At 67.9% G+C, this 42,589-nt stretch carries 30 protein-coding genes and 3 pseudogenes (1 of these 33 cut by a window edge); 13 read left to right on the top strand and 20 right to left on the bottom strand.

From position 1 onward, the window contains the following. The first annotated feature begins 546 nt into the window (after positions 1-546). Positions 547-4,638, top strand: a complete 4,092-nt coding sequence (locus tag AC1UKG_RS10670) for a polymorphic toxin-type HINT domain-containing protein (protein WP_482643197.1) — start codon at positions 547-549, stop codon at positions 4,636-4,638. Between the two features lie 55 nt (positions 4,639-4,693). Then, a complete protein-coding gene (locus AC1UKG_RS10665) occupies positions 4,694-5,131 on the top strand; it encodes a hypothetical protein (RefSeq protein ID WP_482642702.1) in 438 nt (145 codons plus the stop codon). 405 nt (positions 5,132-5,536) lie between these two features. On the opposite strand, the gene AC1UKG_RS10660 is transcribed toward AC1UKG_RS10665, so the two are convergent. Then, positions 5,537-6,106: a GntR family transcriptional regulator gene (locus AC1UKG_RS10660; protein ID WP_482642701.1), complete on the bottom strand. Its 570-nt coding sequence runs from the start codon at positions 6,104-6,106 to the stop codon at positions 5,537-5,539. 156 nt (positions 6,107-6,262) lie between these two features. Between AC1UKG_RS10660 and AC1UKG_RS10655 the strand changes: the two genes are divergently transcribed. Next, a complete protein-coding gene (locus AC1UKG_RS10655; protein ID WP_482642700.1) occupies positions 6,263-6,586 on the top strand; it encodes a hypothetical protein in 324 nt (107 codons plus the stop codon). Positions 6,587-7,221: 635 nt separating this feature from the next. On the opposite strand, the gene AC1UKG_RS10650 is transcribed toward AC1UKG_RS10655, so the two are convergent. The 7 genes and pseudogenes from AC1UKG_RS10650 to AC1UKG_RS10620 all read right to left on the bottom strand — a co-directional run bounded on the left by AC1UKG_RS10650 (position 7,222) and on the right by AC1UKG_RS10620 (position 15,491). Further along, entirely contained in the window at positions 7,222-8,055 is an 834-nt protein-coding gene (locus tag AC1UKG_RS10650; protein WP_482642699.1) for a transposase, read from the bottom strand. Beyond that, positions 7,991-8,744 (bottom strand): annotated as a pseudogene (locus tag AC1UKG_RS10645) (ISL3 family transposase); the annotation flags it as partial. The pseudogene AC1UKG_RS10645 and the gene AC1UKG_RS10650, both read right to left, overlap by 65 nt. Before the next feature lie 311 nt (positions 8,745-9,055). Further along, entirely contained in the window at positions 9,056-9,583 is a 528-nt protein-coding gene (locus AC1UKG_RS10640) for a hypothetical protein (protein WP_482642698.1), read from the bottom strand. A gap of 116 nt (positions 9,584-9,699) precedes the next feature. Further along, a pseudogene (locus AC1UKG_RS10635) lies at positions 9,700-11,903 on the bottom strand (tachylectin-related carbohydrate-binding protein). Between the two features lie 386 nt (positions 11,904-12,289). Continuing rightward, on the bottom strand, positions 12,290-13,942 hold the full coding sequence (locus AC1UKG_RS10630; RefSeq protein ID WP_482642697.1) for an FAD-binding oxidoreductase: 1,653 nt from the start codon (positions 13,940-13,942) through the stop codon (positions 12,290-12,292). Between the two features lie 91 nt (positions 13,943-14,033). Then, the gene (locus AC1UKG_RS10625; RefSeq protein WP_018746151.1) at positions 14,034-14,717 is read right to left on the bottom strand and encodes a VTT domain-containing protein; all 684 of its coding nucleotides are present in this window, start codon (positions 14,715-14,717) and stop codon (positions 14,034-14,036) included. A 93-nt stretch (positions 14,718-14,810) separates the two neighbouring features. Continuing rightward, complete coding sequence (locus AC1UKG_RS10620) at positions 14,811-15,491, bottom strand: class I SAM-dependent methyltransferase (protein WP_482642696.1); 681 nt, start codon at positions 15,489-15,491, stop codon at positions 14,811-14,813. 185 nt (positions 15,492-15,676) lie between these two features. On the opposite strand from AC1UKG_RS10620, the gene AC1UKG_RS10615 reads away from it, so the two are divergent. Beyond that, positions 15,677-15,880 carry a cold-shock protein gene (locus AC1UKG_RS10615; protein ID WP_018733338.1) on the top strand — a complete coding sequence of 68 codons (204 nt, stop codon included), beginning with the start codon at positions 15,677-15,679 and terminating at the stop codon, positions 15,878-15,880. A gap of 80 nt (positions 15,881-15,960) precedes the next feature. Here the strand turns inward: AC1UKG_RS10615 and AC1UKG_RS10610 are convergent, their stop codons facing one another. Continuing rightward, entirely contained in the window at positions 15,961-18,369 is a 2,409-nt protein-coding gene (locus AC1UKG_RS10610) for a trypsin-like serine protease (protein ID WP_482642695.1), read from the bottom strand. A 730-nt stretch (positions 18,370-19,099) separates the two neighbouring features. Here AC1UKG_RS10610 and AC1UKG_RS10605 point away from each other — a divergent pair. Together AC1UKG_RS10605 and AC1UKG_RS10600 are read left to right on the top strand one after the other, a co-directional pair. Then, positions 19,100-19,894: pseudogene (locus tag AC1UKG_RS10605) on the top strand (S1 family peptidase); the annotation flags it as partial. 69 nt (positions 19,895-19,963) lie between these two features. After that, complete coding sequence (locus tag AC1UKG_RS10600; protein WP_482643200.1) at positions 19,964-20,827, top strand: FG-GAP repeat domain-containing protein; 864 nt, start codon at positions 19,964-19,966, stop codon at positions 20,825-20,827. Positions 20,828-20,935: 108 nt separating this feature from the next. Here AC1UKG_RS10600 and AC1UKG_RS10595 read toward each other — a convergent pair whose 3' ends face one another. Together AC1UKG_RS10595 and AC1UKG_RS10590 are read right to left on the bottom strand one after the other, a co-directional pair. Further along, the gene (locus AC1UKG_RS10595; RefSeq protein ID WP_482642694.1) at positions 20,936-22,591 is read right to left on the bottom strand and encodes a CocE/NonD family hydrolase; all 1,656 of its coding nucleotides are present in this window, start codon (positions 22,589-22,591) and stop codon (positions 20,936-20,938) included. A 4-nt stretch (positions 22,592-22,595) separates the two neighbouring features. Continuing rightward, positions 22,596-23,108, bottom strand: coding sequence for a MarR family winged helix-turn-helix transcriptional regulator (locus AC1UKG_RS10590; RefSeq protein ID WP_018742743.1), 513 nt, complete (start codon positions 23,106-23,108; stop codon positions 22,596-22,598). Between the two features lie 157 nt (positions 23,109-23,265). Between AC1UKG_RS10590 and AC1UKG_RS10585 the strand changes: the two genes are divergently transcribed. Next, positions 23,266-25,392: an MMPL family transporter gene (locus tag AC1UKG_RS10585; protein WP_482642693.1), complete on the top strand. Its 2,127-nt coding sequence runs from the start codon at positions 23,266-23,268 to the stop codon at positions 25,390-25,392. A 45-nt stretch (positions 25,393-25,437) separates the two neighbouring features. Here AC1UKG_RS10585 and AC1UKG_RS10580 read toward each other — a convergent pair whose 3' ends face one another. Continuing rightward, positions 25,438-25,926, bottom strand: coding sequence for a lytic transglycosylase domain-containing protein (locus AC1UKG_RS10580; RefSeq protein WP_026271216.1), 489 nt, complete (start codon positions 25,924-25,926; stop codon positions 25,438-25,440). On the opposite strand from AC1UKG_RS10580, the gene AC1UKG_RS10575 reads away from it, so the two are divergent. After that, positions 25,865-26,314 (top strand): hypothetical protein, encoded by a 450-nt coding sequence (locus tag AC1UKG_RS10575; protein ID WP_482642692.1) that lies wholly within the window; start codon positions 25,865-25,867, stop codon positions 26,312-26,314. The two genes, AC1UKG_RS10580 and AC1UKG_RS10575, sit on opposite strands and share 62 nt — an antisense overlap. 27 nt (positions 26,315-26,341) lie before the next feature. On the opposite strand, the gene AC1UKG_RS10570 is transcribed toward AC1UKG_RS10575, so the two are convergent. Next, positions 26,342-27,757: a VTT domain-containing protein gene (locus AC1UKG_RS10570; RefSeq protein ID WP_475891283.1), complete on the bottom strand. Its 1,416-nt coding sequence runs from the start codon at positions 27,755-27,757 to the stop codon at positions 26,342-26,344. 154 nt (positions 27,758-27,911) lie between these two features. On the opposite strand from AC1UKG_RS10570, the gene typA reads away from it, so the two are divergent. Beyond that, complete coding sequence (gene typA, locus AC1UKG_RS10565; protein ID WP_018813665.1) at positions 27,912-29,780, top strand: translational GTPase TypA; 1,869 nt, start codon at positions 27,912-27,914, stop codon at positions 29,778-29,780. A 69-nt stretch (positions 29,781-29,849) separates the two neighbouring features. Next, positions 29,850-30,698, top strand: a complete 849-nt coding sequence (locus tag AC1UKG_RS10560; protein ID WP_018813666.1) for a serine hydrolase — start codon at positions 29,850-29,852, stop codon at positions 30,696-30,698. 91 nt (positions 30,699-30,789) lie between these two features. On the opposite strand, the gene AC1UKG_RS10555 is transcribed toward AC1UKG_RS10560, so the two are convergent. Beyond that, on the bottom strand, positions 30,790-31,587 hold the full coding sequence (locus tag AC1UKG_RS10555) for a tyrosine-protein phosphatase (RefSeq protein ID WP_018813667.1): 798 nt from the start codon (positions 31,585-31,587) through the stop codon (positions 30,790-30,792). Positions 31,588-31,830: 243 nt separating this feature from the next. Beyond that, positions 31,831-32,829: a TerC family protein gene (locus tag AC1UKG_RS10550; protein WP_026325144.1), complete on the bottom strand. Its 999-nt coding sequence runs from the start codon at positions 32,827-32,829 to the stop codon at positions 31,831-31,833. Positions 32,830-33,327: 498 nt separating this feature from the next. Between AC1UKG_RS10550 and AC1UKG_RS10545 the strand changes: the two genes are divergently transcribed. Beyond that, on the top strand, positions 33,328-33,627 hold the full coding sequence (locus AC1UKG_RS10545) for an antibiotic biosynthesis monooxygenase family protein (protein ID WP_018742752.1): 300 nt from the start codon (positions 33,328-33,330) through the stop codon (positions 33,625-33,627). Positions 33,628-33,860: 233 nt separating this feature from the next. Here AC1UKG_RS10545 and uvrB read toward each other — a convergent pair whose 3' ends face one another. Next, the gene (uvrB, locus tag AC1UKG_RS10540) at positions 33,861-35,963 is read right to left on the bottom strand and encodes an excinuclease ABC subunit UvrB (RefSeq protein ID WP_018742753.1); all 2,103 of its coding nucleotides are present in this window, start codon (positions 35,961-35,963) and stop codon (positions 33,861-33,863) included. Between the two features lie 354 nt (positions 35,964-36,317). Here uvrB and AC1UKG_RS10535 point away from each other — a divergent pair, with 354 nt between their 5' ends. After that, positions 36,318-37,790, top strand: a complete 1,473-nt coding sequence (locus AC1UKG_RS10535; protein ID WP_482642691.1) for a hypothetical protein — start codon at positions 36,318-36,320, stop codon at positions 37,788-37,790. Between the two features lie 33 nt (positions 37,791-37,823). Here AC1UKG_RS10535 and coaE read toward each other — a convergent pair whose 3' ends face one another. The 3 genes from coaE to AC1UKG_RS10520 form a co-directional block, all read right to left on the bottom strand. Further along, positions 37,824-38,807 (bottom strand): dephospho-CoA kinase, encoded by a 984-nt coding sequence (gene coaE, locus AC1UKG_RS10530; protein WP_196230265.1) that lies wholly within the window; start codon positions 38,805-38,807, stop codon positions 37,824-37,826. A gap of 164 nt (positions 38,808-38,971) precedes the next feature. Next, complete coding sequence (rpsA, locus tag AC1UKG_RS10525; protein ID WP_018742755.1) at positions 38,972-40,552, bottom strand: 30S ribosomal protein S1; 1,581 nt, start codon at positions 40,550-40,552, stop codon at positions 38,972-38,974. A 314-nt stretch (positions 40,553-40,866) separates the two neighbouring features. Further along, positions 40,867-41,676 (bottom strand): class I SAM-dependent methyltransferase, encoded by an 810-nt coding sequence (locus tag AC1UKG_RS10520; protein WP_018742756.1) that lies wholly within the window; start codon positions 41,674-41,676, stop codon positions 40,867-40,869. Between the two features lie 180 nt (positions 41,677-41,856). On the opposite strand from AC1UKG_RS10520, the gene AC1UKG_RS10515 reads away from it, so the two are divergent. Then, positions 41,857-42,435: a dihydrofolate reductase family protein gene (locus AC1UKG_RS10515; RefSeq protein ID WP_018742757.1), complete on the top strand. Its 579-nt coding sequence runs from the start codon at positions 41,857-41,859 to the stop codon at positions 42,433-42,435. Here the strand turns inward: AC1UKG_RS10515 and AC1UKG_RS10510 are convergent. Then, positions 42,432-42,589, bottom strand: the 3' portion of a protein-coding gene (locus AC1UKG_RS10510) for a helix-turn-helix domain-containing protein (RefSeq protein ID WP_026271219.1). Its footprint extends 538 nt past the window's final position; 158 of the gene's 696 nt are visible here — the last part of the coding sequence; the start codon falls outside the window, past its right edge — the gene reads right to left on this strand; the stop codon is at positions 42,432-42,434. The two genes, AC1UKG_RS10515 and AC1UKG_RS10510, sit on opposite strands and share 4 nt — an antisense overlap.

Genomic DNA, 42,589 nt, shown 5'->3' with positions numbered 1-42,589 from the left:
GTCTCCAAGCGAGAGTAGACACGTTGGTTTGGTTCAGGTAGGCCGCGGCCATCGGGCTTCATCTTGTCGGGCTTGCACGGGCCCTTGCTCCGCACACACCACCAGATTTTACTCAGATTCGCCCTTAAAGCACATGCTGATTCCCTCCACAGTCACCGAACTGCGCCAGATTCGGGCATGATCTAGAATTCCCTGCAGCTGACGGTTCGCTCTGACTGGTCGGATAGCCGCGCCCGCAGGACGTCGATGCTGTCAGCCCGGCACACCTTTCACGACACCTGAGCTCCCAGCCCCGCGCTCTGACGGGTAGCCCGACCTCCCACCAACTACTGCCATGTTGACGATCTCGAAGTCCTCGAACCTGACTACGGAGCGGCCATGAGAGCCTCCACCGGCTTGGAAAATCCTAAATTGACTTGGTGGCGTAGCACGTCGCACCGAGGCTTACTTATCGGACTAGTCATTCTGTCCCTGCTGGCAAGCTTGCTGCCAGCCAATCCGGCGCGAGCTGAGGAACTATCACCTCCTACTGTTGATCGGTCGCCAGTGGTGCAGGCGTGGCTGGCCGGGGGTTCTCAGGTCCGCACTGCGGCGGAGCGGGCCCTGATCGGTTCGGATGAGGACGTACAAACGTTCCTCGATGAGGGTTGGGGGCAGGCGCAGCGGCTGGACGAGCGTGATGCGTTGGTGGCGGTGATCGCTGAAGGTGGGCCGTCGCTCCGGAGGGCCGCGCAACAGGCGCTAGCCGCTGCCGACGACGGTGATCACTACGCTATACAGACATTTCTGGACTCGGGCTGGGAACAGCCGTCGAACATCGATGCGCGGATACGTGTGAACCAGATGATGGCGGCTGGTGGGGATACGGTGAAGGCTGGCGCGGAGGAAGCGCTGAAATCGCTGGATCCGTCCATATGGCACGAATTTCTGGAATCAGGTTGGCAGTCGCGGTGGCTGTTAGATCAGCGGATTCGGGTCAACCAGGCGATGGCCGCAGGTGGGCCGCAGGTGAAAGCAGCAGCTGAGAAGGCGCTGAGGGCCGGGACACCCGAGGCGTTCGAGATGTTCCTGGGCTATGGATGGTCAGTGGCGGCGGCCCGGGACCAGGAGACCGACACGCTGACGTCGCTGCAGGCGCAGGCACAGGCGCAAGGTGATTTGGCCGAGCAGGAGACGCAGCGAGCCACGGAAGAGGCGGCGCGGGCGAAGGAAGCCGCGGAAGCGGCTCGTCGGTCGGCTCAGGAGGCTGCTGCGGCGACGGACGCGGCGAGGCAGGACACGGCTGAGGCAGCGGCGCAGGCGAAGCGGGCCGCGGTGGCCGCGCAGAAGGCGGCGGCCGCGGCGAAGGTGGCGGTGCAGGCGGCGGCGTCGGCGAACCGGGCGGCGCGGGCGGCCGCGGCCGCGGCACAGCGTGCGGCATCGGCGGCAGTGCAAGCGGATCGGGCGGCGGCGAAGGCGTACAAGGCCGCGGCGCAAGCAGCGATCGATGAATCGGACGCCGACGCGGCGCGGGAAGCTGCGCAGGACGCGCGGAGCAAGGCCAAGCTGACGCGGGACCTGGCCACAAGTGCCAATCTGGCTGGTCAGGCCATCCAGGCGAGTATTGAAGCGGTGGACGCTGTCGAGGCGGCGGCGGAACAGGCGGAGCTGGCAGCCAAGGCCAACGATGAGGCAGCCCAGTATGCCAACGCCGCCGGCGCGAACGCCTCGGCGGCGGTGGCGGCGGCCAAGCAGGCGCGGGCAGACGCGGACCGGGCGCTGCGCGCGGCGAGGGCGGCACAGAAGTACCTGAACGTGGCGGTGCAGGCGGCCTTCGCTGCGCGGGACGCGGCGAATCGGGCGGCGCAGCATGCCGAAGATGCAGCCGACGCCGCGATCGACGCGGCGAACCATGCCGGTGACGCGGCGACGGCAGCCCAACGCTCAAGTGAGGCGGCGAACGCAGCGAGCGTAGCGGCACAGGCGGCAGTGGAGACCGCCAGCCAGGCGATCGAGGTGTACGAAGCGGCGCGGGAGGCGGACACCGAGCGGCTCACCGTTTTTCAGGACGAACGTGTCGAGACGGCCCGGGAAGCCGCCGCGCTGTACGACGAGGCACAGGCCGCGGCCAAGTGGGACGCGCTGCAGGCCGAGCAACGGGGCGCGGAAACCGACCAGCTGATCGCCGAAGCTCTGGATCCAGCCACCGATCCCGCAGCCGCGTTAACCGCGGCTCGTAAGGTCGCAGTGAACCTCATGCACGCCTCCGGCGTCTGGACGCGGCAAGCCGCGCAGGCCGCGCTGGGTGGCAGTGACGCCCAGGTCATGGAGTTCGTTCGGACTGGCATCACAGAGGCAGCCGGGCAGGACGACCGGATTGTGGTTGCCGAACTGGCGATTAGCGAGAACACGTCGCTGGGTGACGCGGCCCTCGCGGCATTAGAGGGCAGTGACGCGGAGGTGTCGCAGTTCCTGCTTACGCAGGACTACCCCGGGCGATACATCCAGGACCGGATCAAGGTCAACCAGATCATGGCCGCGGCGCGGAACTCCGGCGATACCCACCTGATGCAGAAAGCGCAGGAGGCCCTCCAAGACGGGGACGGGCAGGTACTGCGCACGTTCATCGCATCCGGCCAGTACAACGCGGTCGCCATCGGTCAGCGGATCAAGGTCAACCAGGTCATGGCCGCCTCAGAAAGCGGCCCGGAGGTCAAGACTGCCGCACAGATTGCCCTCACTGGGCCGCCGCCCGGGCTCCACAAGTTCCTCACCGAGGGGCGCTACGCGGCCGCTGAGCGGGACCAAAGCACCGCCGCGCACCTGGCGGTTGTCGCCAGCCTCGTGGAGCGGATCAACGAGGTGGCCCAGAGCGCGCTGCAGGACGCGATGAACGCGCAGGCTGTCGCGGCCGAAGCTCGCGACGACGCGGCAGCCGCGGCGGACTACGCGAATCAGGCCACCGAGTCGGCGCAGGCCGCGGCCAACTACGCCACGCAGGCGTCGCAGTACGCCGATCAGGCGAATAAGTCGGTGGCCAAGGCCGAAGCTGCGGTCCAGACCGCCAAGCTGGCGGCTAATCAGGCAGTCGGCTCGGCACGCAGCGCGATCCGCTCTGCTTCTTGGGCGATTCGTTCTCATGAATGGGCAGTCCAGTCCGCCAGGGAAGCGCAAGCCTCCAAGCAAGCTGCGTTCGACTCCGCCATCGCCGCTGGCGAAAGCGCCGAGAAGGCGATCGACGCAGCGACGGAGGCATACAAGAAGTACCAGGCCAACCTAGCTAGCGATATATCGATATGTATTGCTGAATACACCTCAGCTGGGGAGGGTTGGGACAAGCTCCTGACCGGCGAATCGGGTGACGCCGCCGAAAATTGCGCCCGCAACGCCGTCGGCGACCCGGCCGAGTTGGCCCGTCGGGCGTACATGAACTCCGGATACTGCAGCGTTTACATAGAGGGCAGTATATATCAAAAGAACTGCCTTGCCTCGGTGCTGTCCCCTGATTTCAAGGGTGACCAGATCCTGACCGTTATTACCGATATCCTTAATGGGGTCACCGCCACCCTGGTCCCAGCAGTTGGGGCCCTCGCGATCGGCTGCCTAGCGACGGTCGTCTGCGGCGTGGTAGCCGGCACCCTATATGGCATCGGCGCAGCCGGATACAACATCCACCAATACATAAACGGTGACCAGGACCTAGCCGAAACCCTCCTGAACCTGGGCGTCCTGGCAGCAGAAGCCCTGGCCTTCGCCGGAGCCGCAAAGCTGGTCAGCATCGGCTTCCAAGCCGCCAAACAACTCTATACCATCAGCCGCGCCGCCAAGCAAGCCGAGTTGCAAATCTCCCTGACCACACTCGCCTCTGCGAAACTCAAGGGCTTGACATCGTGTTTGACTGACAGCAACAGCTTCGCTCCAGCCACCCCGGTCCTGCTGGCCGACGGCACAAGCAAAGCCATCGCCGACATCCGCGTAGGCGATCAAGTACTAGCCACCGACACGCTAACCGGCAAAAATCACGCCCAGCCAGTTACCAACTTAATTGTCAATACCGACACCGAGCTAACCAACCTGACAATCCAGCAAGCATCAGGTGAGCTTGCCGTTCTAGAAACCACCCCTGCACACCCCTTCTGGACACCAGACCTCCAACGCTGGACGGATGCTGCCGAACTCACTCCTGGCACCGTCCTACATACCACTGAAAACGACAGCGCGCGCGTCGTTGAGGTTCACTCATTCCCGGGCCACCGGACGATGCACAATCTCACCGTCCATCGCACCCACACGTACTATGTGATAGCCGGCAACACACCGGTGCTGGTCCACAACGACAACGGCGGCATTGACCTCAGTAAGGCGACCCCTTGGCAGGGGGGTCGATTCCCGGTGGGTGGCGCGCTTGACGCAGGCGGACCAGCGAACGGAATTCTTTACCGCACTCAGAATGGGGTCATTAGCAACTACGCCGTATACGATGCGGATGGCGTTATCTTGCGGCGAGTTGATTTGGTTGGTGCCGCACATGGCGGAGTGCCGACACCTCACGTCCAGGAGTTCAGCCGGAACGTGACTCCTGATGGGCGGGTCTTCCCGCAGCAAAGCAAGATTGCGACACCGGCTGGCCCGGGGGATCTTCCGCGCATCAGGTGCTAATAAACGCAGGTGGGACGATGCCAGGGCCAGAAGAGTAGAGAGAGGCAGGCAAGCCGTGGATCTTAACAAGCTTCCCCAGCTAGAGGGCTGGATCAGGGCTAGCGAGGAGTTCGATCCAAGAACCTTTCTGCAGTCCACGGCGACCGTGGGCGAGGCTGCCGCCATGTCGATGCTCTTCTGGCCCGAGTTCACCGAGTATCGCAATGGCGTCTTCTTGAGCTTTCTCTTCGAGCAGCGCGGAGTCGATGTGTGGTTCGATGAACTCAAGGGAGATAAGAGCGCAGTCGAGGGTGTTGTTAACCACGTTCATTTGTGGGACGTGTTTGCACCGAAGTCAGAAGCTGAATACGCCGTGTTGGCCGAGCTGACCCCGCGCATTGCGGCGATGTGGCGCGCGGCGCTCAAATCCGCATTCCCCACCCGAGAATTCGTCGTCTCCGTAGCCGATGCATCAGAGGATTATGGGCCCACGATTTCGATTCGATCAGCCTAATCGCTTCAATACCGAAAGTATCGATCTCGCCCCGTTGTGCGCAGGTAGGTGTGGTTGTTTGCCTGGGTTGCTGTCACGGTTGCTGTCAGATAGTTAGCAGGTATGGAAATAGATAAATGTAAACTACCTGATCGTGACAGTGCGTGAGGTCTGTCCGGTGGCGCGGCGCGTAGCGTCGGAGCGGCGATCGCCGGGAGGTGTCGCGGCGCTTGCCCGGTGAAGCGATCGTCACGGCCTGGTGTCCCCGGAGGCTGCTCCTCGCGGCGCCGATGGCTGGCTGAGTTGGCCGTTAGGGTCGCCCTTCGCGTGGGCGCGTGCACGCGGGGCCGGCCGGCAGGCCGGGCCGTCTTGATCTGGTGAAGCGATTTTTAGCCCAGTGGCTCCGTCTGTGGCGGGGCTGCTGGGCTACGCCTTGGGGCCATGGCCTCGATTCGTCGGCCGATCGGCGGTAGGGGCGCTGCTGGTGGTGCCGGCGGCTCGTCCGAGGTTAGCTTCGTAGGCGGCGAGGTCGTCGGTGAGGTCGGTGTGTGCTTGTTGGAGGGTGGCGAGTTCTTCGGTGGCTTGCCAGGCTGCGGCGGTGTCCTTGCGCGTGAACGCGTCGACGATCTTGCCGCTGATGCGGTCGCGTTCGAGTAGGTAGAGGGCGAGGCGCCGGTTGAGTGCCGGGTTGTCGCTGATGACCGGTGTCTGGGTGGTCGCGGCGATGGGGCGGCCGTCGGCGTCGGTGCCGATGCGTTCGGGTGCCTGGGGGTGGACGAAGGTGCCTTTGCCGACGACGGCGTAGGTGAGGCCGCGGTGTTGCAGCTCCCGTAGGGCGCGTTGGGCGGTCATGGAGGCAACGCTGTAGGTGTCGGCCATACGCCGGGCGGTGGGGAGCACGTCGCCGGGGGCGAGTTTGCCGGTGCGGATCTGGTCGACGATGTCGTCGACGACCCGTTGGAACAGGGCGCGTCGGTCGTCGGCGTCGTGCGGCATGTACTGATCGTAGTCGTGTTGTCCTGATTGAGCTACACGGGCTACCCAAGATTCCTGAGCTAAGCCTCTTGACTAGATCACAATTGTCACGTGAAGCTTAGGAAGCCTAGTAACTGCGTCGTTTGGGGTGTGGTGGGCGAACGAAGGAGAACGCTCGTGTTGGTACTGCCGATTGACGGTGGCAGGGGACTGCTGGTGCTCGCTGTGGCGACGCCGCAGTTCAAGGACAAGGAGAACGGGGTTGCCGCGGCGGACCGCGCTACGGGTGCGCCGTTGGTGGAGGTGCCCCTGGCGTTGACGGCCGACGGTGGGACCCCGCAGGTGTTGCGGGTGTCGGTGCCGCAGCCGTCGGTGCCGAAGGACCTCACGGTCGGCCAGTGGGTCAAGGCGATCGGGCTGACGTTGGTGGCGGGGGAGAAGAACGGCCGGGCGTGGCAGATCTTCCGCGCGTCGGCGGTGTTGGCGGTGAAGCCTGGATGACGGCGATCGATTCGGATCATTCTTTAGTCATGAGATGTCGGTTGACGACGTGCAGGGTGCCATTCGAAGCGAAATGCAACAGAACAGGGACACCTTGATTCAGAACGGCACTACCGGCCAGCATCAAGTCCGCGGAACGGTCAACGGAACAGAGTATGTTCTTGGTGTAAACAATTGTCGCGTCGGCCGGTCCTACCCGGTTAAGTAGGCATCGTAATATGATCACCATTCGGACCTTTCTGCGATCCAAGGGTGGCGCGTTTCAGCAGTTAGAAGCCTAGGAAACGCTTCCTGGCGACCCCGACTACATCGAAGGGACAGTCGAGCTAAACATCGATGGCGTTGAGATTATAGGAAGGTCCGAATGGGGCTATGTGGATCAACTGTGGGCCTATATAGCCAACATGATTCATGCGCTTAGAACCCAGGATGAGGCAAGTACGTACTTCCCGGATCAACCAATTCTGCTGACCTTCGAGCGAAAGGGAAGTAGAATTCTGGTTTCTAGCAGAGCTGGTGAGACTACGAGGCGAGTAAGTGCGGACGAATCTCGGCGTCTTCGCCTGTGTCGTACCGAATTAGCAGCTATTCTTTTCTGAGATCACCTCAGTGGGGGAGTGTACATAGCTCCTCTGTCAACCGGTTGGTGTGCAGTCGGTGCGTAGTGCCTGGTAGACGACGTCGGATATGCGTCTTTTCAGAATGCGGAGGGCTTCGAGTCCGCCGTCGCCGCCGGCTTTGCGGCGTGTGATGAGGTCCTTGGCGGGCTGGTGCCAGCGAGCCTGGGTCATGGCGATACGGTGCAGGGCGGCGTTGAGCTGGCGGTTGCCGATGCGACCCAGTCGGTGGCGGGCTTGGTTGGATGACCACACCGGTAGCGGCGCGGTGCCGGCGTAGGCGGCCGCGGAGTGGAATCGTTCGATCCCGGCGGTCTCGCCCAGGATCTTTGCGGCGGTCAGGGCGCCGCAGCCGGGCATGGCGATGAGGGCTGGCGCTAGCTTCTCGGCCAGGTCACGGATCTCGGCTTCGATGGTGTTGATCTCTTCGGTGAGGTTCCGGCACCGCTGGGTGATGGCGGTGGCGAGGTGGGCAACGACCCCGGGCAGTTCCGCCAGGTGGTGCAGGATCCGGTCCAGGTTGCTGGTTCGGTCGAGGGATCGAGCCGGTGGGTCCCATTCGGGGTCGAGCTCGTGCAGATGCCAGCGGAGCCGGTTGATTACCCGCGTGCGTTCGGCGATGAGGTCTTCGCGGTGGTCGACCAGGAGCCGTAGTTCGCGGTTGGATCCGTCCAGGTGAGCGGTGGGCAGGCCGTCCTCGCGCAGTGCGGCGCGGGCGACGGCGAGGGCGTCGATCGGGTCTGACTTGCCGTAGGTGCGGCGGCGTCGCGGGCGTGGGCCATGAGTTGTCCGCGACCTGCACCGCGTTGGGCAGGGCGCGGCGGATGGCCTCGGCGTAGGTCGCCGAGCCAACTCGGCACACGACCTCGACGCCGGGATGCGCGCGCAACCACGCTTGCAGGGAGTCGGCGGTGCGGTCGGGTAGCACCTCGATCCGCTCATGGGTCTCGGCGTCGATCACCACGGTGGCGTAGCGGTGCCGCCGGCGTAGAGCGAAATCGTCAACGCCGATCACCCGAGGCGTCCGCCCCGTGGGCAACGGAATGCGCAGCAGGGCGCGCAGGGCCGTGTGACGGGACAAGCCCATGGCCAAGATCGCCAGCAGACGCGACCCTGCCCGGCCCGCCAACTCCTTGACCACGGCTTTGACCTGCCTGTCCAAACGAGCCGTGCGGCGCTGGTATCGCTCCAGCACCCCGGAGACCTGTTCCCGGAAGGTACGGCGGCAGCCGCGCGTGGGGCACACCAGACGCCGCACCCGCACCCGAACCACCACCCGCCGCCCGCCGCCCGCCGCCCGCCGCCCGCCGCCCGTCGCCCGTCGCCCGTCGCCCGTCGCCCGTCGCCCGCAACGTCCGCGACCGTCCGCCAGTGATAGCCGTGCACCCGTCCCGACGAGGCCCCGCATATCGGGCAGACCGCAGCGTCCCGGGGCGTGCGGGCCAGCACCACGATCCGCTCACCCTCGTCGGCCACATCCTCAATGACCAGCGGGACAGCCCCGAGAACACCGTCTGTATAAGCCCATTGACATCATCCACACAGGAACAACGACACCAGCCACCCTCCGCCACCACCGAAAGTGAGACAGGGCCGTTAACTTGACACTCCCCCACCCGACGAACCCGAGGACACCTCAACCCCCACTAACTTCGTAGAGCCCCTATGGTGACAAGAGTCGAGCGTTGAACGGGTCGCCGAACTAATTCGCAGAGGCAAACCTTGGGATTTCCAATCAGCCCGTTGGAATCTTCGTCCCTGATTCGGTAACCGCTCAATAGAACCCGGGCGACATTACAGCTTAGGCGCCGGACGACGTTCTGTCGTCCGGCGCCTAAGAAACGGAACTGGGTTAGGGTTTGACGGTCAGCCGCAGCAAGGTGGTGGGTTCATTGCCACCTCCCAGCCCAAACTGGATGATGCCGTCCGGGTCGAGATCCTTCGTGCTCTCTTCCCCACCATCCGTGATCACCGTCGCGGTACCATTGTGGCCGGTTCCGGTCCGTTGGCCGTCACCCATAATCTCGAAGACCCGTGGTATCCGAAGATCCAGCCGACCCACTGGTTCGAGCACCTTGAAGCAGATTCTCCAATGACTAGGGTCTCCTTCAGCTCTCCAGACCTGGATCAGGCCGACATCGTTCACCGGGGGAGTGTTGCAGTCGGCGAACACAATATTACCGTCACCGGAGATGAGTTCCACGTTGTGTTCAGCCAGAATGGCCGCTGCTCCCGGGTAGCTAAAATCCTCCACGATCGAGCCACCGTTGGTCTCGGTTGGCACATCCTCGGCAGCGGCGACGGCGACGCCCGCAGACGCCGCGCCCGCCACAACTATACCGATCGTCCCAACCATGAGCATTTTCGACACGTTACGCATGCCGTAACCACATCCTTTCGACTGCCGTCATACGGTAGGCAGTGGTCTTTGAGCTAATCAGCTGGCGAACATCCTGCGGACTACGGCCTGCACCAGCTATGGGCAGTGACACAGAACTACCAGCGGCGGGTGTTGTCGGGCCAGGAGTTGTACGGTTGGGCGGAGAGGATGGGGTCCCAGCCGCTGCTCGCGCTGCCGGTTGGGGTGTACGGGGTGATGTCGGTGCCGCTGCCGTTGAACGGGGACGTGTCCAGGTAGCCGGTCACGACGCCGTTGCCGTCGCGTCGGTAGTAGAGGCCGCCGCCGGGTGAGAACAATGCGGTGGCATTGCCCCAGCCGCTGGTGGCGAGGTCTGCCCGGCTCCAGTCGTTGGTGCCGACGGCGGTGTAGGCGATGAGGGCGCCGGCGTTGGTGGTTGCCAGCAGGCGTCCCTCACCGGTGGCTGCCAGGGTGGGTACGCCGAAGCCGCTGCTGACGATGGTCGTTCCGTTGATCAGGTCGGTGGCCGGGTTCGCGGGTTTGGCCTTGGTCACGGTGTATCGCAGCCACTTGCCGCCGGCGCGGCCGAACAGGGAGCCGTGCCCGTCGTAGACCAGCAGGTCGTGGGTCCAGCCGCCACCGAGACGCTCAGCGGTACGGGTGAAGGTCAGCGGTTGGGTGCCGGTGATGTCGACCCGGTGCAGGCTACCGGTCTCGGTGGTGACCAGCAGCGTGTCCGAGTTGAGAGTTGCCAGCGCTTTCGGCGTGAACCCGAGGGTCTGTTCCGACACGGTGCTGGCCACCTTCGCCCCGGTGACCGGGTCCAGCGCGGTGTAGGAGATCCGACCGTCTGAGTTCACCCCGTACACCGACACCAGTGCGGTCCACGGCCGCGCCGACAGCAGTATCTGGTCCCAGCCGCTGCTGCTGACCGGATCGTTCGGGAAAGACTGGATGTCACTGCCGCTACCGTCGAACGGATTCACGTCGCGGTAGCGGTCCAACCGACCGCTCGAGGTCCGCGCGTAGTAGTGGCCACCACCGGGCGAGAGCAACTGCGTCGGGGCCGACCAACCACTGGCGGCCAGATCGTCCCTGGACCACGCCTCGGCACCGCTACCGTGAATCGTGTACGACAGCAGCCGGCCGCCCGAGGCGTTACCCAGGATCCGTCCCGCACCCGGCGACGTGATGGCCCTCAACCCGAACCCGGTACCGATCACGGTGCCCCGGCTGATGTGCTCCGCGCTACTCGGCTTCTCGGTGGTCAACGTCCGACGGCGAAGCTCACCGTTGTCGAGGATGCCGTACAACGACCCGTACCCGTCATAGGTCAGCCGGCTATACGGAGACCACCCGCTCATCACCCAAGTGGCAGTGAACGTCAACGGATCCGTTCCGGTGACATCCACCCGATGCATCTTGCCGGCAGGATCGGTGACCAGAATGGTGTCCTCGTTCAGCGTGGCCATCGCCTTCGGAACAAAACCGAGGCTGGCAGCCGACTCCCGGTCCGCCCGCAGTTCACCGGTAGCCGAATCGATCACACTGTAGGTCAACCGGCCATCATCCAGGACACCGAAAATCTGCACGTCAGCGGTCTGCTCACCGATCCACGCGCCAAGGTCGTCAACCCGGGTCGCGGTCGCCCCGTCCCGGGTCTCCGTCTCCCCCAGACAGCCCTTCTGCCACGAGGTACTACTAACGGCCACCAGTACGGACGCACCCTCAACATCGCGGAACACCGGCCCCCCGGCATCCCCCCTACACACCGTCGCCCCAGCCGACGCCCCCACCACACCAACAGTGGCCGCAGCGACATCCTCAACAGTGAACGCCGCAGCATGCAGACGATCCGGCACCCACTCGGTGGCCGTACGGCCATACCCCGCGACCATCACCGTCTCACTAACCCCGGGAGCAGTGTCGGCAAGCCCCACCGGAGCAACATCGGTAACCGGCGCGGACAGACGCGCCAAGACCAGGTTCCGATCCGGATGCGGCACCACCGCCACCACCGCACGCTCCTGACCCGCCGTCCCCGTCAGGTCAGTACGACCAATCACCGCACTAGTCGGTTTCCCCGGCGCCCCCCGAACCACCGGCCCAACACCATCACTGACACAGCTCTTCGCCGTCAACAACCAATCCTGGTCGACCAGCACACCCGTACACGCCCGATCACCACCAAACACAACACCCTGGCAGTGAACCCATACGCCCCATTCGGAACCGGATCAGAACCACCAACAGCCCGAGCAACACCACCACCCAACACACCAGCAGCAAGCACAGCCCCGGTCAGGGCCGCACCCCAACGACGCAAAACATGAACCGACAAAACGCCCCCATCACCTAAATCTGCAACGCAAAACCGACATGACATCAACTCACTTCTGCCCAAGGACCAAACAGGAAGCACTGACGACACTAGCGATGAGCCCAGCTTCGATAGCCCCCGGACTCTAGCCCAACCTCCATCGAAGCGTGTGCCCACTGCCACAATAATATGTAAACGGCAAAAATCCGACAGATGGGGTTAGTCGCAAATAGCCACCTGATATAAGCAGCTCACATCATCACAATTAACGACATAAGGGAAAGGCGGCTACCACCCCAAAGCCCCAGTATCGAGAGTCGCGACCATCACGCCAGTACCAACACCTGCTGGCCGGGCTACAAGCGCGTCCGGTGCCGCAGGCGCCCCGGCGAAGCCACCAGTCCGGTCTACGAACTCCCGGAGCTGGCCGCCGGAGGGGTCGCACCGCTGACTCCCGGAGCGTCCAGGAGGACGCCGGGGTTGAGCACCCATGATGGATCCAGGGCAGCTTTCGCGGCGCGCAGCGCCAGCGCCACCGGCTCGGGGCGCTGCTGGTCGTACCAGGGTCGGTGGTCGCGGCCGACGGCGTGGTGGTGGGTGATGGTGCCCCCGGCGGTGAGCAGCGCCGCGGAGACGGCGGACTTGATCTGGTCCCACTGGGCGAGGGTGCTGCCCCACCGGCCGGCGGCGTAGACGCCGAAGTAGGGGGCTGGCCCATCCGGATAGACGTGGGTGAACCGGCAGGTGACCACCCCGGTGGCGCCGACCTCCCGCAGGGCCGCGCCGACCGCGTCGAGCACGGCGGCGCGCAGCGCCGGATAGCGGTCCCAGGTGCAGGCGGTCTCGAAGGTCTCCACGATCATCGACCGGGCGGCGAGGGCATCCCGCTGGTACGGCATCCGCAGGAACGACGAACGCCAGGTGTCGGTGGCGCCGCTCCCCCGGGATGCTGACGCGTCGCGCTCTCGGGGCGGCTCGGGTAGCGTCCCGCCGTGGTCGCGGCACAGTGTGACGGCCCGTTCCAGCGCGGGTCCGACCGGGTGGTCCGCGGATTCGAAGCCCAGCACGAGCACCCCACCGCCGGTGGCCGTGCCGGCGTTCAGTAGCGCCTCCGCCGGGTCGAGCAGCCGGCAGTTGCTCGGATGCAGCCCGGACTGGGCGATCGCCCGGGTCGCCGCGACGGCCGCGTCGTGGTCGTCGAAGTGCACCGCCGCGTCCGCCCGCCACCGTGGCCGGTCCTGCAGCCGGAGCCACGCCTCGGTGATGACGCCGAGCGCGCCCTCCGAGCCGAGGAAGAGCCGGTCCGGTGAGGGTCCCGCGCCGGAGGCCGGTAACCGTCGGGACTGGCTGATGCCGGCGGGGGTGACCACCCGCAGCGCCTCCACCAGGTCGTCGATGTGGGTCAGGACCGTCGCATAGTGCCCGCCCGCCCGCGTCGCGAGCCAGCCACCGAGGGTGGAGAACTCGAACGACTGCGGGAAGTGCCGCAGGGTGAGGTGCTGCGGGCGAAGGTGTTCCTCCAGCGCCGGCCCGAACACGCCGGCCTGGACCCGCGCCGCCCGGCTGGTCCGGTCGACCTCCAGCACCCGGTCGAGCCGGCCGAGGTCCAGACTGACCGCGCCGGGGTAGCCGTCGCCCACCCGAGGCTCCACCCCGCCGACCACCGAGGAGCCGCCACCGTAGGGCACGACCGCCAGGCCGGAACGCGAGCACCAGTCCAGCACGTCCACCACGTCCTGTTCGGAGGTGGGGCGGGCGACCAGGTCCGGTGGGTGCCGTACCTCCCCGTGCAGGTTCCGGACCACGTCCCGGAACGCCTTTCCGTGCGCGTGCGCCGCCCGGTCGGCCGGCTCAGCCGCGCAGAGGTGCGCCAGCGTCGCCGGCGGGGTGATCCGCGACGGCGGCAGGTCCAACTCGGCCACCGGTGGCGGTTCGTGCGGGGTCAGGTCGACGTCAGGTAGCAGGGCCCGCACCCGGTCGGCGAGCCGCGCGGCCTCAGCGCCGTTGACCGCGTCCTCGATGTAGCCCCAGCCCCACCATGAACGATGCTTCGCGGGCATCCAGTCTCCCCCACCGTCACCGACGTCGATGCAGTGAACCTACTCGACTGACGACGTGACCGGTATCCCACCGCCCCGCGCCGCTGACACGTCACCCACGGTCGGCGCCGGACCTCTGCTCCGGCGCCGGTGCCGGGTGGAGGGACCCGGCTGGGGCCGGCCGCCCGTCGTCGGGCAGTTCCGGCCGCAACCGATGCCGGGTCACCGCCAACACCCCGGTGGCGAGCAGCACACCGACCACCATCGTCACCACCATCGGGCTGGGTGCGCCGGGCAGCAGCCCGGTGATCGACCGGGCTACCGTGCCCAGCACCAGATAGAGCCCGCCCCACGCCGCCGCACCGAGCGCCGCAGAGCCCACAAACCGCCGGTACGGCATCCGCAGCCCACCGGCGACCAGCGGCAGCAGCGCGTTGAGGACCGGCAGGAAGGGCGCCACCAGCACCATGTGGCCGCCGCCGCGGCGCAACATGTGCTCCGCCGCCGCCCACCGCTGTTCGCCGATCCAGTCACCGACCCGCCCCCGCCGCAGCCGGTCAGCGAGGTGACGGCCGACCAGGAAGCTCAGTGACCAGCCGGCCAGACAGCCGGCGACCACTGTGCCGAGCACGGCGAGGCCGGCGGTGGGGCCCTGCGCCCCCACCGCCGCGAGGATCGCCACATCCCCGGGGACCAACACCCCCAGCAGCGGTATGGCATCGAGGATCATCACCAACCCGAGCGCCCCCAACAGCAGAAGAGTCGGAAGCTCTCCGATCTGGGCCAGCCAATCCATGCCCGACACGTTAGAACCACGCCGCCTCCCTGGATATCCGGAGTGACCCCCAGCTCCCCCTGATTCCCGTTCAGGGGCCACCGTCGGCGTCGGTCAGGCGGGCCGCAGCACCTGCACCCGCCGCACCGGGGAGTCGGCAGTCGGCTCGGTGGTCGGCACCAGATACTCGGCGACGATCGCCATCCCGTGGGCCGGTACGTGACCGCGTCCCGGCTCGCCGACCAACACGTTGACCTCGGCGGACGCGGCGCGGCGGAGGAAGGGCAGCATCCGCACGGCCATCGCCCGGTCGTACAGGACGTCGCCGGCCACCAGCAGGTCCAGCTCGGCGGGGGTGTCGTCCAGCAGGTCCCGGTCGGTAGCCGCGATCCGCACGCCGTTGGCCTGCGCGTTGACCGCGACGGCGGCGACCGAGTACGGGTCGGTGTCAGCGGCCACGACCTGCGCTGCGCCGGCCAGCGCGGCGGCGACCGCGACCACACCCGAGCCCGCGGCCAGATCGAGTACCCGGCGACCCGCCACCAGGTCGGGGTGGTCGAGCAGGTGCCGGGCGAGGGCCTGACCGCCGGGCCACACCGACGCCCAGTACGGCGGGGGCAGTGCGTGCCCGACTCGGGCCTCCATCCGCGCCCACCAGACAATCGGGTCCTCGGCCAGATGCAGGCGCAGTTCGGGCACGAACGGCACGGGCAACAGCCGCAGCCGGTCCAGGCCCTGGCCGGGCGCGGCGATCTCCCGTTCCAGGTCGACCAGCGCGGTCGCGGCTACGCCCACCGGGGCAGCATGACCCAGTCTGGTAGCCACCGTGCGGTGTTTGGCAGGTCCGCCCCGGACCGGTCATTTCGTTGCCTACGGCACTTCGTCCAGCGGATTGGCGCGCGGCCGGCTACTGTCGGGAAGGTACCGGGCGATCATCGGCCGCCGGCCGGGGGTCGCCCGCTTGGAACAGGGAGAGATGCATGGCAACCGGCACCGTCAAGTGGTTCAACGCGGAAAAGGGCTTCGGCTTCATCGAGCAGGATGGCGGGGGGCCGGACGTCTTCGTCCACTACTCGTCGATCTCGATGAGCGGTTACCGGGAGTTGAACGAGGGCCAGAAGGTCGACTTCGATGTAACCCAGGGCCAGAAGGGCCCGCAGGCGGATAACGTCCGCCCGGCGTGACCCGACGCGGTGACGGCGGCCGGAGTTCCGGCCGCCGTCACCGTCGGGCCCACCGACGGTGAGCCCACCCGAGCTCCTGGTCAGGAAATGGTGGCGTTGGTTCCGAGATGGATGCTGTTGTCGGGTAGGCCGACGGTGTAGGTGCTGAAGATACGGCGGTTCGGGTCTACCTGGGTGGGGTCGCTCTGCCAGGTTCCCGAGGTGTCTCGGCTGCGATGCCAGACACCGCTGCCGTCAACGGCAACGTCCAGTTGCAGAGTGCCGTTATGGAGTCCGGCCGCTGAGACGGCGAGGATCGCCGGGCTGGTATCGACAAGGGCCGCGCTGCTGTTCGAGCCGGCATGGTGCCACACACCGCTGCCCGGCACAGCGGTGAAGATGTGCAGGCCGCCGTCGGGCAAGGCAGCCGAGGCGATCGCGGTGATCGCGTCGTTGGTGTCGAAGCGGGTGGCGTTGGAGGCCCAGTTTCCATCAGTGTCACGTTTGCGGTCCCACGCTCCGCTGTCGGGCACGGCTACCTGTAGGTGCAGGGTCCCGTCGGGCAGTGCGACCGCGGCGAGGGCGGTGATGTTCGGATTCGCGTCGATCTGGGTGGCATTCGGGGCCCAGGTTCCGTCAACGGCACGGACTCGTTCCCACACACCGCTGCCGGGCGCCAACACGAAGACGTGCAGCGTGCCGTCAGGCAAGCCGGCCGCAGCCACCGCCGAGAGCCCGCCGTTGCCGTCAACCCGTGTCGCCTCGCTCTGCCCTGCCTCACGATGCCACAGCCCGCTACCCGGAACGACCGTGAACAGGTGCATACCCCCGTCGGGGAGTGATGCCGCCGCTATCCCGGAGATCGCGGTATCCGCATCCACCCGCGTCGCACCAGAGGCCCACGTCCCGTCAGCGGCACGCGCCCGGTCGTATACCGGGCCGTGTGGACGTGTGTTGGTGGTGGCAGGGTTACTGGCGGCGGGGATAGCGGCGCAGCCACCATAGCGAAGGCCGGAGCGCAGTTCGGTGTTGGTGTGGCTGCTGTAAATGCTCCAGGTGGAGCCGTTGGTACAGTCACGACGGTAGAGGATGAGGTCGGTGGCATCGTCGCCGTTGTAGTCACCGGGCGCGGGGATGTCCCTGCAACCGCCGTACTTGAACCCCGCCTTGAGGTGGACGTCTCTACGATTACTGTAGATACTCCAAGTCGATCCGTTGGTGCAGTCACGACGGTACAAGGCAAGATCAGTAGCGCCGTCACCGTCATAATCACCGGGCGCAGGAATATCCGTGCAACCGCCGTACTTGAACCCCGCCTTGAGGTGGACGTCTCTACGATTACTGTAGATACTCCAAGTCGATCCGCTGGTGCAGTCACGACGGTACAAGGCAAGATCAGTAGCGCCGTCACCGTCATAATCACCGGGCGCAGGAATATCCGTGCAACCACCGTAACGGTAACCACCACGGATCTGCTCCCCGGTAGCACCACTCTGAATCCACCAGGTGGAGCCGTTGGTGCAGTCACGACGGTACAAGGCAAGATCAGTAGTGCCGTCACCGTCATAATCACCGGGCGCAGGAATATCCGTGCAACCACCGTAACGGTAACCACCACGGATCTGCTCCCCGGTAGCACCACTCCGAATCCACCAGGCCGATCCGTCCGCCGGGTTCGAGTGATACAATGCGAGGTCACTGCGCCCATCGCCGTCATAGTCGCTCAGCGCCAGGTCCTGGACAACCCTGTTGTTGCCGACCTGTTGGTTGCTCTCCACGGGCTGCGGATTGTCGGTGCTGGTCCAGCCCGGCGCGTTACAGGTGTTCCACAGGATCCAATCTGTCAGATCATCAATCCGGGTACCGGTCGCCCCGTCCTGAGTTGTGTTCTCCCCCAAGCAGCCCTTCTGCCAGGACGTGTTGTTGATCGCCACCAGTTGCGCGTTGCCGTCGTTCTCCCGAAACACGGGCCCACCCGCGTCACCCTTGCAGATCGTCGCGCCCTCGGCGGCACCCACAACATCGATGAGTGAAGGTTCGACATCCTGCACGGTGAATGATGCGGCGTGCAACTGGTTCGGTACCCACTCCGTCGCGGTTCGGCCGTACCCCGAGATCTTGAGCGTCTCGAGGGCGGCCGGGCTGGTGGCGATCGGGATAGCCGGGACCTCCTCGGACACCGGCACGGGCAGTTGAACGAGGGCAAGATTCCGGTCCGGATGCGGAATGACCGAGACGGCCGAAACCTCGTAGCCGGTCGCTTCTGTAAGGTCGGCGCGTCCGACCACAACGGTGGTCGGTTGGGTTGGCGGTCCGGCGACAACCGGCGCATTCCCCTCGGCGAAACAGCTCTTCGCCGTCACCACCCAACTTCGTTCTATCAGAGCGCCTGAACAGGCGTGCACCTGACCGAAAGTAATCTTCGCGTTGAAGGAGTAGGTGCCGTCTGGTACGGGGGTAGCCCCGGTGACGGCACCAGCCGAGCCGCCGCCCAGCACGCTGGCAACCATTGTTATTCCAAGCGCTGCCCCACCCCAGCGACGCAAGCTACGCAGTAACAAGAAGCCCTCCAGGAGATACGCATTTCTGCAGATCGACAAGATCAGGACCGATAGTAGCAGAGGACTCTTCCGATCTGATGAATTGAAGCCCTCCAATAGGTTGGCACCGATGCCCCCTGACAGCCATGATTCAACGCCTTTCCGGGCGCTAGGGAAATATGCCTTTTCGGGGTGAATACAAGTGTTCACTGGGATTTCGGCCTGGGCCCGACACCACCCGGACAACCTGCAGCTCGCCCCTCCGGCACGCCGGCTACCTCCGGCACGCCGGCTACCGCCGCTGCCGAGAATCTGGTGGCACCATCGTCTCGCTTCGGACTGCTCGACCGCGCCGCACTGCCACCGCCCGCCGGCCGACGCGCTGCACCGCTGCGTCCTGCCGTCGGGTAGCAGCGGCGACCGCGTAGCGCTGGTCTCCGGTGGCCACGGCTTCATCTGGCCACTCCTCCACATACCGGTGCCCTCAGCTGCGGACCCACGTGTCAGGGCGGGGCGCAGTCCGTTCAGTTGGCCAACCCATACCGACCTAATTGACCCATTTAGTCCTAAACCTGGGAATCAATATAACTTCACACCCAACTATAGTGAAAAATTGCATCAAAGGGATAAGAACCTTGACCACTGGCCATTCGAGGTGGGGCACAAAATCCTTAGGGGTGTGATCTAAACTGACCGAGGAGTGCGCCAAAAAGCCTCGCCAGCGTTCGAGGGTCGGAGGTTGTTCCTCCATGCCCCCACACCTCTCACGGGAGAACTCTTGTCACCACATTACCGACGCCGTTGGAGCGCAGCGTTACTCGGCACCACACTGGTTGCCGGATTGTTGAGCGGTGGCTCAGCCAGCGCGGTCGCCGGGAGCGATCCGGTCCCAGACGGCGCTCACAGCTTTACCGCAAAAATCACTTTTGGCGATATCTCTGCGTGCAGCGGAGCCCTGATAGCACCGAATTGGGTAGTAACCGCGAAGAGCTGTTTCGTCGAGGGGGGAGCGCCCCTTGCCGCCGGGGCGCCCACCCAGCCAACGACCGTGGTTGTTGGTCGTACGGACCTAACAGCGTCTACCGGCTACGAAACCCAGGCGGTATCACTCGTCCCACACCCGGACCGCAACCTCGCCCTCGTTCGGATTTCCAGGCGGACGGTCGAGATCCCGGCCATTTCGATTGCTGCCGCTGAGTCAGCCTCCGCCGAGACCCTCACGGTCTCCGGTTATGGTCGGACCGCGACCGAGTGGGTGCCGAACCGGCTACATGCCGCCCCATTCACGGTCTCGGAAGTTGATCCCGAACTCATCAGCATTGATGGCGCCACGGCTGACGCGACGATCTGTAAAGGCGACGCGGGAGGCCCGGTATTCCGAGAGAACGACGGCGACCCGCAGCTCGTAGCGATCAACAACACGTCCTGGCAGAAGGGCTGCTTGGGCGAGACAACAACCCAGGACGGCGCGACTGGCACTAGGGTTGATGACCTGGCCGACTGGATCCAGGAAAACACCCCATCCGGCTGCAACGCAGCGGGGTGGGCCACAACCGACACTCAGGTGAGCCAGGTTGTCCAGTTCGGGGACTACACCGGTGACTGCATTTCCGACCTGATCAACCAGAATCCCGGTGGGACGCTCCGGGGCTGGCACGGCACCGGCGACCTGTCGGCGGACAACCGACTGTTCGTTGGATCAGATGTCGCAGTGGGTAGCGGCTGGAGCACTTCGTTGGCCCCCCGCATCATCACCGGCGACTTCAACGGCGACGGCCGCACCGACCTCATACGCCAAAACGCCGTCGGCCACCTCCGCATCTTCCCCTCCACCAGCGACCTCACCGCCGACAACACACTATTCACCAACTCATACATCGTCGGCAGCGACTGGACCACCACCGCATTCCCACGCATCATCACCGGCGACTTCAACGGCGACGGCCGCACCGACCTCATGCGCCAAAGCGCCGCCGGCTACCTCCACATCTTCCCCTCCACCGGTGACCTCACCGGCGACAACACACTATTCACCGACTCATACGTCGTCGGCAGCGGCTGGACCACCTCGCTGGCCCCACGCATCATCACCGGCGACTTCAACGGCGACGGCCGCACCGACCTCATGCGCCAAAGCGCCGCCGGCTACCTCACCGCCTTCCCCAACACCGGCGACCTCACCGGCGACAACACACTATTCACCGACTCATACGTCGTCGGCAGCGGCTGGACCACCTCGCTGGCCCCACGCATCATCACCGGCGACTTCAACGGCGACGGCCGCACCGACCTCATTTACCAAAACGCCGTCGGCCACCTCCGCGCCTTCCCCTCCACCGGTGACCTCACCGCCGACAACACACTATTCACCAACTCATACATCGTCGGCAGCGGATCGACCACCGCCGCATTCCCACGACTCTTCTAACCTGACCGTTAACCTGCCGGGCGGCGGCTCCCGCCGCATTGGTTAGAGATCACGTTTAGGGCAGCGGTGGGCGGCCAGGCCAGAAACTGGTCGGCCGCCCACCGCTGCCTACCACTCGCTCGGCACGTCCCGCGCAATGGGCAGGACCACCGCCGACGGGTGCTGCGGATCGTGCAAGATCTCCCGCCATCCGGCCTGCAGCGCAACCGCGGTACCGAGCGGCTCCCCGGTGCCGGGGTTGCGGGCGTACCGGGGATGGGCCCCGCCGCAGATCTGCACCCGCAGTCGGTGACCGGCGGCGAACCGGTGGGCCACCGGCCACAACGGCACCGCGACGCGGACCGTGCCCGTCGGGTCGGCCACGAAGGCGGTCGGGCTGAGCCGGACCAGCCCATCGCAGATGTTCCAGGAGCGACCCCGACCGTCCACGTCGCAGAGTCGCACGAAGACGTCGAGGTGAGGCAGCTCACTTCGGACGAAAATCTCCGCCTCGACCGGTCCGATGACCTCCATCGCCACCGGCAGTGCCGCGCTGGTCCAGGTCAGCACGTCCGGGCGAGCCTCGACGCGCCGGTTGTCGACCGGGCCGGCCTGCTGGGCCACCAGCAGCGGGCCCCCCACCGAGGGGGTGGGGTCGGCCGGGTCGTACCAGAAACCGTCCGGGGCTGACGCCGGCGACGGCGCGGCGCGCAACACGCCCTCCGGGTGCAGGTACCAGGCAGTCGGCGTAGCTGGGGGCGGCCAGTCCGGCAACTCCCGCCAACCGCCGCCGGAGCCGCCGACGTGCAGGCGAACCGGGGCCCGAGCGCATCCCGGATAACCACCCAGGTGTTCGTCGAGCCAGTCCAGTCCGTCACGGAGCGCGGCGACGAAGAGCCCCGGACTGCCGTGCGTCCACGGCCCGACGATGAGCCGGGGCGCGGCACCGGCGTCTCGCAGGGCCGCGAAGTCACGCAGCTGGGCGGGGAGAAAGATGTCGTGCCAGCCACCGATCATGGATACCGGGGCGCGCACCTCGGCGATCCGGTCGCCGAAGACCCGGGCCCGCCAGTAGGCCGCGTCGGGGGTGTGGTGGCGCAGCCACTCCTGGAAGAAGGGCACGGTCACCCCGGTGGCCACCCGGTCCGCCTCGGCCAACGGCAGGTGCGACAGGCCGGCGGCGAGCCGGGGCTGGCCACGCCGCAGTTCCCACTGTCGGGCGAGCCACCCGACGGTCTGCGCCTGGAGCAGCTCAACCCAGGTGAGCACGGTGTCCAGCGCGAAGGACTCACCCGGATACGTCGAGTCGCGGGTGCCGGAGGCCGTCACCACCGCGACCATCGCCCGGAGGTCCGCCTCGGCCTCGGCGGCGATCGCCCACTGGACGAAGCCCTGGTAGCTGACCCCGAACATGCCGAACTCGCCGTTCCACCAGGGCTGTCGCCGTAGCCAGTCGAGGGTGTCGAGGCCGTCCTCGCGCTCGTGGACCAGCGGGTCGAACCGGCTGTCCGAGCCACCGGTGCCCCGGCAGGACTGGATCACCACGTGGTAGCCCCGCTCGCCGATGAGCCGGCCGAGCAGCCGGATCGGCCCGCCCCGCCCGTACGGGGTGCGGATCAGCACCGTGGGCGCGGGCGAGCGGTCCGGAGCGTAGTGGTCGGTGCGCAGCGACACGCCGTCGCGAACCCGGACCGGGAGATCCCGGGTCAGGGTGACCTGGCGGGTACGCGGCGGCGGCAGGCGCAACACGGCCGTGGCCGCCCGGGTCGCCAGCGCCGCGAACACGGCCTCAGCCGTTCGCCCGGCGTGGGTCGGGGCGGGCGGCCCGGACCGCGTCGCGGTGTTCGCGGAGCGTGGCCCGGACGGCCGTGACGAAGCGGTGGACGGTCTCCAACTCGTCGTCGGTGAAGCCGAGCATCACCGCGTCGGTCCGGCGGCCGAGCGGTCGGAAGAACTCCCTCGCCACCTCGGCACCGCGGTCGGCGTAGTGCACCAGGACCTTGCGCCGGTCGGTGGAGGTGCGGTCGCGGCGGACGTGGCCGGCGCGTTCCAGCCGGTCGAGGAGGGCGGTGACCGACCCGGAGGAGAGGTCGAGTTGTTCGCCGAGGCGACCTGGGGTGATCGGGTCACCGTGTAGTTCGGCGTCCATGACGGCGATCAGGGCCTGCAGGTCGGTGGCGCCCAGGCCGTGCAGGTTGGCGAAGGCGTGGCCGACGTGTTGGGCGTCCACCGCATACCGCCGGAGCTCGTTGGTGATCTCCGCGATGAGTTGCTCGCGTCGGGTGTCGCGTCGCCGGTACATGCTCTGACCTGCCACGTCCCGATTTTCTCCTCGCCCTGGTGATGTAGTTGCAGCATAGCGGAGAGACCGATAATCTTGGCTATCAAGATACTCGTCAGACACGAATTCCCGGCGTGAGTAACCGAGCCGCCCAGCCCGTCGAGCACACGAGGAAAAGATGTTCGTCTTCACCCACGTCGCCCGGGACAGGTGGGCCGCGTGGCTCACCGTGCTCGCCGCGATCGTCCTCGGCGCCGCCGTCTTCGGGCTGCCGAAGCCCGAGAACCCCGCTCCCGTATCCGCCACCGGTCTCTCCGACCAATGGCAGTCCACCCAGGTCGAACGGCTCCAGGAGCAGCTGCCCGCCAGCGAGGTCCAGCCGGCGCTCATCGTCGTCAGCCGCACCGACGGCGGCGCACTCACCGCCGCCGACCAGGAGACCCTCACCGGGCAGACCAACGAACTTCGCCGGTTCGCGATCAATGGGCAGGTGTCGCCACCGCAGGTGGCCCCGGACGGCTCGGTCGCCCTGATCGCCGTGCCGCTCTCCGGCACCGAGGGGCAGGAGCGAACCGTCGAGACCATCGACGAGCTGCGGGCCGTGCTGGCCGACGCTCCGGGCGACCTCACCATCGAGGTCACCGGGGCGCCGGCCTTCACGACCGACCTGACCCGGGTCTTCGACGGCGCGGACACCACCCTGCTGGCGGTAACCGCCGCTGTGGTGGCGCTCCTACTGCTGATCACCTACCGCAGCCCGATTCTCTGGATGGTGCCGCTGGCGGTCGTCGCCGCCACCGAGCAGCTCACCCTGCGCGCGATCGAGACGATCGTGCCGGCGGTCGGGATCAACCTGCAGTCGGGAGCCGTCACCGGCATCGCCAGCGTCCTCGTCTTCGGCGCCGCCACCAACTACGCGCTGCTGCTGATCGCCCGCTACCGGGAGGAGCTGCGCCGCGAGGCGGACCGCTTCACGGCGATGCGGACCGCCCTGCGCCGCACCGCCGAACCCATCCTGGCCAGCGGCTCCACCGTTGTCCTCGGCGTTCTCACCCTGCTGCTGTCCGAGCAGGAGAACAACCGGGCGCTCGCCGTGGCCTGCGCCACCGGCGTCGTGTTCGCCATGTTCTCTGCGCTCTTCGTCCTCCCGGCCGCCCTGGTGCTCTTCGGCCGTGGCCTGTTCTGGCCATTCGTCCCGCGCCTCGGCAGCGCGGTCACCGAGGGACGCTGGTGGGGCCGACTCGGCACCGTGGTCCTGCGCCGCCCGGCCTCCGTCGCGGTCCTGGCGACGCTGCTGCTGGCCGGTCTCGCCCTCGGCGGCCTGGGCATCCGCACGGGGCTGTCGGAGACCGAGCAGTTCCGGGTCGAACCGGAGGCGGTCGCCGGAGCGCAGACCCTGGCCACCGCCTTCCCCGCCGGGACCACCCAGCCGGTCGCGGTGCTCACCAACCCGACCACCGTTGCTGCGGTCACCGCGGCCGCCGCCACGGTGCCCGGTGTCGCCTCAGCCCAGCCGGGTAGCACCGGCGCCACCGTCGCCCAGGTCGACGTGGTGCTGACCGCCGAGCCCGGCACCGCCGCCTCCGACCGGGCGGTACGGGAGCTGCGCACGGCGGTCGCCGCAGTACCCGACTCCGCCCCACCCGCGGTTGCCGGCACCGGCCCCTTCGACGGAGCCCTCGTCGGCGGCGCCGTCGCCGCCGGCTACGACACCGCCGAGGCCAACACGCTGGACCTGCGACTAATCCTGCCAATCATCCTGCTGCTGGTCGCCGCCGTCCTGATGCTGCTGCTGCGCGGCCTGCTGGCCCCGGTGCTGCTGGTACTCACCGTGATCGCGTCGTTCTTCGCCAGCCTCGGCGCGGCGTGGCTGCTCTTCGACCACGTCCTGGGCTTCCCCGCACTCGACAGCGGCGTGCTCCTGCTCGCGTTCGTGTTCCTCGTCGCCCTCGGGGTGGACTACAACATCTTCCTCGTCACCCGGGCCCGGGAGGATGCCCGACACACCACGACCCGGGACGGGATGCTCTCGGCTCTCCGGGTTACCGGCGGCGTCATCACCAGCGCGGGGGTGCTACTCGCCGCGGTCTTCGCCGTCCTCGGTGTACTCCCGCTGATCCTGCTCACCCAGATCGGAGTCATCGTCTGCATCGGTGTCCTGCTCGACACCCTGCTCGTCCGGACGGTGTTGGTCCCCGCCCTCGTGTTCCTGCTCGGCGACCGGTTCTGGTGGCCTGGTCGCCCGCCGGCTGTGGCCCACGGGCAGATCCCGGCCACGCCGGCGCCGGTCCCCGCCCACGACTGACGTCCCTCGTTCGGGCGCCACCGCGTGGGCGTGGCGCCCGAACCGTCAGTAGGCGAGACAGACGCACTCGGTCATCAGCGCGCGAACGTTGCCCACATACTGCGGATTCGGGATGGTGATCGGGCCCTCCCCGCTCGCCACCGCGGCGTGGCCGTAGTTGTAACTGGCGATCACCGCGTTGAGCAGGCACGAGTTCAGCTCGGCCGAGCAGAGCGCGGCGTCCAGCCGGTAGTCGCCGTCGAAGTACAGGTCGCCGATGTACTTGGTCAGCCAGGCCAGGTAATTCACGCCGAGATAGGCGTTGTCGCGGTAGTCCCAGACGTCGTAGCTCTGCCCGAACCGTTGGTTCATCCAGTCGGCGGTGTCCGGCATCACCTGCATCAAACCGATGCCACCGTCACAGGCGACAATCGTGGACTGCCAGCCGCTCTCCTGCCACGCGGTCGCCTTTACCAGGGCCGACGGAATCCGAATGTCCGGTGCGGAGGTCGGCCAGTATGTCTTCGCCGCGGCGTTGGTCAGTGCCGACCTCATCTGCGTGCGGGAAGCTGGTGAGCCCTCGTGGCGGGGTGGGCAGCCGGTCGGCTTCGACCTCGGCGGCGGAGGTGGGGCCTGCGTCTCCGCTGCGGGTTTCGTCGCCTCCGGAGACGACGTGGTGGCAGTGGGCTTCGATGCGGGCCGCGCGCTGGGTGGACTGCTGGGTGCGGCGCTGAGGCTCGGCGCGTCACCCAGCTCCGTCCGCGCGAACGGGGTGGGCGTGGTCGCAGTCGGGGACGCCGCCGTGGTGCTGGTCGCCCCGGTCGCTTCGGCCGCCCTCGGGGCGTCTTCCCCCGCGCATCCCACGGTTAGCAGCACAACGGCGAACGCGCTCATGCCGATCCGAAGCACCTTCATGTCTCCCCCTCCGACCGACGCAAGGTAGCAGTTGTCGATCCCTTCCGCCGTCCCGTCACCCGCCGGAGACCCCCTGCGGCGGGCGCGACTCGGATGCCGCCGCGCCCGGCGGGTTGACGGCGTCCGGGGCCACACCGACCGCCCGGTCTCGGGTCACCCACGCCACCACGAACACGGCCGTCCACGCCACCCCCAACAACACCCCGGAAAGCGCGCTGCTGGCGGTGCTCAGGCCGAGGTAGAGCCGCGCGCCACCAACCCCCACCACCCCGGCGGCAGCGCCGGTCCAGGCGGCGACCGCGACCGGCCAACGGGCACCCCGGGACAGCAGCCACGCGAGAGTGCACAGGCTCGCGGCGATCACGGCGGTCTGGGTCGGAAACAAGACCGGCGGGCCGGACCGGTCGGGTTGCACCACGTCGGCGGCGACCGCCAGCACCACCAACGGCATGCAGGCGCCGACGGTGCCCACCACGCTGAGCAGGTCCGCCCGCCAGGGTCGCTGCCGCCAGGCCACCCCCGCCGCCACCACCGACACAAAGAGGATCACCACCGGGCCGCGCAGCGCCGAGACCGCCGCCAGCGCCACCTCCACCGCCTCCGGCGTACGACGGGCGGCGAACCAGTCCGCGACGGCGCCATCCACCACCGACAGCCCGCTCCGCCGGACCACCGCGCCGAGCCCCCAGGCCACAGCGAGCCCGGCCAGGAACAGCAGCAGTAGGCCGGCGACCAGGTTCAGCAGCAACGTCCACCCCGGACCGAGGGAGCGGGCCAGCAAACCGAAGAGCACCCCGTGGCGACGGGTCAGCCCGCGCACCGGGGGCAGGCCACCGGCCCGGGACCACAGCGCTCGTACCGGGTCCGGGTTTCGCCCCAGCCAGCGCCCGGCCAGCAGCACCGCCAGCACCGCCCCGAGCAGCACCAGGACCGCGCCCGTGGCCCGGCCAAGCAGGTGCGAGACCGTCTCGTACGACTCGCCGGCCAGGTTTCCGACGATCACCGAGCCGCCCACCCAGGTCACCACCCCACCCAGGTTCCAGGGCGCGAACCGTCGATAGGGCATCTGCCCCGCCCCGGCCAGCCGGGGCACCAGGGTCCGGGCGAAGGCCACCCAGCGGGCGGTGAAGACCCCCCGGCCCCCCAGTTTTCCGAGCATCGCGTCCGCGCGGTGCCACCGGTGTGGCCCGACCCGGGCACCGAACCGGCTGGCCCGCAGCCGGGGTCCGTACCGGCGACCGGCCCGGAACGCCACCGCGTCTCCCAGCACACCCGCGGCGATCATCACCAGCAACGCCGGCCCCAGCGGCAGGGCCCCGGTGTAGGTGAGAAATCCGACCAGCAGCAAGGTAGCTTCCCCGGGCATCAACAACCCGAAGATCAACGCCGTCTCCGCAGCCACGATCAACGCCGCGACCAGCAGGATCAGCCCCGGCGGCAGCTCCTGCAGCCGGCTCAACAGCTCATCCACCGATGCCCCCGGTCACGAGGGCCAGCTTGCCAGCGGCCGATCGCCACCAACAGGCGTTTCGGTAGAGATCCGGGATACCCCTGGGGCGACCCCGGAAAGACCCCAGAATGACCCCGACGCCGCGCCGGATCCGCGCAGGCGGAAGGATGGAGGCATGCAGCTTCGCACCGACCTCCGCAACGTCGCCATCATCGCCCACGTCGACCACGGCAAGACCACCCTGGTTGACGCCATGTTGCGGCAGGCTGGCGCCTACGGCGCCCGGGGTGAGGTGACCGAACGGGTGATGGACTCGATGGATCTCGAACGCGAGAAGGGCATCACCATTCTCGCGAAGAACACCGGCGTGCGATACCTGCCGGCCGACGGCTCCGACCCGGTGACCATCAACATCATCGACACCCCGGGGCACGCCGACTTCGGCGGTGAGGTGGAGCGCGGCCTCACCATGGTGGACGGGGTCGTGCTGTTGGTGGACGCCAGTGAGGGCCCGCTGCCGCAGACCCGGTTCGTGCTCCGCAAGGCCCTCCGGGCGCGGATGCCGATCATCCTGGTCATCAACAAGGTGGACCGACCCGACGCTCGGATCAAGGAGGTCGTGGACGACACCTACGAACTCTTCCTCGACCTGGACGCCGACGACGCACAGATCGACTTCCCCATCGTGTACGCCTGCGCCCGCGATGGAATCGCCTCCCTCACCCAGCCCGCCGACGGGGCTGTTCCGCAGGACAGCCAGAACCTCGAGCCGTTGTTCCGCACCCTGCTCGACACCATCCCGCCGCCCACGTACGACGAGCAGGCCCCGCTCCAGGCACACGTCACCAACCTGGACGCCTCGCCGTTCCTCGGCCGGCTCGCCCTGTGCCGGGTCCGGCAGGGCACGATCACCAAGGGCCAGACCGTCGCCTGGTGCCGCACCGACGGCAGCAGCCAGCGGGTGCGCATCTCCGAGATGCTGATGACCGAGGGCCTGGAGAGCAAGCCGGCCGAATCCGCCGGGCCGGGCGACATCATCGCGGTCGCCGGCATTCCGGAGATCATGATCGGGGAGACGCTCGCTGACGCTGAGGACCCACGGCCGCTGCCACTGATCACGGTCGACGAACCGGCCATCTCCATGACCATCGGCACCAACACCTCCCCATTGGTGGGCCGGGCCAAGGGCGCCAAGGTCACGGCACGGATGGTCAAGGACCGGCTGGACCGGGAACTGATCGGCAACGTCTCCCTGCGGGTCCTGCCGACCGAGCGGCCCGACGCCTGGGAGGTACAGGGCCGCGGCGAGCTGGCCCTGGCCATCCTGGTCGAGCAGATGCGCCGCGAATCCTACGAGTTGACCGTCGGCAAGCCGCAGGTCGTCACCAAGGAAATTGACGGGAAGACCTGTGAGCCGGTGGAGCGGTTGACCATCGACGCGCCCGAGGAGTACCTGGGCGCGATCACCCAGCTGCTGGCCACCCGCAAGGGCCGGATGGAGCAGTTGGTCAACCACGGCACCGGCTGGATCCGAATGGAGTGGCTGGTCCCGGCACGGGGTCTGATCGGATTCCGCACCCAGTTCCTCACCGAGACCCGGGGCACCGGCATCCTGCACCACGTCTTCGAGTCCTACGAGCCCTGGTTCGGCGAGCTCCGGACCCGCAACAACGGCTCGCTGGTCGCGGACCGGACCGGCACCGCCACCTCGTTCGCGATGATGAACCTGCAGGAACGCGGCACCCTCTTCGTCGAGCCGAGCACCGAGGTGTACGAGGGCATGATCGTCGGGGAGAACTCCCGCTCCGACGACATGGATGTCAACATCACCAAGGAGAAGAAGCTCACCAACATGCGCTCGTCGACCGCCGACGAGACGGAGAAGCTGATTCCGCCCCGCAAGCTCTCGCTGGAGCAGGCCCTGGAGTTCTGCCGTGAGGACGAGTGCGTTGAGGTGACGCCGGCCGCGGTGCGGATCCGCAAGGTACTGCTCGACCAGACGCAGCGGGCCCGGGCAGCGGCCCGCCGTAAGCACTCCAGCTGAGGCCACGCCGGGGCGCCGACACCGCGAGACGCGCGGAGGGCGCCCCGGCCTACCAGCTACCCTCGGTGGGTGATCTTCGTCGGTCTGGACGCGCACCTCGACCGGATTCCCGGTACCGTCTCGGCCTACCTGGCTCGCCTCGACGCCGCCCCCACCTGGACCCGGCATCCGGACACCACCCACTACGCGGCCAGCACGATGAAAGTGGCCGTGTTGGTGGCGCTCTACCGCGCCCTGGAGGCCGAGCGTCTCGCCCCGGACACCGCGGTACCGGTCCGCAACGAGTTCGACTCGGCCCAGCCCGGCGCCGCGCGGTTCGCCTGCACCCGCCCCGCCCACAACGGCGACGACGTCTGGGACCGGCTCGGCGGTACCGCCTCACTGCGTTGGCTGGCCGAACGCATGATCGTCCGATCCAGCAACCTCGCCACCAACCTGCTCCTGGACCAGGTCGGCCTACCGGCCGTCGCCGACGTCTGGGCCCGGGCCGGAGCCCGGCGCAGCAGCACCGGCCGCGGCATTGAGGATTTCGCCGCCCGTGCGGCCGGTATCACCAATCTGGTCACCGCCGCCGACCTCGCCGCCCTCCTGCGCGACCTGGCGCTCGGCGCCACCCGCCCCGGCCCGCTGGCCACGCCGGAGAGCTGTGCCGCCATGCTCGACCTCCTCGTCGCTCAGGAACACCGCGTGGATCTCGCCGCCGGCCTGCCCGCCGGCACCCGGATCGCCCACAAGAACGGCTGGGTACGTGGGGTGCGGCACAGCGGTGGGGTCGTCTACCCCGACGACGCGCCCCCGTACGTCCTCGCCGTCTGCCACACCGACGAGCACTCCGACCGCAGCGCGGACACGGATGCCTGCCAGCTCCTCGCCGACGTCTCCGCCCACGCCTTCGCCCATCGCCACCAGCTCGGCTGAGGCGGGCGCCACCGTTTCAGCGGGCAACCCGCTGGGCTGGGCCGGGCGCCGCCGTTTCAGCGGGCAACCCCGCTCGCCCCGCCGGTGTGGGTCACTCCAGCAGCCGTGCCCGCAACGCCGCAACCAGTTCGTCGTCCACCCCAAGACCGTCACGCAGGTACGACCCGAACGACCCGTAGACCCGCCGCGCCTCGTCATACCCGGCGTCCAGATATTCGTCGCGAACCTCCAGCACCGGCCGCACCGCGGTGACGTCCAACTCCGGGCTCCGCCGAAGCATCCCGGCGAGGAGCACTTCCCGCAGGCTCTCGGTGAGCGCATTGTTGGCCAGGTAGTCCGCCCGAATGGTGGCCTCGTCCACCCCGAGGGCGTGCAGCAGCACCGCCGTCAACCAGCCGGTGCGGTCCTTACCGGCCGAGCAGTGGTAGAGCAGGGGTAGGTTCGCCGCCTCCGCCGCCAACCGCACCGCCGCGCCGTAGCCGGCCCGGGCCGACTCCCCGGTCACGAACCAGCGGTAGATGGATCGCATCGCCGCCGGAGTGCCCTCCTGCGCCAGCTCCGCATACGCGCTGAGGTCGTGACCGAGCAGCACCGCCGACACGTAGGTGAAGACCGGATGCGCCACGTCGTACACCGGCAGGTGGATCACCCGAGGTTCCCCCGGCAGCCGGTCCGGCGGGGCCACCACCGCCTCCGTGGCATCCCGCAGGTCCACCACACAGGCCGGCATCAGCTTCGCCAGTACCGGTAGGTCCTCGTCAGTCAGCCGCCCCAGCGCCGGGGTGCGCAGCAGCACCCCGGCGCGCACCCGACGGCCCCCCGCAGCGGCCAGACCGCCAAGGTCACGTGCGTTCGGCGCGCCCACCAGCGCCAGCTCCCGGGCGGTCATACCGGTGTTCCACTCCGCCGGCGGGCCCCACTCGCCCGCACACCCGCCGCTAAAGTCCGCTCGTCCACGCAGTCCCCAATCGCCCGCCGGTCCTCTCCAGGGTGCCCGATAACGATCACGGTGGTACACCCCGGCACGGCGGTACATTCCGACCCGGTGGTACACCCCCGGGGCGGCACCGGGCCGTTGCGCCGCGGAGCTGGACGCCCCGGTGCTGGACCGGGTCCCGAGGTCGGTCGGTTCTCAGTCGCGGACCTGGACCAGGTTCCGACGTCGGTCCCGGGACGACTTCACCAGGCTGGCCACCGTCGCCAGCGTCAAGGTACCCAGGATGACCGTCAACGAGAGCCAGATCGGGATGTGCGGGGCCCACCCGACGTGCTCGCCTCCGTTGACGAACGGCAGGCTGTTGGCGGCCAGGGCTTCCAGCACCAGCTTGACGCCGATGAAGCCGAGCACCACCGCGAGGCCGTAACTCAGATAGATCAGCCGGTCCAGCAGGCCGCCGAGCAGGAAGTAGAGCTGCCGCAGACCCATCAGGGCGAACACGTTCGCGGTGAACACCAGGTACGCCTCCGTGGTGATACCGAAGATCGCCGGGATCGAGTCGAGCGCGAAGATCAGATCCGTCGTGCCGATCGCGATCATCACGACCAGCATCGGGGTGAACACCCTTCGCCCCTGCTCGTAGGTGGTGAGCTTCGCTTCGTCGTAGTCCCGCGAGATCGGCAGCGCCCGGCGGCTCCACCGGATCAGGAGGTTCTCGCTGAAATCATCCTCATCCGAATCACCCTGCCGAGCGAGGTTGATCGCCGTGTAGATGAGGAAGGCACCGAAGATATAGAAGACCCACGAGAACTGGGAGATCAACGCCGCGCCGGCGGCGATGAAGCCACCGCGCATCAACAACGCGAGCACGATGCCGATGAGCAGGACCTTCTGCTGGTAGATCCGGGGCACACCGAACCGGGCCATGATGATCACGAAGACGAAGAGGTTGTCCACCGAGAGGCTGTACTCGGTGAGCCAACCGGTGTAGAACTCCCCCGCCGCCTTCGCCCCGGAGAGGAGCCAGATTCCCACACCGAAGATCAGGGCGAGGGCGATGTAGAAGCCGACCCAGAGACTCGACTCACGAATGCTGGGTTCGTGTGGGCGACGCCCAATGATCAACAGATCGATGATGAGAATCGCGGTCAGTGCGACGAGCGTCCCCGCCCACACCAGTCCGGACACGTCCAAGGCTCAACCTCCGGCAGACACGCAACAATCGGCACACCGTGTACCCCGACAGGGGGCGGGTGTGCCGATGACGCCGACTATGGTGACTGTCGGAGGTCTCTTCCGCCACCCGCCCCTTCCGGGGCGATGACCGACGGGCCGGGTCAGGTCACCGGGTTCGGCAATCGACCGTGCTGACGACTCCGTCGCGGGGGAGTACTCCCCTCCGCCGTTCATTGTCGCCCACCTCGCGTAGCCACCGCACGTTGGGCGGCCACAGTCCCCCTCATGCCCGCCAACTACCTGGTCACGGTGGTGAGCTGGCCATGCGGACGGGTGTCCGTGCGGGGCTGGTGTCCGCGCGGGCGTGCGGGGCTGGTGTCCGCGCGGGCGGCTGTCGAGCTGCCCCACCAAGAGGACCGAGCAGCCCGGGCTGATGGTCGGCGCCCGGGTTGCCCCTCGGCGGAACTTGGGTACCCGGACGGTGGGCCGGCTCAGGCACCGTGCGAAGCTGCTCACATGGTGCTCGAAGTCGCATTGATCGACGTACTGCCAGGACACGAAGACGCCTTCGCTGCCGCGTACGCGAAGGGACACCCACTGGTCGCCGACACGCCTGGCTGCCGCTCGGTACGGATGACTCGCGGAGTCGAGTCCCCGTCCCGGTTCGTTTTACTGATCGAGTGGGACTCGGTCGAGGCGCACGACCAGAACTTTCGCGCCACCGACCGGTTTGTCCGGTGGCGAGAGCTGATCGGCCCGCACTTCGCCAAGCCGCCGCAGGTCGAACACTTCACCGACGTACCGGGCGGACGATGACTGCCCCGACGACCGGTACCTCAACCGCCGGGCCGGGCGGCAGGTGGACCACGCAGTGAGCTGGGTGCGGCCAAGAATGTCGCACCCAGTGCTTACGGTAGCCGCACACGCGGCGGCCGCTGGCCCCGATGCGCTCGGGGGTGTCGGGTCCGGTTGGTCACGCCGCGCCCACCCAAGTGCACTCCGCTCACCCGGGTGAACCGCGGCGTGACGCCCGCCGCTGCGGACAGGGATCACGGCACCCCCGCGGCGTCCATCCCGCGCAGTTCCTTCTTCAACTCCGAGATCTCGTCACGAATACGCGCGGCCAACTCGAACTGCAACTCCCGTGCGGCGGCGAGCATCTGACCATTCAGCTCCTGAATCAGCTCAGCCAGCTCGGCACGGGCCATTCCCTCTCGGGCCGGCCCGGCGCTGGCTCGGCCGCGGCTACGGGTCTCCTTCACCGGCGCCTTGCCGCGAGAGAGCTGCCGAGCCGCTCCACCGACCCGGGTGTCAGTCTCCTCCGCCTCCCGGTAGATGTCGTCGAGAATGTCGTGAATCTTCTTGCGCAGCGGCTCCGGGCTGATGCCGTGCGCCTCGTTGTGCGCGATCTGTTTGGCCCGACGCCGGTTGGTCTCCCCGACCGCCTCCGCCATCGACGGAGTGACCTTATCGGCGTACATGTGCACCTGGCCGGAGACGTTACGCGCCGCCCGCCCGATCGTCTGGATCAACGACCGGCCGCTGCGCAGGAAGCCCTCCTTGTCCGCGTCAAGGATGGCGACCAGCGACACCTCCGGCAGGTCGAGCCCTTCCCGGAGCAGGTTGATGCCGACCAACACGTCGTAGTCACCCTTACGGAGTTCCCGCAGCAGCTCGACGCGGCGCAGCGTGTCCACCTCGGAGTGCAGGTAGCGCACCCGAATCCCGTTTTCCAACAGATAGTCCGACAGGTCCTCGGCCATCTTCTTCGTCAACGTGGTGACCAGCACTCGCTCGTCGCGCTCGGTACGCAACTTGATCTCGTGCATGAGGTCATCGATCTGACCCTTGGTCGGCTTGATCACCACCTCCGGGTCAACCAAGCCGGTCGGTCGAATGACCTGCTCCACATACTCGCCCTGCGCGTGCTCCAACTCCCAGGAGCCGGGGGTGGCCGAGAGGAAGACCATCTGGCCGACCCGCTCCAGGAACTCGTCAAAACGCAGCGGCCGGTTGTCGGCGGCGCTGGGCAGTCGGAAGCCGTGGTCGATCAGCATCCGCTTGCGGGACGCGTCGCCCTCGTACATCCCGCCGATCTGGGGGATCGTCACATGCGACTCATCAACCACGGTGAGGAAGTCGTCCGGGAAGTAGTCAAGCAGGCAGTGCGGCGGGCTGCCGGGCAGTCGGCCGTCGATGTGCATCGAGTAGTTCTCGATGCCGGAGCAGAAACCGACCTGCCGCATCATCTCGATGTCGTACGTCGTCCGCATCCGCAGCCGCTGCGCCTCCAGCAGGCTGCCCCGCTGTTCCAACTCGGCCAGCCGCTCGCCCAGCTCAGCCTCGATGTCACGGATCGCCCGCTCCATTCGCGCCGGCCCGGCTGCATAGTGCGTGGCGGGGAAGATCAGTAGGTGGTCGACCTCCCGGACCACATCGCCGGTGAGCGGGTTGAGGTAATAGAGCCGTTCCACCTCGTCGCCGAACAGCTCGATCCGGACCGCCAGCTCCTCGTAGGCGGGGATGATCTCCAAGGTGTCCCCCCGCACCCGGAATGTGCCCCGCTGGAAGGCCATGTCGTTACGGGTGTACTGAATGTCGACCAGCCGGCGCAGCAACTGGTCGCGGTCCAGTTCCTGACCGGTCACCACCCGGACGGCCCGGTCCAGGTACTCCTCCGGGGTACCCAGGCCGTAGATCGCCGAGACGGTGGCGACCACCACCACATCCCGGCGGGTGAGCAGCGACATCGTGGCCGAGTGGCGCAGTCGCTCCACCTCCTCGTTGATCGAGGAGTCCTTCTCGATGTAGGTGTCGGTCTGCGGAATGTACGCCTCGGGCTGGTAGTAGTCGTAGTAGGAGACGAAATACTCCACCGCGTTGTTCGGCAGCAGCTCGCTGAACTCCTTGGCCAGCTGGGCGCAGAGTGTCTTGTTCGGCGCCAACACGAGCGTCGGGCGCTGCAACCGCTCGATCAACCACGCGGTGGTGGCGCTCTTGCCGGTGCCGGTCGCGCCGAGCAGCACCGTGTGCCGGTCACCACGCCGGACCCGCTTCTCCAGATCGTCGATCGCGGCCGGCTGATCACCGGCCGGCTGGAAGTCACTGACGACCTGGAAGCGGCCGTCAAGCCGGGGAATGTCGAGCGCCATGGCCCCACCGTACGCGCGGTGGCTGACACTCCGGGACGACTACCAACCCTCGGTGATCAGCTTCGATATTTTCGTTGTCGGCCCCCACCGGGCGAGCTACGCTTCTCGGGTAGGCCGCTCGCGGCGGCCGACCGGGCCGGCAACGGGCCTAGGACGGCCCCCAACCCCCGGCACGTGGTCGCAGCACCCGCTTCCGGCGTGCGCACCCGACGTGGTCGCGCTGACCGCGCTGACCGGCCGCCGCGAGCGCACATACGGGTCGGGAGTCGGCGGTGTCGTCGTGACGCGTCCCGGCCGGCCACCGTGAGCGCACACACGCGTCACCAGGGACCGGTCGACGCCGTTCAACATCCCGTGGAGTCCTCCGCCCGCACCCGCCGTACCCCGCGTCCCCGCCGTACCCCCCGGCATCGGCCCCCACCCCGTACCCAGCCCACCTCGACCGCGTCCGACGACACCCAGACCGGCCAGTTCCCCCGGGTCACCGGCCGCCGTCAGACCATCCTCCGTACGCTCGCCGCGATTGCCCTGCTCGCCGCCACCGCACTGGTCCTCGGGCTGAGTTGGGTACCCGACTCAGCCGAGCCATCCCGCCGACCAACCGTTGACGAGCGAACCCGACTCGCCGCGGTACGGGTCACCAACTACCGCGATCTGCGAGCCGGGGTACACCTGACGGCGGGGACCGGAGCGGCCCGGACCGACCTGGTCGGCTGGGTCGACTGGTCCCGACCGCTGCTCTACCTGGATCTCGGTGGTCCGGGCGTGGGCGCCCAGCGGGGTCTGCTCCAGGCGACGCCCGCAGTGCTGCTGCTGCGCCCGGACCCCACCACCTCGGCGCCCCCGTCACCGGCGCCCCCGTCACCGGCGCCCCCGTCACCGGCGCCCCCGCCACTGGTGCCCCCCGTCGACGGGTGGCGGCTGGCGGCCCCGCCGGCGGCCGACCGCCTCCGGCCGCTGCTCGACCTGCTCTTCGCGCTCGCCGCCGACCGGGCCGACCCGCCGGCCAGGGAGGCGGCACGCTGGATCGCCAGCGCCGACGGGGCAGACATCCTCGCCGCCGGGCTGCCGCCGGCCCAACCCGGCGCGCCAACCCCGCCCGCCACCGAGGTCCACTGGTGGGTGGATCGGGAGGCGCGGCTGCACCGACTGGAGGCCCGGCTCCCCGACCTCGGCCCGGTCACCGTACGACTGAACCGCGCCGACCGACCGTCGCTACGTCCGGTCGAGGCCCTCGGTGGGCAGGCCGGCACCCCTCGGCCACTCAACGCTGCCGAACGCCACCGCCTGGCGGCACTCCCCACCCAACTCCGTACCGCGGGCGAGGCGCCCGCCACGCTCACCGCCCTGCTCGGCTCAGCAGCCGCCCTTCAGGGGACGGGATGGATCAACTGGAGCCGACGCAGCGCGTACCTCGCGGTGGATGACCTTGACGACCCGCATCGGCGAACCCTGCTCCGCCACGAACGTGGGCGCACCACCCAAACCACGCTGCCGGCAACCGTCAACACCGGCGTGGATCCCACGCAGCCACCGCTGCCCGTCCCCACCACCGGCTGGGAACCCGCGCCCGACGCCGGGCTCGCGGCCCTGCTTGACGGTGCGCTGCGCGCGGCGGCCCCCGCCGAAGAGGGCACGGCGCGACGGATTCGGAGTGATCGGTTGGCTGGCACTGAACTCGACGTGGTCGAGGTGGTGACGGCCGCCGGCGAACCGACTCGCTACTGGCTCGACCACTCCGGGCTCCCCCACCGGCTCCAACTCCGGACGGCGACCGGGACCTGGGCGCAGGTGGACCTCACCTTCGAGGACGGTGCCGCCAGCTGACCCCTCGACGCACACCCGGCCGGGCGATACCCGTCACGACCGTCCGCCGGAGCAGCCCGCCTCTCGGACGTAGAGGCGCACCGGGCGAGCCGGGTCGGCACTACCGTGCACCCGTTCCGGCCAGCGCGGCGCGTCCCGCCCCGTCTCGGGCCGGCGGGGAAACCCCGCCTCCGCGAGCTGTTCGACCAGCACTCCGTCCGCGGCACCGAGACACTGCACGGTGAGCTGGATGTCGATCACGTCCACCGAGTCCCGTTCTGGCACCGCTGTCGAGCCGATGTGGTCGATCCGTAGGTCGGCTGGGGTGACCGCGCGGTGGATCCGGGCGGCCAGCCGAGCGTACTGCTCGGGCCAGGTCGGGTCGGCCTCAACGCGCTCGGGTCGGGGCGGCGGCTGGGCCACCTGCCGGTCGCGGAGATTGACCGCGTAGGGCAGCAGTCGGTCAGCCCAGAGCGCGTCGACCGCGCGGTGCAGTTCGTCGCGGGTTCCGTCGTTGGTCAGCACCACGTCCGCTGCCGCGCGGCGGTGAACGTCGTCGGCCTGCGCGGCGATCCGCCGCCGCGCCTCGGCCGGCGCCATCCCCCGGTCGCGGGTCAACCGCTCCAACCGGATCGACAGGGCCGTCTGCACCACCACCACCAGGTGGTACGTGGGCCCGAGCCCCGACTCGACCAGCAGTGGTACGTCGTTGACAACGACCGCGTCAGGTGGCGCCGCGGCTACCAGCTCGGCCGTCCGGGTCCGGACCCGCGGGTGAATGATCGCCTCCAGTGCACGGCGGCCCGCCTCATCGGTGAAGACCAGGGAGCCGAGTGCCGCCCGGTCGAGCGCCCCGTCCGAATCGAGCACCCGATCACCGAAGGTGGCGACGATCTCCGCAAGCCCATCGGTGCCCGGCGCCACCACCTCGCGGGAGAGTTGGTCGGCGTCCACGATCACCGCACCCAGCCCCGCCAGTCGGGCCGCTACGGCGCTCTTGCCCGAGCCGATCCCACCGGTCAGTCCCACCATCAACACCGGACCAGTCAACCGGATCACTCGCCGGCACGCCACACCGGTCCCGGCTCACCACCGTTGGCAGAAACGGCGGAACCCCGCCCTCGGCGATCTGTCGATCACCGGGACGGGGCCCGTCGTCAGTACCGGCTCCGGTTCGCCGCAGGCGGCCCGGAGCCTTCGGATCACTTGCCGCCGGCGAGCTTCTCCCGCAGGGCGGCGAGCGCCTCGTCGGTGGCGAGGGTGCCAGCCGGCTCCTCCACCTGCCGGCTCGGAGCCGCGGTCGTCGTGGTGGTCGGACCAGCGGCCGGCGGGTTGGCCGCAGCCTCGGCGTCGGCCGCGCGGGATGCCTGCACCTGCTTCTGGTGGGCCTCCCAACGCTGACGCGCCTCGGCGTACTGCTGCTCCCAGGTCTCGCGCTGCTTCTCGTAGCCCTCGAGCCACTCGCCCGTCTCGGGGTCGAAGCCCTCGGGGTAGATGTAGTTGCCCTCGGCGTCGTAGGTCGCCGCCATGCCGTAGAGGGTCGGGTCGAAGTGCTCCTCGCCCTCGACGAAGCCCTCGTTGGCCTGCTTGAGCGACAGCGAGATCCGGCGCCGCTCCAGGTCGATGTCGATGACCTTGACCATGACCTCGGAGCCGACCTGGACGACCTGCTCCGGGATCTCCACGTGGCGCTCGGCCAGCTCGGAGATGTGAACCAGGCCCTCGATGCCGTCGTCCACCCGGACGAACGCGCCGAACGGCACCAGCTTGGTGACCTTACCGGGCACGATCTGCTGGATCGCGTGGGTGCGGGCGAACTGACGCCACGGGTCCTCCTGGGTCGCCTTCAGCGACAGCGAGACCCGCTCGCGGTCCAGGTCGACGTCGAGGACCTCGACCTCGACCTCCTGGCCCACCTCGACCACCTCGGACGGGTGATCGATGTGCTTCCAGGACAGCTCGGAGACGTGCACCAGGCCGTCCACGCCGCCCAGGTCGACGAAGGCGCCGAAGTTGACGATCGAGGAGACAACGCCCTTCCGGACCTGCCCCTTCTGCAGCTTGTTGAGGAACTCGGTGCGCACCTCGGACTGTGTCTGCTCGAGCCAGGCCCGGCGGGACAGAACCACGTTGTTGCGGTTCTTGTCCAGCTCGATGATCTTGGCCTCGAGCTCACGGCCGACGTACGGCTGGAGGTCCCGCACCCGACGCATCTCGACCAGGGAGGCCGGCAGGAAGCCACGCAGCCCGATGTCGAGGATCAGGCCACCCTTGACCACCTCGATGACCGAGCCACGGACCACGCCGTCCTCGTCCTTGATCTTCTCGATGGTGCCCCAGGCGCGCTCGTACTGCGCCCGCTTCTTCGAGAGGATCAGCCGCCCCTCCTTGTCCTCCTTCTGGAGAACAAGGGCCTCAATGTGGTCACCGACCGAGACAACCTCGGCGGGGTCCACGTCGTGCTTGATCGACAGCTCCCGAGAGGGGATGACGCCCTCGGTCTTGTAGCCGATGTCGAGCAGGACCTCGTCCCGATCGACCTTGACGACGGTGCCTTCGACAATGTCGCCGTCATTGAAGTACTTGATGGTCTCGTCGATCGCGGCGAGGAATGCCTCTTCGCTGCCGAGATCGTCGACGGTGACCTTGGTGGCGCTCGAGGGGGCCTCGATGCTGCTCGTCATGTGGGCGGTTGCTCCGGTCGGATGGTTGTCATCACGGATGTGAGCCGCGGTGACCTGTTCGCGCAAACGGACCCGCCGCCGGACACACCGAACGATCACTGCGCGGGATCATGATGTGGCTCCGTCGACCGCGCACCTGCTCCCTACCGAGGCACACAATCCGCGAGCGCGTCGTCTAGCCTACCCTCTGCATTACCACAGCGTGCAAGGCCTCCCACCCGCTCACCATCGCGCCACCTGCAAAAGCGGATTATCGTCGAATAACGCGCCCGGCCTGTAACCCTAGTCACACCGCCCCCACCGGCACCAGACCAACGGGCGCGCACTGCGGCACGGAGACCGCGCCCCCGCCAGCCGCCAGCCGCCAGCCGCCAGCCGCCAGCCGCCAAGACCACGGTGCCGCCGCCGGGTCATCAGGTGTCGGGCCGCCCGGCGACGAAGATGGCGGTGCCCGGGATCAGCCGGCCCCGCAACGGGCTCCACTGGCCCCAGGTTTCCTCATGCCCCGGCGGCCATTCCGGTTCCACCAGGTCGCGAAGGACGAAGCCGGCAGCACTCAGTTCCCGGATCCGATCGCCGACGGTGCGGTGTGCCTCGATGTAGGTCGGCACTCCCGCCGAATCCTCCTCCACGTAAGGGCGGCGGTCGAAGTAGGAGTGCACCGCGACCAAGCCGCCCTCGCCAGCATCATCCAAAAAGACCCAGCGCAACGGATGGGTAACCGCGAAAACCCAGGCTCCGCCGGGTCGCAGCACCCGAAACACCTCGCGCATCAGCGTCGCTGAGTCCGCGACAAACGGAACCGCACCGAACGCGGAATGTACGGTGTCGAAGACGCCCGCCCCGAACGGCAGCGCCAGGGCATCAGCCTGCACGAGTGGCACCGGCACGCCCGAGCGCTCGGCGGCCAGCCGAGCCTGCCGCAACATGCCGGCGGACAGGTCGAGAGCCGTGACCTTTGCCCCCTGCCCGTCCAGCCAGCGGGAGCCCGCGGCCGCACCACACCCCAACTCCAGGAGCCGGGACCCGGCAACCGCACCGAGCAGCCGCGCCTCCGCCTCCCGCAGCCCCTCGGGACACCACACGAGATCAACATCCCCGAGGAAGGCGCCGTGCTCCGCCTGATAGCTGTCTGCGTCGCGGTCCCACCACCGTCGGCTCGCCGCCCGCCCCTCAGCCGGTGACACCACCCGGCGGGTGACCGCCGGTTCGGACTGCTGCATCCTGCCAACGGTACGGATCGCGGTAGCCCGGGTCCGCAGCGGCCGTCGTTTTCGTCCAAGACTCCGCCGGTGGCGGTTGCCTAGCATGGGTGGCGCGCGCCACCACGGCGCGTCGGCCCGGCGCTACGGCCGTTCGATCGACCGGGTGACGCTCGTCGCCTACTCCTGGGAGCACGAGACATGCGTGAGCTGGTCTACACCGGGTTCATCTCGCTCGACGGCGTCGTGGACTCCCCCGGCGGCGGGCCGGGTGAGGAACACCGCAGCGGCGGCTGGGTCATCAAGGACATCGAATTCCTACCCGAGGTCTTCTCACTCAAGGGCGAGGAGCTCAAGGAGACCTCGGCGCTGATGTTCGGCCGCCGAAGCTACGAGGCGTTCGCGCCGATCTGGCGCGACTCGGACGACCACGCCGACTACCGGGAACTGCCCAAGTATGTCGTCTCGACCACGCTGCCCGACAACGCCCTCGTCCCGGGGTGGGGACCAACGACGGTCCTGCGGTCGGCCGACGAGGTTGTCAAGCTCAAGCAGAGCGACGGCGGCGCGATATTCATCCACGGCAGCGCAGAGCTCGCCCGACGACTCTCCGACGCCGGGTTGATCGACCGGTACCACCTGCTCTGCTTCCCGCTCCTACTCGGCGCCGGGAAGCGTCTGTTCAGCACGGCGGACAGGGCCAAGCAGGTACTGCACCTCCGGGACACCGAGGCCTACCCGAACGGTGTCGTCAAGCTGCTCTACGACGTCGTCCGCTAACCCAGATCCAGGGCGATCGGGCCACCAGCGGCGGTGCGGAGTTGCCGCGCCGTACGGCCCACGTACCGGCGCAGCGCACGGGCCAGGTGCGGCTCGTCAACGTACTCGAGCCGGGAGACGACATCGGCTACCGGAGCGGCGGCGGCCAGGAGCG

Source organism: Salinispora sp. CH2A1_6, from assembly GCF_056820975.1.
The sequence above is the reverse complement of the archived record's forward strand: the minus strand, read 5'-3'. Positions and strand labels throughout refer to the sequence as shown.

What these genes read in the sequence shown, in the direction of transcription:
- AC1UKG_RS10610 (WP_482642695.1), bottom strand. Translation starts at nt 18,369, where the DNA reads ATGGTTGCCAGCGTGCTGGGCGGCGGCTCGGCTGGTGCCGTCACCGGG.
- AC1UKG_RS10585 (WP_482642693.1), top strand. Translation starts at nt 23,266, where the DNA reads ATGTTCGTCTTCACCCACGTCGCCCGGGACAGGTGGGCCGCGTGGCTC.
- AC1UKG_RS10545 (WP_018742752.1), top strand. Translation starts at nt 33,328, where the DNA reads ATGGTGCTCGAAGTCGCATTGATCGACGTACTGCCAGGACACGAAGAC.
- AC1UKG_RS10555 (WP_018813667.1), bottom strand. Translation starts at nt 31,587, where the DNA reads ATGACCGCCCGGGAGCTGGCGCTGGTGGGCGCGCCGAACGCACGTGAC.
- AC1UKG_RS10660 (WP_482642701.1), bottom strand. Translation starts at nt 6,106, where the DNA reads ATGCCGCACGACGCCGACGACCGACGCGCCCTGTTCCAACGGGTCGTC.
- AC1UKG_RS10590 (WP_018742743.1), bottom strand. Translation starts at nt 23,108, where the DNA reads ATGTACCGGCGACGCGACACCCGACGCGAGCAACTCATCGCGGAGATC.
- AC1UKG_RS10580 (WP_026271216.1), bottom strand. Translation starts at nt 25,926, where the DNA reads ATGAGGTCGGCACTGACCAACGCCGCGGCGAAGACATACTGGCCGACC.
- AC1UKG_RS10630 (WP_482642697.1), bottom strand. Translation starts at nt 13,942, where the DNA reads ATGCCCGCGAAGCATCGTTCATGGTGGGGCTGGGGCTACATCGAGGAC.
- typA (WP_018813665.1), top strand. Translation starts at nt 27,912, where the DNA reads ATGCAGCTTCGCACCGACCTCCGCAACGTCGCCATCATCGCCCACGTC.
- AC1UKG_RS10515 (WP_018742757.1), top strand. Translation starts at nt 41,857, where the DNA reads ATGCGTGAGCTGGTCTACACCGGGTTCATCTCGCTCGACGGCGTCGTG.
- AC1UKG_RS10615 (WP_018733338.1), top strand. Translation starts at nt 15,677, where the DNA reads ATGGCAACCGGCACCGTCAAGTGGTTCAACGCGGAAAAGGGCTTCGGC.
- AC1UKG_RS10575 (WP_482642692.1), top strand. Translation starts at nt 25,865, where the DNA reads ATGTCCGGTGCGGAGGTCGGCCAGTATGTCTTCGCCGCGGCGTTGGTC.
- uvrB (WP_018742753.1), bottom strand. Translation starts at nt 35,963, where the DNA reads ATGGCGCTCGACATTCCCCGGCTTGACGGCCGCTTCCAGGTCGTCAGT.
- AC1UKG_RS10625 (WP_018746151.1), bottom strand. Translation starts at nt 14,717, where the DNA reads ATGGATTGGCTGGCCCAGATCGGAGAGCTTCCGACTCTTCTGCTGTTG.
- AC1UKG_RS10640 (WP_482642698.1), bottom strand. Translation starts at nt 9,583, where the DNA reads ATGCGTAACGTGTCGAAAATGCTCATGGTTGGGACGATCGGTATAGTT.
- AC1UKG_RS10520 (WP_018742756.1), bottom strand. Translation starts at nt 41,676, where the DNA reads ATGCAGCAGTCCGAACCGGCGGTCACCCGCCGGGTGGTGTCACCGGCT.